General features: G+C 70.2%; 56 protein-coding genes, 1 tRNA gene and 2 pseudogenes (1 of these 59 running past the window's edge). 26 read left to right on the forward strand and 33 right to left on the reverse strand.

What is annotated here, in order from left to right; all coding sequences use genetic code 11:
* Positions 1-107: 107 nt before the first annotated feature.
* A complete protein-coding gene (locus BST44_RS17125; RefSeq protein ID WP_208619824.1) occupies positions 108-764 on the reverse strand; it encodes a VldE C-terminal domain-containing protein in 657 nt (218 codons plus the stop codon).
* A gap of 186 nt (positions 765-950) precedes the next feature.
* Between BST44_RS17125 and BST44_RS17130 the strand changes: the two genes are divergently transcribed.
* Positions 951-1,024 (forward strand) — tRNA-Gly (locus BST44_RS17130).
* A 42-nt stretch (positions 1,025-1,066) separates the two neighbouring features.
* Here BST44_RS17130 and iniR read toward each other — a convergent pair.
* Positions 1,067-3,496 carry an isoniazid response ATPase/transcriptional regulator IniR gene (gene iniR, locus BST44_RS17135; RefSeq protein ID WP_083178307.1) on the reverse strand — a complete coding sequence of 810 codons (2,430 nt, stop codon included), beginning with the start codon at positions 3,494-3,496 and terminating at the stop codon, positions 1,067-1,069.
* 409 nt (positions 3,497-3,905) lie between these two features.
* Between iniR and BST44_RS17140 the strand changes: the two genes are divergently transcribed.
* Positions 3,906-4,463 (forward strand): Rv0340 family IniB-related protein, encoded by a 558-nt coding sequence (locus BST44_RS17140; protein WP_083178308.1) that lies wholly within the window; start codon positions 3,906-3,908, stop codon positions 4,461-4,463.
* Between the two features lie 281 nt (positions 4,464-4,744).
* A pseudogene (locus BST44_RS31785) lies at positions 4,745-4,963 on the forward strand (IniB N-terminal domain-containing protein); the annotation flags it as partial.
* Between the two features lie 12 nt (positions 4,964-4,975).
* Here the strand turns inward: BST44_RS31785 and BST44_RS30965 are convergent.
* Positions 4,976-5,953: a hypothetical protein gene (locus tag BST44_RS30965; RefSeq protein ID WP_158086660.1), complete on the reverse strand. Its 978-nt coding sequence runs from the start codon at positions 5,951-5,953 to the stop codon at positions 4,976-4,978.
* Between the two features lie 459 nt (positions 5,954-6,412).
* On the opposite strand from BST44_RS30965, the gene BST44_RS30970 reads away from it, so the two are divergent.
* The 4 genes from BST44_RS30970 to BST44_RS17170 all read left to right on the forward strand — a co-directional run bounded on the left by BST44_RS30970 (position 6,413) and on the right by BST44_RS17170 (position 12,271).
* Entirely contained in the window at positions 6,413-6,895 is a 483-nt protein-coding gene (locus BST44_RS30970) for a hypothetical protein (protein ID WP_083178310.1), read from the forward strand.
* Positions 6,896-6,995: 100 nt separating this feature from the next.
* Positions 6,996-8,828 carry a dynamin family protein gene (locus BST44_RS17160; protein WP_083178311.1) on the forward strand — a complete coding sequence of 611 codons (1,833 nt, stop codon included), beginning with the start codon at positions 6,996-6,998 and terminating at the stop codon, positions 8,826-8,828.
* On the forward strand, positions 8,825-10,324 hold the full coding sequence (locus tag BST44_RS17165; RefSeq protein ID WP_083178312.1) for a dynamin family protein: 1,500 nt from the start codon (positions 8,825-8,827) through the stop codon (positions 10,322-10,324). Before BST44_RS17160 ends, BST44_RS17165 begins: the two co-directional genes overlap by 4 nt.
* A 123-nt stretch (positions 10,325-10,447) precedes the next feature.
* On the forward strand, positions 10,448-12,271 hold the full coding sequence (locus tag BST44_RS17170) for a DUF7159 family protein (protein ID WP_083178313.1): 1,824 nt from the start codon (positions 10,448-10,450) through the stop codon (positions 12,269-12,271).
* 214 nt (positions 12,272-12,485) lie between these two features.
* On the opposite strand, the gene BST44_RS17175 is transcribed toward BST44_RS17170, so the two are convergent.
* The 5 genes from BST44_RS17175 to BST44_RS17195 all read right to left on the reverse strand — a co-directional run bounded on the left by BST44_RS17175 (position 12,486) and on the right by BST44_RS17195 (position 16,646).
* Entirely contained in the window at positions 12,486-12,827 is a 342-nt protein-coding gene (locus tag BST44_RS17175) for a DUF732 domain-containing protein (protein WP_083178314.1), read from the reverse strand.
* Between the two features lie 215 nt (positions 12,828-13,042).
* A complete protein-coding gene (locus BST44_RS17180) occupies positions 13,043-14,008 on the reverse strand; it encodes a PPE family protein (protein ID WP_083178315.1) in 966 nt (321 codons plus the stop codon).
* Positions 14,009-14,208: 200 nt separating this feature from the next.
* Positions 14,209-14,619, reverse strand: a complete 411-nt coding sequence (locus BST44_RS17185; RefSeq protein WP_142274545.1) for a hypothetical protein — start codon at positions 14,617-14,619, stop codon at positions 14,209-14,211.
* Positions 14,620-14,861: 242 nt separating this feature from the next.
* Positions 14,862-15,644 carry a DUF6065 family protein gene (locus BST44_RS17190; RefSeq protein WP_083178317.1) on the reverse strand — a complete coding sequence of 261 codons (783 nt, stop codon included), beginning with the start codon at positions 15,642-15,644 and terminating at the stop codon, positions 14,862-14,864.
* Positions 15,645-15,710: 66 nt separating this feature from the next.
* Entirely contained in the window at positions 15,711-16,646 is a 936-nt protein-coding gene (locus BST44_RS17195; protein ID WP_083178368.1) for an SAM-dependent methyltransferase, read from the reverse strand.
* 385 nt (positions 16,647-17,031) lie between these two features.
* Between BST44_RS17195 and BST44_RS17200 the strand changes: the two genes are divergently transcribed.
* The 4 genes from BST44_RS17200 to BST44_RS17215 all read left to right on the forward strand — a co-directional run bounded on the left by BST44_RS17200 (position 17,032) and on the right by BST44_RS17215 (position 20,388).
* Positions 17,032-17,400, forward strand: a complete 369-nt coding sequence (locus BST44_RS17200) for a hypothetical protein (protein WP_167380219.1) — start codon at positions 17,032-17,034, stop codon at positions 17,398-17,400.
* 364 nt (positions 17,401-17,764) lie between these two features.
* Positions 17,765-18,976, forward strand: a complete 1,212-nt coding sequence (locus tag BST44_RS17205) for a PPE family protein (RefSeq protein ID WP_083178319.1) — start codon at positions 17,765-17,767, stop codon at positions 18,974-18,976.
* Positions 18,977-18,980: 4 nt separating this feature from the next.
* Complete coding sequence (locus BST44_RS17210; RefSeq protein WP_083178320.1) at positions 18,981-19,157, forward strand: PE domain-containing protein; 177 nt, start codon at positions 18,981-18,983, stop codon at positions 19,155-19,157.
* A gap of 10 nt (positions 19,158-19,167) precedes the next feature.
* Positions 19,168-20,388, forward strand: coding sequence for a PPE family protein (locus BST44_RS17215; protein WP_083178321.1), 1,221 nt, complete (start codon positions 19,168-19,170; stop codon positions 20,386-20,388).
* Between the two features lie 43 nt (positions 20,389-20,431).
* On the opposite strand, the gene BST44_RS17220 is transcribed toward BST44_RS17215, so the two are convergent.
* Positions 20,432-20,656, reverse strand: coding sequence for a DUF4926 domain-containing protein (locus BST44_RS17220; RefSeq protein WP_244184853.1), 225 nt, complete (start codon positions 20,654-20,656; stop codon positions 20,432-20,434).
* 187 nt (positions 20,657-20,843) lie between these two features.
* Between BST44_RS17220 and BST44_RS17225 the strand changes: the two genes are divergently transcribed.
* Positions 20,844-21,665, forward strand: a complete 822-nt coding sequence (locus BST44_RS17225) for a L,D-transpeptidase (RefSeq protein ID WP_083178323.1) — start codon at positions 20,844-20,846, stop codon at positions 21,663-21,665.
* Between the two features lie 172 nt (positions 21,666-21,837).
* Here BST44_RS17225 and BST44_RS17230 read toward each other — a convergent pair whose 3' ends face one another.
* Positions 21,838-22,380: a hypothetical protein gene (locus BST44_RS17230; protein WP_083178324.1), complete on the reverse strand. Its 543-nt coding sequence runs from the start codon at positions 22,378-22,380 to the stop codon at positions 21,838-21,840.
* 315 nt (positions 22,381-22,695) lie between these two features.
* On the opposite strand from BST44_RS17230, the gene BST44_RS17235 reads away from it, so the two are divergent.
* The 4 genes and pseudogenes from BST44_RS17235 to BST44_RS17250 all read left to right on the forward strand — a co-directional run.
* A complete protein-coding gene (locus BST44_RS17235; protein ID WP_083178325.1) occupies positions 22,696-23,040 on the forward strand; it encodes a DUF732 domain-containing protein in 345 nt (114 codons plus the stop codon).
* A gap of 151 nt (positions 23,041-23,191) precedes the next feature.
* Entirely contained in the window at positions 23,192-23,536 is a 345-nt protein-coding gene (locus BST44_RS17240) for a DUF732 domain-containing protein (protein ID WP_083178326.1), read from the forward strand.
* 34 nt (positions 23,537-23,570) lie between these two features.
* On the forward strand, positions 23,571-24,974 hold the full coding sequence (locus BST44_RS17245) for a mannitol dehydrogenase family protein (protein ID WP_083178327.1): 1,404 nt from the start codon (positions 23,571-23,573) through the stop codon (positions 24,972-24,974).
* Positions 24,971-26,351 (forward strand): annotated as a pseudogene (locus BST44_RS17250) (FGGY family carbohydrate kinase); the annotation flags it as partial. The gene BST44_RS17245 and the pseudogene BST44_RS17250, both read left to right, overlap by 4 nt.
* A gap of 2 nt (positions 26,352-26,353) precedes the next feature.
* Here BST44_RS17250 and BST44_RS17255 read toward each other — a convergent pair.
* Complete coding sequence (locus tag BST44_RS17255) at positions 26,354-27,844, reverse strand: bifunctional phosphatase PAP2/diacylglycerol kinase family protein (protein WP_083178328.1); 1,491 nt, start codon at positions 27,842-27,844, stop codon at positions 26,354-26,356.
* Positions 27,845-27,872: 28 nt separating this feature from the next.
* On the opposite strand from BST44_RS17255, the gene BST44_RS17260 reads away from it, so the two are divergent.
* Positions 27,873-28,658, forward strand: coding sequence for a hypothetical protein (locus BST44_RS17260; RefSeq protein WP_083178370.1), 786 nt, complete (start codon positions 27,873-27,875; stop codon positions 28,656-28,658).
* Here BST44_RS17260 and BST44_RS17265 read toward each other — a convergent pair.
* From BST44_RS17265 to BST44_RS17275, 3 genes are read right to left on the reverse strand one after another with little or no spacing between them, the layout of a single operon-like run.
* The gene (locus BST44_RS17265; RefSeq protein WP_083178369.1) at positions 28,634-29,305 is read right to left on the reverse strand and encodes a GAP family protein; all 672 of its coding nucleotides are present in this window, start codon (positions 29,303-29,305) and stop codon (positions 28,634-28,636) included. The genes BST44_RS17260 and BST44_RS17265 overlap by 25 nt on opposite strands.
* A 10-nt stretch (positions 29,306-29,315) precedes the next feature.
* Entirely contained in the window at positions 29,316-29,987 is a 672-nt protein-coding gene (locus BST44_RS17270) for a GAP family protein (protein ID WP_083178329.1), read from the reverse strand.
* Positions 29,988-30,046: 59 nt separating this feature from the next.
* A complete protein-coding gene (locus BST44_RS17275) occupies positions 30,047-30,355 on the reverse strand; it encodes a hypothetical protein (protein ID WP_083178330.1) in 309 nt (102 codons plus the stop codon).
* Positions 30,356-30,460: 105 nt separating this feature from the next.
* Here BST44_RS17275 and BST44_RS17280 point away from each other — a divergent pair, with 105 nt between their 5' ends.
* Positions 30,461-30,688: a hypothetical protein gene (locus tag BST44_RS17280; RefSeq protein ID WP_083178331.1), complete on the forward strand. Its 228-nt coding sequence runs from the start codon at positions 30,461-30,463 to the stop codon at positions 30,686-30,688.
* Between the two features lie 51 nt (positions 30,689-30,739).
* On the forward strand, positions 30,740-32,257 hold the full coding sequence (locus BST44_RS17285; protein ID WP_083178332.1) for a glycosyltransferase family 39 protein: 1,518 nt from the start codon (positions 30,740-30,742) through the stop codon (positions 32,255-32,257).
* On the opposite strand, the gene BST44_RS17290 is transcribed toward BST44_RS17285, so the two are convergent.
* Positions 32,258-33,088: a glycoside hydrolase family 16 protein gene (locus BST44_RS17290; RefSeq protein ID WP_083178333.1), complete on the reverse strand. Its 831-nt coding sequence runs from the start codon at positions 33,086-33,088 to the stop codon at positions 32,258-32,260.
* Between the two features lie 153 nt (positions 33,089-33,241).
* A complete protein-coding gene (locus tag BST44_RS17295) occupies positions 33,242-34,261 on the reverse strand; it encodes an NADP-dependent oxidoreductase (RefSeq protein ID WP_083178371.1) in 1,020 nt (339 codons plus the stop codon).
* A 56-nt stretch (positions 34,262-34,317) separates the two neighbouring features.
* On the opposite strand from BST44_RS17295, the gene BST44_RS17300 reads away from it, so the two are divergent.
* Entirely contained in the window at positions 34,318-35,010 is a 693-nt protein-coding gene (locus tag BST44_RS17300) for a DUF3060 domain-containing protein (RefSeq protein ID WP_083178334.1), read from the forward strand.
* 20 nt (positions 35,011-35,030) lie between these two features.
* Here BST44_RS17300 and BST44_RS17305 read toward each other — a convergent pair whose 3' ends face one another.
* The 4 genes from BST44_RS17305 to BST44_RS17320 form a co-directional block, all read right to left on the reverse strand.
* Complete coding sequence (locus BST44_RS17305; protein WP_083178335.1) at positions 35,031-35,432, reverse strand: Rv0313 family protein; 402 nt, start codon at positions 35,430-35,432, stop codon at positions 35,031-35,033.
* A 67-nt stretch (positions 35,433-35,499) separates the two neighbouring features.
* Entirely contained in the window at positions 35,500-36,621 is a 1,122-nt protein-coding gene (locus tag BST44_RS17310; RefSeq protein WP_083178372.1) for a DUF7159 family protein, read from the reverse strand.
* Between the two features lie 140 nt (positions 36,622-36,761).
* Positions 36,762-38,471: an Hsp70 family protein gene (locus tag BST44_RS17315; protein WP_083178336.1), complete on the reverse strand. Its 1,710-nt coding sequence runs from the start codon at positions 38,469-38,471 to the stop codon at positions 36,762-36,764.
* A gap of 157 nt (positions 38,472-38,628) precedes the next feature.
* Positions 38,629-39,852, reverse strand: a complete 1,224-nt coding sequence (locus BST44_RS17320) for a hypothetical protein (RefSeq protein ID WP_083178337.1) — start codon at positions 39,850-39,852, stop codon at positions 38,629-38,631.
* Between the two features lie 38 nt (positions 39,853-39,890).
* Here BST44_RS17320 and BST44_RS17325 point away from each other — a divergent pair, with 38 nt between their 5' ends.
* Positions 39,891-40,535 (forward strand): TetR/AcrR family transcriptional regulator, encoded by a 645-nt coding sequence (locus tag BST44_RS17325; RefSeq protein WP_083178338.1) that lies wholly within the window; start codon positions 39,891-39,893, stop codon positions 40,533-40,535.
* Between the two features lie 108 nt (positions 40,536-40,643).
* Entirely contained in the window at positions 40,644-41,117 is a 474-nt protein-coding gene (locus BST44_RS17330) for a nuclear transport factor 2 family protein (protein WP_007167399.1), read from the forward strand.
* A gap of 4 nt (positions 41,118-41,121) precedes the next feature.
* Here BST44_RS17330 and BST44_RS17335 read toward each other — a convergent pair whose 3' ends face one another.
* Entirely contained in the window at positions 41,122-41,778 is a 657-nt protein-coding gene (locus BST44_RS17335; RefSeq protein WP_083178373.1) for a L,D-transpeptidase family protein, read from the reverse strand.
* A 59-nt stretch (positions 41,779-41,837) separates the two neighbouring features.
* Positions 41,838-42,515, reverse strand: coding sequence for a phosphatase PAP2 family protein (locus BST44_RS17340; protein ID WP_083178339.1), 678 nt, complete (start codon positions 42,513-42,515; stop codon positions 41,838-41,840).
* Between the two features lie 80 nt (positions 42,516-42,595).
* Here BST44_RS17340 and BST44_RS17345 point away from each other — a divergent pair, with 80 nt between their 5' ends.
* Entirely contained in the window at positions 42,596-43,078 is a 483-nt protein-coding gene (locus tag BST44_RS17345; protein WP_083178340.1) for a hypothetical protein, read from the forward strand.
* Here the strand turns inward: BST44_RS17345 and BST44_RS17350 are convergent.
* Complete coding sequence (locus BST44_RS17350; protein WP_083178341.1) at positions 43,062-43,334, reverse strand: hypothetical protein; 273 nt, start codon at positions 43,332-43,334, stop codon at positions 43,062-43,064. The genes BST44_RS17345 and BST44_RS17350 overlap by 17 nt on opposite strands.
* Positions 43,335-43,407: 73 nt before the next feature.
* Here BST44_RS17350 and bluB point away from each other — a divergent pair, with 73 nt between their 5' ends.
* Positions 43,408-44,082 carry a 5,6-dimethylbenzimidazole synthase gene (gene bluB, locus BST44_RS17355; protein ID WP_083178342.1) on the forward strand — a complete coding sequence of 225 codons (675 nt, stop codon included), beginning with the start codon at positions 43,408-43,410 and terminating at the stop codon, positions 44,080-44,082.
* A gap of 39 nt (positions 44,083-44,121) precedes the next feature.
* Positions 44,122-45,525, forward strand: coding sequence for a sulfatase family protein (locus BST44_RS17360; protein WP_083178343.1), 1,404 nt, complete (start codon positions 44,122-44,124; stop codon positions 45,523-45,525).
* Here BST44_RS17360 and BST44_RS17365 read toward each other — a convergent pair.
* Positions 45,522-46,307, reverse strand: a complete 786-nt coding sequence (locus tag BST44_RS17365; RefSeq protein WP_083178374.1) for a trans-aconitate 2-methyltransferase — start codon at positions 46,305-46,307, stop codon at positions 45,522-45,524. The genes BST44_RS17360 and BST44_RS17365 overlap by 4 nt on opposite strands.
* Positions 46,308-46,432: 125 nt before the next feature.
* Here BST44_RS17365 and BST44_RS17370 point away from each other — a divergent pair, with 125 nt between their 5' ends.
* Positions 46,433-47,653, forward strand: coding sequence for an alpha/beta hydrolase family protein (locus BST44_RS17370; protein ID WP_083178344.1), 1,221 nt, complete (start codon positions 46,433-46,435; stop codon positions 47,651-47,653).
* On the opposite strand, the gene eccE is transcribed toward BST44_RS17370, so the two are convergent.
* From eccE to eccCa, 9 genes are all read right to left on the reverse strand, one after another.
* On the reverse strand, positions 47,643-48,641 hold the full coding sequence (eccE, locus tag BST44_RS17375; RefSeq protein WP_083178345.1) for a type VII secretion protein EccE: 999 nt from the start codon (positions 48,639-48,641) through the stop codon (positions 47,643-47,645). The genes BST44_RS17370 and eccE overlap by 11 nt on opposite strands.
* Entirely contained in the window at positions 48,638-50,041 is a 1,404-nt protein-coding gene (gene mycP, locus BST44_RS17380; protein WP_083178346.1) for a type VII secretion-associated serine protease mycosin, read from the reverse strand. The genes eccE and mycP overlap by 4 nt, the downstream gene beginning before the upstream one ends.
* Positions 50,038-51,501 carry a type VII secretion integral membrane protein EccD gene (gene eccD, locus BST44_RS17385; RefSeq protein WP_142274547.1) on the reverse strand — a complete coding sequence of 488 codons (1,464 nt, stop codon included), beginning with the start codon at positions 51,499-51,501 and terminating at the stop codon, positions 50,038-50,040. The genes mycP and eccD overlap by 4 nt, the downstream gene beginning before the upstream one ends.
* A 52-nt stretch (positions 51,502-51,553) precedes the next feature.
* The gene (locus BST44_RS17390) at positions 51,554-52,423 is read right to left on the reverse strand and encodes an ESX secretion-associated protein EspG (RefSeq protein WP_083178347.1); all 870 of its coding nucleotides are present in this window, start codon (positions 52,421-52,423) and stop codon (positions 51,554-51,556) included.
* A 12-nt stretch (positions 52,424-52,435) separates the two neighbouring features.
* Positions 52,436-52,726, reverse strand: a complete 291-nt coding sequence (locus tag BST44_RS17395; protein ID WP_083178348.1) for a WXG100 family type VII secretion target — start codon at positions 52,724-52,726, stop codon at positions 52,436-52,438.
* Between the two features lie 42 nt (positions 52,727-52,768).
* Positions 52,769-53,062, reverse strand: a complete 294-nt coding sequence (esxG, locus tag BST44_RS17400) for a type VII secretion system protein EsxG (RefSeq protein WP_083178349.1) — start codon at positions 53,060-53,062, stop codon at positions 52,769-52,771.
* A gap of 62 nt (positions 53,063-53,124) precedes the next feature.
* Positions 53,125-54,612, reverse strand: a complete 1,488-nt coding sequence (locus BST44_RS17405) for a PPE family protein (RefSeq protein ID WP_208619826.1) — start codon at positions 54,610-54,612, stop codon at positions 53,125-53,127.
* 2 nt (positions 54,613-54,614) lie between these two features.
* Positions 54,615-54,923, reverse strand: a complete 309-nt coding sequence (locus BST44_RS17410; protein ID WP_083178350.1) for a PE family protein — start codon at positions 54,921-54,923, stop codon at positions 54,615-54,617.
* Positions 54,924-54,933: 10 nt separating this feature from the next.
* On the reverse strand, positions 54,934-56,087 hold the 3' end of the coding sequence (eccCa, locus tag BST44_RS17415) for a type VII secretion protein EccCa (RefSeq protein ID WP_083178351.1). The gene runs 2,821 nt beyond the window's last position; 1,154 of the gene's 3,975 nt are visible here — the last part of the coding sequence; the start codon falls outside the window, past its right edge; it ends in the stop codon at positions 54,934-54,936.

Consider the following 56,087-nt stretch of genomic DNA (forward strand, 5'->3'; position numbering starts at 1 on the left):
CAACGAGCCTACGAGCCAAACACCAGGTGATCAGGATCCAACCACCGCAACAAGCGGCAACCTCACCCTGACACTGAGACGAGCCTATCCGCTGCCCACTTTCGCGTTCAGTCGGCGAGATACATTTCGTCACCTTTGGGGTAGCCGCCCCCGGTGGTGGTGACGTGGACGTGGTCATAGTGCCCGAGCCGGCTCGGCTGCGCTCCGCCGGGCGTGTAGTAGACACCGCGCCAGATCGCGTCCTGGATCCGGAACCGTTTCGCGTTCTTCATGACGTACGCGACGATCTCGTTGCCCAGGGCGATGCCCTCGGCGCTCTGCGGGTTGGGGATCATCACGTCGAGCGCCAACCCGAGCGGATGCCAGGGCAGCGCATCCGGCCGCACGCCGCCGATTTCGTGGATCTGCGGAAACTTGGCGCTGATGCTGCGGGAGGCCAGGATCGTCCGCACCTGCAGGCCCCGTTCCGGTGCCAGCCCGGCCGGCAGGAACCGGGACCGGGTGTGGTACCTCGACGCCGCCAGGGGTGCATCCATGCCGTCGCCGCGGGACACATCTGATGCCAGCACAATCCCCATCGGCTTTGCCGACACGATTTCCACGCAGCACGGCGAGGTGTCACCAATAACGGGTTGGACGGTGTGGCGCGGGACGAAAGGCGAGACATCGCCCGCGGCCGCGAAGAATACCGCAGCCGGTGCCAGCACCCCTGCCAGGAGCAGCGGTGACTTTCGCCGTTTCCTGGCTAATCTGTGCCGACCCACCCCAGGCACATTACGACAAGATCACGAAAGAATAAACACGAATGCGGGAATTTGCGTCTCAGTCGTGGTTTTCCCGCCCGAGGCATTTCACCGCCGGGGTCAAACCGGGTCGTCCGGGCTGTGGCTGGTCCGACCCTATCCGCCCGACGGACCCTCCCCCGGATGCTAGTCTTCGATGCCGACACCGCCGATGTAGTTCAATGGCAGAACATCAGCTTCCCAAGCTGAATACGCGGGTTCGATTCCCGTCATCGGCTCCACATGAAGCGCCGGTGTCCACCGTCGGCATGGCCCATGCAGCACTACGAAGCCAATATGGCGCGCAGCATCGACAACATCTCGGAACGCGAGCCGGCGCCGAGCCGGCGGCGGATCCGCGCCACATGGTGTTCGACGGTCTTGGCCGAGATGAACAGCTGACGGCCGATGTCGCGGTACGGCAAGCCCAGGAGGAGCAGCTCGGCGACTTCGCGTTCGCGCGCGGACAACGGTGCGGCCGACGGCGGCTGGCGAGTCGCTTTGGCAGCCTCAGACCCGGGCTCGTCATCGGGTGTTTCCTCCACCGCCGCGACCAGCTTGAGATCGCGTGCGAGCTGCAGCATGTCGCCCGATACCCGGGCATCCGGCGTCTGCAGCGCGGCCTGACCGGCAAGCCGGGTGGCATCCCAGGTCAACCCGAACTGGGCCAGGGAACGGGCGGCCGTGGTCACCTCGTCGGCGCCGACCTCGCCGGCGAGCACCCGCAGCCAGGTCCGGCCGGCGCCCGCCAGCGCGTGGGCGAAGACGCTGTGGGGTGCCGCCGCGGTGAGCGCCTGCCCGTGCGGGGCCACGGATTCCGGTGAACTGGTCAGGATCCCGGCGTGCACGCCGGCCCAGTGCAGCGGCACCGACCACAACACCGGGTTGCCCAGCGACTCCAACAAGCCGAATGCCTGATCAAGGGTGTGGCGCAGCCGGGCCACCTGACGCATCCGTGCCGCGGCGACCCACAGTTCACCCAACGGCAGCAGCGTGAACAAGTCGATGGAGTACTCGGCGAGCACCTCCATGGCCGCATACCAATGCTTGTGTAGCGCACCGGTGTCGCCGCTGCGGCGTGCGATCGCGGTGCGCAGCGCCGCCGCCCACAGTGCGTCGCGCCGGTGCAGGTCGGTGGCCGCACCCGAGCAGGCGGCGTCGGCATCGGCGCCGGCCGATGCGAGCTGGCCGTCGCGCATCTTCGTCCAGCCGAGCAGCAGCAGGTGTCGGCGCTCGAAGAGCGCGTCGCCGCCGGTGCGGACGGCTCGACCGATGATGCTGCGCGCCCGCACCGGGTCGCCGCCGTGCAACGCCGCCAGCGTGACCAACGCGACCGGGCTGTCGGGCATGACTTCACCGATCGATCCGCCCACGGCGATCGCCTGGCCCAGCTTCGCCACCGCGACCGGATAGGGCTCTTTCATGCTCAGCAGCAGACCTTCGGCCAGGCCCCGCGCCGCGCGCGCGCCGGCCGTCGGCGGGCCTTCTCCCGGCAGCCCCAACGCCGCGTGCGCCGCCGCCAGGTCCCCCGCCGCGGCCAGCGTGAGGGCGCCGGCGGCGCCGACCACCGCGTCCGGGTGGGCGCCCAGCCAGCCGAACAACTCGGCCGCCTGCCCCGCATGGCCGTCGTGGGCGGCGACGCTGGCCGCCACCCGCACCGCGGCGGCGCGTTCGGCGGGATCCGCGGAGGCGAGCAGATCATCGGCCAGGGCCGCCGCCCCGGCGCAGTCTCCGGTCAGGGCCAGCGCGTCGGCCAGGCGGCACGACAGCCCGTCGGCGCCGGCGGCGACCGCCGCCCGGTATAGCCGAGCGGCGCGCGCGGACTGGCGGCGCGCCTCCGCCGCTTCGCGGCGCAAGAGGTTCGCCAGATCGGCGTCTCGCGATCCGTGTTCGGCCAGACGCAGCGCGAGATCCGCCGACAGCGCGGACATCGCGAGCTGGGAACGCAACAGTGCGGTCTCGACCTGGTGGTGGTGCGCGTTGCCGACGAGCTGGGCGACGGCGTCGTGCACGGATTGGAGGAAGATCGGGCTGTGGGATGGCTCGATCAGCCCGCTGGCGCGCGCCCGGTCGACCAGCAGCAGCGCTTCCGTCGCCGAGATGTCCAGTGCCGCAGCGACATCGGCGGTGCCTAAACCGGGGCTCAACGACGCGATGAGCAGCGTGTCCAACGCCGGCTCGTCCAGGCGGCGCAGCCGGTTGATCAACGCGTACTTGGCCGCCTGCGACGGGTCCTGCGTGGTCTCGGCCACTGCCCGCACCAAAAACGGCAGCCCCGCCGTGCTGTCGAGGAAGTGGTCGGCGACCGGCAGCGGGCCCAACGACAGTCGCGGCCGCTCCCGGTCGAGGGCCGTCGCCAGCGTCCGCAGCGCGGTGCGCTGTTCGCACGGTTCGGCGGCCACCACGATCGTCGCCGCGGGGTCAGCGATGCGCTCGACGAGCGCCAGCAGCTCGGCGTCGGCCAGCAGTTGCGCGTCATCGATGACCACCGCCGCATCGGGTCGGTCCCCATCGCGCGGGGGGCGCGTCAGGACCGTGACCCCGGTGCCGCGCAGGGCATCACGCATGGCAGCCAGGACGGTCGTCTTTCCGGTGCCGATCCCCCCGGTGACCAGAACCCTGACTGGGGGTTGCGCGCCGTCCGCGAGCGCACTGATGATGCGCCGCGCATCGGCTGGGACCTCGGTGGAGACCGCCGTGTCTGGACTGGCCATGTTGGGCGCTACCCGACTGTGGCGGGGACAGGCGATTGGGGGTTGCTGAACGCCGTCGCGCCCGGGCCGGGTGGCCGGTGGCCAACGCGCGCCGCGGCAGCGGCGTCCGGCCGCCGGGTTTGCATGCCGACCGCCGACGCGAGCGAGTTGCTCATGCTGCACGTCCCTGTGTCGATCCGGCTGAGTGGCGTCGGCCGTTGCTTACCTTAGCGTTCTGCCGCGGCGCCGGTCATCAATAATCCCCGTAGGCGCCACATCCCCTAATGGGGTATCCCCTAACGCGGCGCTGGGGCGGGGTGGGCGCACACCGATCACGGCGACGCCGCCGGCAGATAGCATTCCGGGAAACGGCTGGATTTTGGCTGCGAGTAGGCGTTGATGGTGACGGAGCGCACGCTGGAGGCGTGTCATGGCAAATGCATTGCTTGACTTTGTGATGTCACTCGTGCGCGACCCGCAAGCCGCCGCGCGCTACGCGGCAGACCCCGCGCAAGCGATCGCCGACGCTCACTTGACCGGTGTCACCAGCGCGGATGTGAATCACTTGATCCCGATGGTGTCGGATTCGCTGTCGATGTCCAGTCCGGCCGGTACGGGCGGCGCCGCCGAGCACGGCAACGTCTGGGCGAGCGGTGCGGCTACGGCCGCGTTCGACGCGTTCCCGGCGCACGTGCCGGTCCAAGAACCGACGGCAGCCGCGGGGCAAGGTCCGACCGGCCACGTCATCGATCACCCGCCCGCCGGCGGCGGGGAAGCCCCGGGGGCCGGGACCGAGCCGCATCCGGCGCCGGTCGAGCTGCATGATGCATCGGTGGCGATCGCTGCACCCGACGAAAGTTCTGATCAGCCGGTCCACGACGGCGGATTCGGGGTGCACGGCCCGGGGGCGTGGGACCACTCCCTGGCCGAGGGCCACGCCGTCGAGGATGATCATCACGGATTCGGGCTCGACCCGCACTTCGGCTGATTTGGATTCGTTATCAACTTGGGTGACGACCGCAATTGCCGGCCGTTATGGTCCTGAAGTGGGCAAATGTCGTTGATGGGGGTTATCCGGCCAGGCTCCACTTTGTCCCTAACCACCCCCTAATCCCCTAACGGCATCGGCTGAGTGATCCCGCCAAGGGCGCAAACCATTGGGGGATTCGGCCCCGTTCCGGGCCTGAAACGAAGCACCTAGCTTGAGAGTCGGAACGTCGGCGTAGCACCGGCAACGGCTCAAACGAGTCACAATCGAAAGGCACTGACGTGAGCTCTCTGATCGACTACATCCTCAACCTGTTCCGCAGCGAAGACGCGGCCAGGGCCTTCGCTGCTTCGCCCCAGCAAGCGCTCAATGAAGCCGGGTTTGCCGACGTGTCCCCGGCGCAGGTCTCCTCCGTGGCGGCCAGCGCGGTGCCGGGACTGCAACTGGGTGGCGGCGACCCCATTGTTGGCCTGCAGCAAGCTGTGTCCAGTCACTTCGGCCTCGCGGCGGCCTCAGATGTTTCTGCGGCGGCCGGCGGTGACCTTGCTGCTGGGCTGGGTGCCGACGCTGGTGCGGGGTTGGGTGTCGGCGCCGAGTTGGCCGACGCGGTGGGGCTGGGTGCTCAGGTCGGCTATGGCATCGGCGGTGAAGCCGGCGCTGGCTTTGGTGGCGGTGGCGAAGCCGGAGGTGGCGTCGGTGCTGGGTTTGGCGCAGGTGGGCAAGCCGGCGGCGGCTTCGGCCTCGGTGGTGACGCCGGATGGCAAGGCGGCGTTGGCGGCCAGGCCGGCAGCGAAGCCGGTGGAGGTTTCGGTCTCGGAGGCGACGCCGGCGCGGGCATCGGCGGCGGCTTCGGCGGCCAAGCCGGCGGCGGCTTCGGCGCCGGTGGTGACGCCGGATGGCAAGGCGGCGTTGGCGGCCAGGCCGGCAGCGAAGCCGGTGGAGGTTTCGGTCTCGGAGGCGACGCCGGATGGCAAGGCGGCGTTGGCGGCCAGGCCGCCAGCGAAGCCGGCGGTGGCTTCGGTCTCGGCGGCGACGCCGGTGCGGTCTTCGGCGGTGGCTTCGGCGCCGGTGGTGACGCCGGATGGCAAGGCGGCATTGGTGGCCGGGCCGGCGGCAGTGGCCAAATCGCTGGCGGTGGTCGCGGCGAAGCAGATGGGCGTGCCGACGGCGGCTTTGGCGGGCAGGGTGCAGCTGTCGGCCAGGCTGGAAGTCGCGGCCAGGTCGGAGTTGGTGGTCAGGCGAGCGCGGAGGGTGAGGCTGGCGGTGGCTTCGGCGGCGGCGTTGGAGGCGGCTTCGGCGGCCAGGCCGGCGGCGGGATCGGCGGACAAGCCGGCGGCAACATCGGCGGCCAGGGGGGCGGGGGTTTTGGCGGCCAGACCAGCGGCCAAGCCGGCGGCGGCTACGGCGGTCAGGCCGGAGGCGGCATCGGCGGACAAGCCGGAGGCGGCATCGGCGGACAAGCCAGCGGCCTGGGGTCTGGCGGAGCTCAACTCGGCACCTCGTCGGGCGGCATCGGTGTAGGCGGCCAGGTCGGCGCCGGCGCAGCCGGAGGCGCGACGCTCGGCACCAGCGGTGGCGCGTTCGGGTCGGCTGGCGTCTCCGCGGCTGGCGGTGCCGGCGGGGCTACTGCCCTCGGCGGTGCCGCCGGTGCTCAGGCGGCAGCCAGCTCGTTAGGCAATGCCGGCCTGGGTGCCCAAGCCAGCGCTGCCGGAAACGCGGCACTCGCAGCCAACGCCGGCAGTCACGCCAGTTTCCTGGGCAACGAAAGCGCAGCGCTGGGCGGCGGGACCCAGCTGGCCGGCGCACAAGGCGGAATCACTGCCGGCGGCCAAGGCGGAATCGCCGCGGGCGGCCAAGGCGGCGCACACGGCACCATCCTCACTGGCGAAGGCGCCACGCTGGGTGGCCACGCCAGCGCTCAGCCGACGGCTCCGTCCGCCGAAACCGGCATGGCAACTCAGGTCGGCGCCGGTGGCGGCGCAGCGGTTTCCGCCGGCGGCAACGCCCAGGGCAACATCCTCAGCCACGAGGGCGCTGCGCTCGGCGGCAGTACCACTGCCACCGGCGCGGGCACCAGCCACGTGTCCGCGGGCCAAAGCGGCGTCATCCACGACAGCAGCGCGGCGGCCACGGCCGCCGGCCACGCAGGCGGCTCCTCTGTCATTCAGAGCCCCCCCGCGCACGCGGATCCGAGCGCGGCGGCCGCCGGCCAAAGCGGGGCCTCGGTGGACGCGCACTCGGCCCTGCAAGGCACGTCGGCGCTCGCCGACCCGTCCGGCCACACGGCGTTCGACGCCTCGGGCCAGTCGGCCGCCGACGCCTCGAGTCACTCGGTGTTCGACCACAACAGCTACGACCCGGCGGCGTCGCACACGCCGGTCGAAAGCGACCCGATGACGCACCACCCGGTGGACCCGCACACCGGGTTCTGATCGCAGGCATCGCCGCGAACCGGCGGGGACCTTACGGGGTTCCCGCCGGTTGGTGGGCATACGGTGTTTCGGAGTTCAACGCAGAAAGTAGGGCGACCCGGTGACCCAGCCCGATGACCCGCGCCGGGTCAACGTGATCGTCGAACTGATCGATCACACGAGCACGATCGCCGACCTCAACGGCCGGGGCGACCTGAGCCAGCGGCTCGCGTGGGCCCGCGAACGCATCACCGACCCCCAGATCCGGGTGGTGATCGCCGGCCAGCTCAAGCAGGGCAAGAGCCAGTTGCTCAACTCGCTGCTCAACATGCCCGTCGCGCGCGTCGGTGACGACGAGGCCACGGTGCTGATCACCGTCGTCGCCTACGGCGACCCGCCGTCGGCGCGGATCGTCCTGGCGGGGCCCAACGGCGAACCGGAAACCGCTGACGTCCCCGTCGCCGAACTGCAGACGGACCTGCGTCAGGCTCCGCAGGCCGCCGGCCGCGACGTGCTCCGGGTGGAGGTCGGCGCGCCCAGCCCGATGCTGCAGGGAGGGCTCACCTTCATCGACACACCCGGTGTGGGCGGTCACGGTCAGCCGCACCTGTCGGCGACGCTGGGATTGTTGCCCGATGCCGACGCGATCCTGATGGTAAGCGACGCCAGCCAGGAATTGACCGAGCCGGAAATGCGGTTCGTGCAGCAGGCCCATCAAATCTGTCCGGTCGGGGTGTTGCTGGCCACCAAGACCGACCTGTATCCGCATTGGCGCGAGATCGTCAACGCCAACATCGGACACCTGCAGCGCGCCCGGGTACCGATGCCGGTGCTTCCGGTGTCGTCGCTGTTGCGCAGCCACGCCATCACGCTCAACGACAAGGAACTCAACGACGAGTCCAACTTCCCGGCGATCGTCAAGTTCCTCAGCGAGGACGTGCTGGGCCGCCGCAACGACCAGCTGCGAGACCAGGTGCTCGATGAAATCCGCTCGGCGGCAGAGCATTTGACGCTCGCGGTGCGCTCTGAGCTGGCCGCGCTCGGCGACGCCGACGTCGGTGGGCGGCTCACCGAGGACCTGGAGCAACGCAAACGGGAGGCCGAGGACGCGCTGCAGCAGACGGCGTTGTGGCAGCAGTTACTCAACGACGGAATCACCGACCTGACCGGCGACGTGGACCACGATCTGCGGGCACGCTTCCGGGCCATCACCGAGCACGCCGAGCGGGTGATCGACTCGTGCGACCCCACCCGGCACTGGGCCGAGATCGGGGTGGACGTGGAGAACGCCGTCGCCACCGCCGTCGGCGACAATTTCGTCTGGGCCTACCAGCGCGCGAAAGCCCTCGCCCAGGAAGTGGGCCGCGTGTTCGTCGAGGCGGGGCTGGGTGCGGTGGCCATGCCCGAGCTCAGCGCGCGCGCCATGGGCGAGGAGTTCGGTCAGCTCAAGTCCCTGGCCCGGCTGGAGTCCAAACCCATGGGCAAAGGCCACAAGGTGGTGACGGGCATGCGCGGCTCCTACGGCGGCATGGTGATGGTCGGCATGCTGTCCTCGGTCGCCGGGCTGGGCCTGTTCAACCCGCTGTCGGTGGGGGCCGGACTGGTGATGGGCCGCATGGCCTACAAGGAAGACAAGGAGAACCGCCTGCTGCGGGCCCGCAACGAGGCCAAGACCAACCTGCGCCGTTTCGTCGACGATGTGTCGTTCGTGGTCGGCAAGGAGTCGCGCGACCGGCTCAAGACGATCCAACGTCAGCTGCGGGACCATTACCGCGACATCGCCAACCAGGCCACCCGCTCGGTCAACGAGTCGCTGCAGGCGACCGTCGCCGCCGCGCGGTTACAGGAGACCGAGCGCGACAACCGGATCCGCGAGTTGGAGCGGCAGTTGAACATCCTGACCCAGGTCACCGACAACCTCGACAAGCTCGCGCCCGCGGTGACACGGGGGTGAGCACCAGCGAGCAGGTCCGCGCCATCCTGGGCGGAACCCTTCGCGCCTACCAGGCGGAGCCGGCCTACCGCGAGCGGCCCGACGTCTTCCACGAATTGCACCGCATCGCCGCCCGGCTCAACGAGCCCATGCGCATCGCACTGGCCGGCACCCTCAAGGCCGGCAAATCCACCCTGATCAACGCGCTGGTCGGGGAAACCGTCGCCCCCACGGATGCCACCGAGGCCACCCGGATCGTGACCTGGTTTCGGCACGGCCCGACACCGAAGGTCGTTGCCAACCATCGTGGGGGGCGGCGTTCTCATGTGCCGGTCATCCGCGACGGCGGACTCGGCTTCGACCTGAGCAGGCTGAACCCGGACGACGTGGTTGACCTCGACGTGCAATGGCCCGCCGACGAGCTGATCGCCACCACGATCATCGACACGCCGGGGACCTCGTCGCTGGCGCGTGACGTCTCCGCGCGCACGCTGCGGCTGCTGGTGCCCGAGGACGGGATGCCGCGGGTGGACGCGGTGGTGTTCTTGCTGCGCACCCTCAACGCCGCCGACATCGCGCTGCTCAAGCAGATCGGTGACCTCGTCGGCGGGGCGGCCGGGGCGCTGGGCATCATCGGTGTGGCGTCGCGGGCCGACGAGATCGGCGCCGGGCGGCTCGACGCCATGCTCTCGGCCGACGACGTGGCCAAAAGGTTCACCCGCGAGTTGAGCCAGACGGGCGTCTGCCAGGCGGTGGTGCCGGTGTCGGGGCTGCTGGCGCTGACCGCCCGCACGCTGCGCCAGTCGGAGTTCGTCGCGCTGCAAAAACTCGCCGGTGTCGATGCCGCCGAGCTGCACAAGGCCATGCTGAGCGCGGACCGCTTCGTCCGTCCCGACAGCCCGTTGCCGGTGGACGCCGGCACGCGCGGCCGGCTGCTCGAGCGGTTCGGCATGTTCGGCATCCGGATCTCGATCGCCGTGCTCAAGGCCGGCGTCACCGACGCGGCGGGGCTGGCGGACGAGCTGCTGGAACGCAGCGGGCTGGTCGCGTTGCGCAATGTCATCGATCAGCAGTTCGCGCAGCGCTCCGACATGCTCAAGGCGCACACCGCGCTGGTGTCGTTGCGCCGGTTCGTGGAGGCGTACCCGATCGCGGGCACGCCGCGCATCCTCGCCGACATCGATCCGCTGCTGGCCGACACCCACGCGTTCGAGGAGCTGCGCCTGCTGAGCCAACTGCATTCACGCGCGACGGCGTTCCATGACGAAGAGCTGGCGTCGCTGCGGCGCCTCATCGGCGGTTCGGGAACCGACGCGGCCAGCCGACTTGGGCTGGCCCCCGCGGCGCACCATGACGCGCCGCGCGCCGCATTCGCCGCGGCGCAACGCTGGCGCCGCCGCGCCGAGCACCCGCTCAACGACCCGTTCACCACCAGGGCGTGCCGCGCGGCGGTGCGCAGCGCCGAAGCGATGGTGGCGGCTTTCGCCGCGCGCGATGGCGGCGTCCGGCCGCGTTGACGCCCCAGAGCCCGCGATCGACGTGTGTGAATCGGAGGACAGCGGCGGCCTGCTATAGGTTGGCTGCCGATACATTGTCGTGGCCGCGCACACGTACGCCGGCGGACACCTGAATTGGACGATATGCCAACGGAAGCAAGACGGGCGCTGGGTCTGTCGGTCGGGACCGCCAACCTGGCAGCCATGACGGCCGATCGGGCAGTGACACGCACGTCGGTGCTGACGCTGTACCAACATCGCCCACCCGAGGTCGGCGTTCCCTCCGAGAATCCCCATCTCGACGAGCCCGGCTTGGTGGTGACCGACTTCGTCGACCGGGTGGGAGACCCGGTCGGGATCGTGGCCGCCGACGGCTCGACGCATCGCGGCGAGGCGTTGCTCGCGGACGCGTTGCGCGCCCTCGCCTACGCCGCGACCGCCGGGCACCCGCTGCCTGAGGCGACGGCCGTGGCCTATCCCGCGCACTGGCGCCCCGCCGCGGCGGACGGGTTGCGCACCGCGCTGAGCCGGGTGCCCGAATGGTCGGGCGGTTCGGAATCCCTGGCGCTGATCTCGGATGCCCAAGGGGCGCTGACCGCCCTGCAAAACAACCCGGGCCTGCCCATCCGCGGGATCGTTGCGGTGTGCGACTTCGGCGCCAGCGGCACCAGCATCACGCTTGTCGACGCGACCGACGGCTACCAGCCCATCGGTGCCACGGTGCGCCACACGGATTTCTCCGGGGAACTGATCGACCAGGCCCTGCTGGCCCACATCGTGGCGGATTTGTCGTCCGCGGGTTCCATCGATGTCTCGGCCACGTCGGCGATTGGATCGCTGACGCGTCTGCGGGCCGAATGCCGGGCGGCCAAGCAGCGGCTTTCGGCCAGTACGGCGACCACGCTGCCCGCCGACCTGCCGGGCTTCCGCGGGGATATCCGGCTCACCAGAACCGAACTCAACGAAGCGATCAATCAGCCACTGGACCAGTTCGCCTCTGTCCTACAAGACACCCTGGCGCGCAACGGAATTCGCGCGACCGACCTGGTTGCCATCGCCTCCGTGGGCGGTGGCGCGGCGATCCCGGAGGTCACCGCGCGGCTGTCCGAGCGGTTTCGTGTGCCGGTCACCACGCCACCACGGCCGCACCTGGCGGCCGCCACCGGTGCGGCGCTGCGGGCAGCGCGCGGGCCCGCCGACAACAGCGAAACGAAAATGGCCGCCGCGGCAGTCGTGGCGGCGCCACCGCCACTCGCGGAACCGACCCTGCAGGACGTAGCACAGGTGTCCACGGCCATGCCCGCACTGGCATGGTCGGAGGCCGGCGACGAATCGGGGGTGTTGCCCCTGGCCGCCGACGAATCCCCGGGCCGGGCCGACGACGAAGTCCCAGCCCCATACGCCGCGCCGCCGTTTCAGTTCGGCGACGAGACCGGTTACGCCCGGCCCGATCTGCGGTTCGAGCAACAACCCCTCCCCGACGAGGCCCGCACCGCCGACACAGCCTGGTACCGGCGGCCCTTGGTGCTGGTTCTCGCCGCGGTCGCGGCGGTGCTGGCTCTCAGCGCGGTGATCATGCTGGCTTTGAGCCACGGCTCCACCAACACACCGGTCACGCCGAAGCCCGGCGCCACCACCACGCCGCAACCGTCACCGCCGCCGTCGGCGGTGCAGACAAACCCCGCCCCGGCGCAGCAGGCCCCCGTTCAGACCAGCACGGCGGCGCCTCCGCCGCCGACAAGCACTCAGTCGGCGACGACCACGACCGAACCGCCACCGACCACCACCGAACCGCCGCCGACGACGACCACCGAGCCGCCACCGACGAGCGCCACGTCAACAGCCACGACGTCACCACCGGCACCACCACCGTCGTCCACGGACAATCCGCCGACATCGGTGCAGGTACCACAGATTCCGCGCATACCACGGATCCCTGCGATCCCGACCATTCCGCCCATCCCGTAGCTCCGGTCCCGCCCTTGGCGAAAGTCAGATCGCCACACCGGCGAAACGCGTTGAGCTACAACATATCTGTGCAATGCGGTGGCGAGCCGCTCGCACTGTGCACGTTGTTCGGGTTGCACCTGATGACCGCTGCCATGGACACAACGCCGATCGACGGCTTCGAGTTCGTCATCGCAGAGCAGGGTGTCGAACTGACGGTACGTCCGGCGGCGATCTATGTCGGAGGGCACAGATCACGCACGGCGGCCTTCACGACGTCGTCTGCCTGCTCCGGCGTGAGCCCACTCCCGCCCTGCCTGCCGTCGGAGCGTTGCAACGCCAGTCCCTCCAGCTGGGAGGGAGGAGCCCCCCACGATAGCTGCTGACAAAGGTCCAGGCCCGCCTGCAACAGCGCCGCATCACCACCCGACACGGCGTGGATCCCGTCCTTGTGCATGTCGCTCACGAAGCTGGCTGCGTCCGCCGCCGCCGGGCTGGCCCAGACGACTCCGGCCACGAGGGGCCCACCCAACAGCGCCAGGCCGATGGGATGTCCATAGCGACTCTGTGCCCGCACGATTTCTTCTCCTCCGTCCGTCGACCGTTCAGCGCACGGTACGTACCGATTGATCCTTGAACTTCGCTGTCAGCCCAGAGCTGACGAAAACATGAGCGCCGCAACCGAACTTATGGCGTAGGGACCACCGCGAGACCCGAGCGACGCGGGTCCTGCCCTTCTCGAAACAGCCGCGATTTCAGTCCTTTTGACGACACTTGAGACCTCTCGAGGCCTCAACCCTCGTACTGGCTGGCCGCGTGGGAGCCAGGCAACGCACAGGCCGTGACCAACCGGATGGGCGCACCGATCCAGCCGGTGTGCACGGGCGTAGCGTCGGGCAGGGCGGCTATCCACGCGTGCGGTACCGACAATTGGCCGACGGCGGTCCCGCGGCCGAGGCTCACGCTCACCTGGTCACCATTGGCGTTCACCGCATCTGGCATCAGTGCATGCAGCGCGGCCGTCTTGTTCATGGTGCTCAAGTGGTTGATCGCGAAATCCGACGGCGCAGTGAGTGAGCCCAGTTTCGACAGCGACGGCGTGACCGGCGCGAGACACGCTTCCAACCTGGCCCGTGGCGACGACGACAGCTCCAGCAGCGTCCCCGGAATGGCTGACATCAGTTGGTGGCCAGCCGATATGACCTCCGGCGCGGACTCGAGGGCCCACCCGGCCGCGGCCGTGCCCGGGTTACCCGGCGGCGAGGCGAATGGGGTGAGCGCCGCCGCGTCTGTCGAGGCGTCGGCGTAGGCGGACATCGCGTCGGCGTCGCGGAGCCACATCTGTTCGTACTCGGCGTCGAGGTCTGCGATCGCCGGGCTGGCCTGCGCCAGAGAGTTTTCCGTGACCAACGACTGTCGGCGGGAGCGGTTCGCGACGATCAGTGGCGGGGGCACCATCGCCGTCACAACCTCCTGGTGGGCATTGACCGCCGCAGCAAGCTGGATGCCCGCGAGCTCACTGCGTGCGGCGACCCCGTCGATCCAGTCGACGTACGCTGCCGCGGCTTCGGTAATCGCCGTCGGCCCTCCGTTATCTACCACCATTGCCTCCAGCACTTCGCGGTAACCAGCCGCGGCGGCACATAACCGTGCGGCCAACTGACCCCAGGCCGTGGCCGCCTCCCTCATCGAACCCGCGCCCGGACCCGAATACATCAACCCGGAGTTGACTTCCGGCGGTAGCGTCGTGAAATCCATTACGACCGCCGCCTCGGTTCGGCGGTATGAGTCGCATTCGACAACATAGGACTACTTCCTTCAGAGATAAACACAGCGATTGCAGGCCATTAGCGGCTCAGCGGCAGGGGATACATGGCGCGGACGTTAGGTCTGAGGCATGGCCGGCGCGCGCGGACACCCGGCCCGGCGACACGCGCGTCGTCCAGACTACGGGCTTGTCAGCAGCGGATGACGCAGAGCAGGGTGGGGGTATCTCGGCTGACCGGCGTATGCGCGAAGGCGAGCCCGGTGGCGCCGCCCGGCGCGATAAACGCCGCCGGCAGGGGAGACCAATCCGCATGAGGCGACACCGCAGCCCCATTGGTCGGCATGGCGCGCGGCATCCACATGCTCAGGAACGTCTTGTTATTCGTCGGCACCGCACCCGAGACGAGGCCGCGCTCCGGTTGGTCGTGGGATTGACCGACGGCAATGTGCTGACTCTGGCCGAGATGCGCTCGTGCATTGTGGGTTACGTGAGCCCACGCCGCCGGCTCCGGCGGGGCGGGGGCGGAAAACTCAGGACGCAACGACGAACCCGCGACCAGCGCAACGAACACGCTCAGCGCGGCGAGAACCGCGATGGCCAACCGCCATCGCCGACTCATATCAGCGCCTAGCATTGTCACAGTGCTCCGAATGTACCGCCCACAACCGGGCTAACGATCGGAGCTAGCTGTGAAATCGGTCCGAGTCCGGTGTGTGCCAACGGCGGACGCGCCTCGCGGAACGGGTGCTGCCGCGACGAGGCCTCCCAGCCTAGGCCGGCGTCAGTGGCACCGCTTACGGGCGGCGGGCCGGGATCAGCCGCACAGCGCCGCAGCGGCAATGATCACGGGCGGTTGTCGGGGAGACGCTGAACGAACGGACGAAGGTGGCGGCGCGTCTGGTGGTCTTCCGCCCCGGCCGCACCGTCGCTATGCCTTCCCCGTGTGTAATCGCTTTGCCACGGCGCGCGCTCGTCAGCGATTTCCGCCGCCTCCTGTTCGCGCCCCAGCGCGCCACGCGAGCCCAAAAAGATCTCGTGCTTGCGGTGCAGTTCTGCGTCGGACTCGATGGGCCTGAGTTCAGGGGCGAATTCCTCCAAGTCGGCCCGGCGTTGCGGAACGATCATGCAGATCGGCTCGTCGACCTCGAAACGCACCGGCATGAATTCGCGGGTGAATTTCCAATTCATGCTGAAACTCGATGTGGACCAGTCGGTTTCGACGACGCCTTCCAGAGGACAGAGGGCGTCTTTCGGATAATTCGCCGGCCCGCGGACCAAGAGGTTGTAGCCCGGTGGCGTACGAAAGAGTATCGGCAGATGCCAGGTCAAGATGCCGTAGCCGAAGTGGCTCGAGGGCAGGAACTGACCGCTTTGGCGCGTGTCCGGTGCGATCGACAAGCTGGTGCGGTCGTCACCGCCCGTCCACGTGGCGGTGAACCCGCTCCGGTTGCGCACCTCCCAACCACTTTGATTGGCGATCAGCATCGGCAGACACCGGTGCGCCCGCCCCTGACGCATCTCCGCCATCCACGTCCGGCTGATCGGCGCGGGGGTGATGGGCGGAGCGATGTCATGGGTGATATATCCGATCAGGGGGCGGACCTGCCTATCGAACTTCTGACTCATCAGATCCTCACTTCACCGGCCGAACGTCGGCCCCTACAGACGTCGTCAACGCATCGCGACCGCACGTTAGCCGTCCGTTATACCTGAACGCCAAGGCGTGCGACTGAGCCAACGGTCTTTTGGCGAAGCCGCGGGCAGGTGCGCGGTGATGAACACTGTTGGCATTACCTGATTGCCGGGAACCGTACGCCCGTAGTGACTGAGTAGGTTCTCCAGGCTCACAGCCACCGTCTCCCAGCCTCTTTGGTCGAGCCAGCCGCTGATGTCGCCGGCACACCACTGACGCTTTGCCCCCGGGGTTCCGGTGCCCGGCGGCCGGGCCGCCGGAGGACACCCGTCATCGCTCGGGGCGTTGAGAGCGAACCAACTGGTTGCGCGACTGAGCGCATGCACCCGCTCGAACAAAAGATCATGGGTCCGCGCCGGAAGATAATGGAGCAGCCCCTCGGCCAACCAGGCGGTGGGTTGCGCCGCGTCAAAGCCGTATTCCCGCAGTGCCATCGGCCAGTCTTCCCGTAGATCTACCGGGACCCCGACCACGCGTGACCTAGGGATCGCTCCGCTGCGCCGCAATGTGGCGTACTTGAAGTCCAAGACCATTGGCTGATCCAGCTCATAAACGGTGGTGTCGTCGGGCCACGGTAACCGCCACGCGCGGGAGTCCAACCCGGCGGCCAGATTGACTATCTGCCGCACCCCCTCGCGCGCTGCGTCGAGGAAGAACTCATCGAGGAACGCTGTCCGCACCGCCGTGAAGTTGATCAGAGCGCGCACCAGCGGCTCCGCACCCGGATCTGTGGCAGTGAGCTCGGCTAACAGCTTGGGATTGGCTGTGACGGTCCAAACTCCGATGCCCGCCGCGTCTACGAATGCCTGCGCGAACGGGTCGCGGATGAGGGGGTTGTCGCCGGCGGTTTCTGCAGCACGCGCCGCGGCAATTCCGAGCGCGGTCGCCCCTACCCTCCCGGCCAGGTCCGTGGGAGAGCCGTCGATCTGCGGCATCGTCGCCACCTCCCTGCCGTTAGCCAAGCCAGTTTCGGACAGTACACGTCGACCGCATCCGCAGGCTCTCGCGCGCCGAAAAGGATTGCGGCTCAACGACGGCGCGAACAACGAGCCTATCGGCGTCCTAGCGAGACGTCCGCCCATGACCCCTGCCTCTTACCCGATGCGGTCCATCGGTGTCGATATGCCGTTGGCGAGCCGTACCTAACTGGCAGCGGACTACCTGCGCATTCACAGTGCTTCGTCGTGTTCCGTTCACATTTCCGTCGGGCTGTGTTCAAATCTGGTGGCTTAGATTTGGGCCACTGTGGAGCTTGGGGGATGTGACATGACTCGGCGATGGCGGTGGGCCATCGCGATTGTCGCGGCGCTGAGCGCGTTTGTGGCGCTGGTCGCGGGCTCCTCGTTGCGCCCCCAGTTTTCCGCCGCTGACCTGCCGGAGCCGCCGGGATGGAGCCACGTAACCCACCACGTACGAGCACATCTCGGCGAGAATCAAAACGCCGTCGTCGGTCAATCCAACGGCGATCTTGAGCATGGCCTCGCCACAGGCGCGGTGCCGGCGAACTCCAAGACGTTCTTGAGCATGTGGATGCCGCGCGCGGTGCCGACCAAATGGTCTGTGGTGTCACCTCATTGGGATTGGTTCGCGCTGCCGACGTCGTTCGTCGCGCCCGCCGCCGGAGCTGACTTCCCGGCCGGGCCGGTCAACCGAGATACCTCGGCCCTGCTCTGCATCATTCGCTGCTGACACGCCAGCGCGTGTCGCGGATTCTGGATTCTCTCTGTATCACAAAGCCGATTTCGTTGAACTAAGGCTTCGATTAGCGAGCGCCGTTCCGGGTCGCCGTCTGAGCAGCGCTCAATGTCGTGCGGCCCTAGTCGGGCGACGCCTGCGACGAGGCGGCGACACGCAACTTCAACAACGGCTTCTTCTCAGCTTGCCTTGGAGGAATTTCATGTTCGCATGCGGAACTCGGCCGGCTCCGCGCATCACGAATTACGTTCGGCTGCAATGAATTACCTTGCCGAATATCTTTGCACTCAAATCACTGCTATGGAGCGGGGGCGGTCGAGATGTCGGCCGAAGACCGTGAACAACGCGAGGGGGCGCGGTGTTTGACTTTGGGGCGTTGCCGCCGGAAATCAATTCGGGCCGCATGTACGCCGGTCCCGGCTCGGGGCCGATGCTGGCCGCCGCGGCCGCGTGGGACGAGCTTGCGGCGGAGTTGAGCACGGGGGCCGGCGTTTTCGGCTCAGTGCTTTCAGAGTTGACCAACACGCTCTGGGCGGGGCCTGCATCCGCGTCGATGATATCGGCCGTGGTGCCGTACGTGGATTGGCTTACCGCGATGGCCAATTTGTCAGAGCAGACGGCAAGCCAGGCGCGCGGGGCCGCTGCGGCCTTCGACATCGCATATGCGATGACCGTGCCTCCCGAAGAGATCGCCGCGAACAGAACTTTGTTGATGACGCTGATCTCGACGAATTTCTTCGGACAGAACACCCCGGCGATCGCGGCCACCGAAGCCCAGTACATGCAGATGTGGGCCCAAGACGCCGTCGCGATGTACGGCTATGCGGGCTCGTCGGCGATGGCTGGGCGGTTGACTCCATTCACCTCACCACCAAATGCCACCACCCCGGACGCGCAGGCCGCCCAGGCGGCCGCGGTGGCCCAGGCCACCGCCACACCGGCGGGCAACACCGCGCAAACGGCAGCGACGGCAACACCGCAGCTCGCGACGGCCACCTCTGTGCCGCAGGCGTCGTCGACACTGGCCAGCACCGGCACGTCTTCGGGTTCGTTGAATTCGTTGATACCGGGCCCGAATAACTGGTGGGGGTTCGAGCCCAACGACTACAAGATCATCTTCCACGACCTGCTGCAGGAATATAACTCCTACGGCGCCGGCTACCAGGCTTACCAAATGGCACAACAGTTGGTCTTCGGCACCGGAACCACCGCCGGTAGCGGCGCCTGGTATCCGACACCGCAATTCGCACACCTAGGCCTGGGCAACATCGGAAGTCTGAGCAGCTTCAACGGTGCTGGCCAGGAAGGGTTTGCCGCTGGCGCGGGCCAGGCCGGCAAGGTCGGCATGTTGTCGGTGCCACAGAGTTGGGCCACGCCGGTATCGCAGGTGCACCCCGCGGTCACTGTGACGGAGACCGCTTCCATCCACACGGCTTCCAATCCGCCCGCCACCAACGGGCTGCTGCGCGGAATCCCCAACGGCCCGACCGGCCGGCGCGGCTCCGCGAATGCCGTCAACAGGTACGGGTTTCGGCACAGCGTGCTGACCCGCCCTCCGTCGGCAGGTTGACGCGATGCCGACTGCCACGATCCACCCGTCCACGGCGGCACCGTTCGCCGCCCATGCGCACATATGCCAGGCCGTCAGCGTGCACGCGGCCGCCATCCACGAGATGTTGCTGAACACCTTGAGCATGAGCTCACGGTGCTACCCGGCGATCGAGGCGGCCACCACGGCCGCGGACAGCTAAGGAGGTCAAGGTGATTGATTTTGGGGCTGCACCACCGGAGTACAACTCCGCGCGGATGTACACAGGACCGGGGCCCGAGGCGCTGACGGCGGCCGCCTCGGCATGGAATGGGCTCGCCGCCGAACTGAATTCGACTGCCCTGGTGTACGACAAGGTGATCACCGCGCTCAGCGGGGAGGAATGGCTGGGCTCTGCCTCGGCGTCGATGGCCCAAGCGGTCGCGCCGTATGTGGCCTGGATGCGTACCACCGCTGCGCAGGCCGAGCAGACGGCCAACCAGATGCACGCCGCGGCAACCGCCTACGAGACCGCACTGGCGGCCACGGTGCCGCCACCACTGGTCGCGGCCAACCGTGCCCAGACGGCCCAGCTGCTCGCGACCAATGTGCTGGGGCTGAACACCCCGGCGATCGCGCAACTCGAGGCGCAATACGGCGAAATGTGGGCCCAGGACGCCAGCACGATGTATAGCTACGCAGGCCAATCCGCGGCGGCGACCAAGGTGGCGCCGTTTACCGCGGCGCCCCAAATCGCCAACCCGTCCGCCCAAGCCACCCAGGGCACGGCGGTCGCCAACGCTACCGGCAACAGCGCGGCGAGCAGCACGCAATCCGTCTTGTCACATGCGGTTTCGAGCACACCCAATACGCTGCAAGCCCTTGCAGCGCCCGCGGCCACGCAGAGTTCAACCACCAGCGCTCCATTCAGCGAAATCTGGTACCTGCTGACCGGGCAGACCACATTGCCCACCAGCCTCGGATCGTTCGTCAACGGCTATAACCCCTTTTCGGCGCTGTGGTACAACACCGAAGGTCTGCCGTACTTCTCGGTCGGTATGGGCAACTTCGGGGTACAGATCGCCAAGACGACGGGCCTCCTCAACGGCGCGGCGCCGGCGGTCAAGGCGCTGCCCGGCCTGGGCGGGCTGGGCGGCTTACTCGGCGGTGGCGCGACCGCTGCGCACCCGGCCGCGGCATTGGGCAACGCCGCGTCGGTTGGCGGCAGGTTGTCGGTACCGGTCAGCTGGTCGGCGGCCAGCACGCCTGCTCCTGTGCTCGGGCAAGCCATCCCGGTCAGCACCGTCAGCGCCGCCCCCGAGGCCACGGGTGCACCCGGAAATCTTCTCGGTGGCATGCCACTGGCCGGCGCAGGCGCGGGCGGGCACGGCGGTGTCGGCCCCAAGTACGGGTTCCGGCCCACCGTCATGGCCCGACCACCCTTCGGCGGCTGACATCGCGCAGCGCGGCGAGGTTTCTCGAGGACAGCGACGGCGCCTACGTCCCCGACGCCGGGCGCCACACGACTTCGAGGTCATCGACGGCGAGGGTGACCAAGGCTTGGGTGATGCCGTCGGCGTCGGAGAACTCCACCTCATAGGCCCGGGCTTCGTTCGACTCCGTGGGGTAGTCCATCACGACGGTCCCCCGGACGCCGGCCGCAAGGTTGTGCTCGGGCAGAGCCCGCAACAGCCGGACCACGTCATATTCCCGAGGTCTCAACGTCTTCCTCCCATCGGGCCGGCCCGGGTCCGACGCCCGGGCCCAGGCCCCACGTCGGCGAACCAAACCCCCGTGGCCGAACCGTGACCGAGGCTTGACCGAAAGCTAACGCGCCCTTGCGCTTCCGCTGGTCATCGGGGATTTACGATCCCTATTACAACTATGTCAGTTAAAAGGAATCGGAGCCATGCGGACGGTCGTTCGGGGTGTTCTTGCGGTGGTCGGGGTCGCTGCGGGTGTGGTTACGGGGCCTACCGGCACCAGTATGGCGGCCGCGAACCGGCCGCATGACTTCGCCATCGCGTCGGTGCTGCCGGCGCGGGGCGCGACGGTGGGTGTGGCGCACCCGGTGGTGGTGACGTTCACCGCGCCGGTCGCCGATCGCCGCGCCGCCGAACGGACCGTCGGGATCACGTCGTCGCCCGCGATGACCGGCAAGTTCGAGTGGCTGGACAACAATGTCGTGCAATGGGTTCCGAGCCACTACTGGCCGGCGCACAGCACGGTGGCGCTCGCGGTCGACGGCCGGTCCACGGAGTTCAAGACCGGCCCGAAGGTCGTCGGCGTCGCCAACATCACGGACCACACGTTCAAGGTGAGCGTCGACGGGGTCGACGCGGCCCCCCCGCCGACTCCGCACCACCGTCCCCACTTCGGTGAGGAGGGTGTGCTGCCCGCGTCGATGGGCAGGCCGGAGTTCCCGACCCCGGTCGGCAACTACACCGTCTTGTCCAAAGAACACTCGGTGCTGATGGATTCGAGCAGCGTGGGCATTCCCGTCGACGATCCCAACGGTTACCTGCTCAACGTCGACTACGCCGTCCGGATCACCAACCGCGGCCTCTTCGTGCATTCGGCCCCATGGGCCGTGGAATCACTGGGGCTCGAGAACGTCAGTCACGGCTGCATCAGCCTCAGCCCCGACGACGCCGAGTGGTACTACAACACCGTCAATGTCGGCGACCCGGTGATCGTCAAGCAAGACCTCTGGGAGCGGCCCCCGTCCTGAGCGGGCGGGCTTGTCGCAGGCATCGCCCCCCCGGGTTGCATGCTTTCCCGGTTGCCGAGCGTGAAGTTAGTTTCACGCTCGGGCTCGACGACTCAAGTGCAGCACCAACCACATACGAACGGACCCGCTGGTCGCAACCAGCGGGTCCGTTCGGTCGAGAGCGGTCGGATTGTCAGTGCGCGCCCGAGGGGCCGGGGGCGACGGGCTGGCCGGGCTGGGGGCCGCCGGTCGGCGCCGGCCCGGTCGGCGCGTCCTTGACCCCGGACATGTCGATCAGGGGCGCACCGGCGACCCCGTCGAGGGGGGCACCGGCCGCCAGCGGTCCGCCGAGGGCGACCAGCGGGGCACCGGCGGGCACGACCGGAGCGATCGGGAGCGGCGCTCCCAGCGGCAGCGGGGCGCCGAGCGGCAACGGCACCGGAGCGCCCACGGGCAGCGGTCCGGGCACGGCCATCGGGACACCCGCCATGTCGGTGAGTGGGGCGCTGGCCGCGCAGACCTCCGCGGCCGGGGCTCCGCCCGCGGCCGCCGCCCCGCCGCCGGCACCGGGGCCGCCGGCCAGCGGTGCGCCGGCCGCGCCGGCCTGCCCCTCTATGCAGGCGTAGCCGCCCGTCTTCAGGGGAGTGGCCGCCGCATCCGGGCTCAACGCCAGCGCGGCTCCGCACAACCCAAGGCCGGCAACTACTTTCATACTGAACCGATCGACGATCGCCATCAGCGTCGACTCTCCTTAATTCGCGCCCACATAAGAAATCTGCCGCAACAGAACCGCACAGCCATCCTTCGACGACCGAGCCAATTGTCGGCAGCCGGCGCGCAACGCGGGACGCGCCGCACCGCGCCGTTTCCAAACGGTGACGTCACAAGGGCGTCACGGCGCAGACGTGTCCGCTAAGCGTTCTGCCTCCTCGCCGGCGCGACTTTTCCGCAGCGCATTCACAGCGAATCGTTGCCGACCCTATATGTCTCAGAGGTTATATATAGGTGAACCAACGGCAAACTGCTTGGTAACCGGACAGGAGAATGAGCCATGACCGCACGACGGCTCTCCGGCCGATTCATGACCACAGCGCTGGTGGGAGGCCCACTGTTGGTCGCCGGGGTGATGTGGGCGAGCCCGGCGCGGGCGGATGAAACCACCTTCGTCAACGACCTGCACCACGCCGGAATCCACGCGGTCAGCGGCGGTGACGCCGCGCTGGTGCAGATGGGCCTGAACGTCTGCCAGCAACTGTCCTGGGGCGCCCCGCCGTCCGAGCTCGAAGGCCTGGCGGTGCAACGCTCCGACAGCAGACAGGGCGCCGGCGGGCTGACACCCCAGCAGGCCGACGACGTCGTCGCCGACGCCGTGCGCGATCTCTGCCCGACCGCGTAGCGGTCGTCTCTCCTGTCGGCGTAGACCACGCCGGCCATCGGTCTTTGCCGACAATTCATCCCCGGGATTCGTCGTCCGCAGCGTGTCCAGCGCGCTTTCGTGTAAAAGTGCATCATCGGCGTTCCGGCACGCGACGAAGGAGAAGATTTCGATGGCAGCACGGCGACCCTGGGGCAGGCTCATGGGCGCGGCCCTCGTAGGGGGCCCCCTCCTGGCCGCGGGGATCGGTTGGGCGAGCCCGGCCGGGGCCGACCAGACGTCTTTCCTCAACGACATGCACAACGCGGGCATCCACGCCGTCAACGGCGGCGACGAGGCGCTGCTGCAGATGGGTGCGGACATCTGCCAACAGCTTTCGTGGGGCGCCTCCCCGCAGCAGCTGGAGAACCTGGCGATACAACGCTCGGACGCCGACCAGGGCACCGGCGGGATCAACGGCCGGCAGGCCGCGGACGTGGTGATCTTCGCCATGCGGGATCTGTGCCCTAACGCGTAGCGGCAGTCCGCCGGACGACGGCCGGGGTTGGGCAATGGAGCTGAACGCACGCAACCTGAGCGCACTCGGCATCCCCGTGCCTGCCTACGATCGCGACGAAATCAGCGTCGGCATCGTGCATTTCGGCGTCGGCGGGTTTCACCGCTCCCACCAGGCCATGTACCTCGACAGGCTGCTCGCCGACGGGCTGGCCGTGGACTGGGGGATCTGCGGGGTCGGGGTGCTGCCCGAAGACCGGCGCATGCGCGACGTCCTCGAAGCCCAGGACTATCTGTACACGTTGATCCTCGAACACCCCGACGGCACGCGGCGGCCTCGGGTCATCGGCTCGATCGTCGACTTCCGGTACGCCCCTGACGATCCCGAGGAGGTGATCGAGCTGCTCGCCACCCCGGCCATCCGCATGATCTCGCTCACCATCACCGAGGGCGGTTACCATCCCCCGCTCAGCGACGTCTTCCCGCTGGTGACCGCGGCGCTGGACCGGCGACGCAACCGCGGCCTGCCCTCCCCCACGATCGTGTCCTGCGACAACATCGCGGGGAACGGGCGCGTGGCGCGGCGGGCGTTCACGTCGTGCGCGGAACGGCTCGATCCCGCACTCGCACACTGGATGGGCGAGCACACCGCGTTCCCCAACTCGATGGTCGACCGGATCACCCCCGCGACCACCCCCGCGGCGATCGAGCTGCTGCGCACCGAATTCGGCGTGGACGACGCGTGGCCCGTCGTCGCCGAGCCGTTCGCCATGTGGGTGCTCGAGGACGATTTCGCCGACGGGCGCCCCCCGCTGGAGCGGGCCGGCGTCCGGCTCGTCGGCGACGTGTCGCCGTACGAGGCGATGAAGCTGCGGCTGCTCAACGCCGGCCATCAGGGCCTGTGCTACTTCGGTTACCTGGCCGGGTATCGGCTGGTGCACGAGGCCGCCCAGGATCCGGTGGTCGCCGAATTCCTGCACCGCTACCTGGAATTCGAGGCGATGCCCACCCTCACCCCGGTCCCCGGATTGGCCGCCTTCAAGGACGGGCTGCTCCCCCGATTCGGTAACGCCTACGTGCGCGACACGGTGGCCAGGCTGTGCGCGGACTCCTCGGAACGCATCACCAAATGGCTGCTGCCCGTGATCGCCGACAATCTGCGCAGCGGCGGCCCGGTGCGGCTGTCCGCGGCGATCGTCGCGAGCTGGGCGCGTTACGCCGAGGGCGTCGACGAGGACGGCCGGCCGATCGAGGTGGTGGACCGGCTCGCCGACACGCTCGTCCCCCTCGCCCGCTCCCAGCGCGACGACCCGGCCGCGTTCCTGGCCAACCGCGCGGTGTTCGGCGACCTCGTCGACCAGCCGCGCTTCCTCGAGCCGTACCTGTGGGCGCTGGACTCGCTGCGCCGCCGCGGCGCGCGGGCCACGCTGCGCGCGCTGGTGGGGTCCGACGAACCGTGAGCCTGGTCGCCGGCATCGACTCGTCGACGCAGTCCTGCAAGGTGCTGGTCTGCGACGCCGCCACCGGCGAGGTGGTTCGCGAGGGCCGGGCCGACCATCCCGACGGCACCGAAATCGCCCCGGCGGCATGGGAGGACGCCGCCCGCCAGGCGATCGCGGCCGCCGGTGGCCTGGGCGGGGTCGAGGCCGTCGCCGTCGGGGCGCAGCAGCACGGCATGGTGTGCCTGGACGCGGCGGGCCGGGTGGTGCGGCCCGCGCTGCTGTGGAACGACGTGCGGTCGGCCGACGCGGCGCGCGCGCTGGTCGAGGAGCTCGGCGGCCCTGCGGCGTGGGCGCGGGCCGTCGGGGTCGTGCCGCTGGCCGCCATCACGGTGGCCAAGCTGCGCTGGCTCGCCGACCACGAGCCGCGCCGCGCGGACCGCACGGCGGCCGTCTGCCTGCCGCACGACTGGCTGACGTGGCGGTTGCGCGGCGACCCCGCCGTCGCGGCGCTCACCACCGATCGCAGCGACGCCAGCGGCACCGGATACTACGACGCCGCGAGTGGGGACTACCGCGTCGACCTCCTCGAGCTGGCCATGCGCGGTCGCCGCCCGCAGCTGCCGACCGTGCTGGGCCCGTCGGACGGAACCGTCAGCGGCACAACGACCTTCGGCGCGGGGCTCGGGGACAACGCGGCCGCGGCCCTGGGCCTCGGCGCAGAAGAGGGTGACGTCATCGTGTCGGTCGGGACCTCGGGGGTGGTGGCCGCGGTCACCGCCGACCCGATCCGCGACGACGCCGGCTTCGTCGCGGGATTCGCCGACGGCACCGGGCGCTACCTTCCGTTGGTGTGCACGCTCAACGGCGCGCGGGTGCTGGACGCGGCCGCCGCCTTGCTGCGGGTCGGCCACGACGAGCTGTCCGAGCTTGCGTTGTCCGCGCCGCCGGGCAGCGCGGGGCTGGTCCTGGTGCCCTACCTGGAGGGCGAGCGAACCCCGAACCGCCCCAACGCCTCCGGCGCGCTGCACGGCCTGCGGGTCGCGAACGCCACGCCGGCCAACTTGGCCAGGGCCGCGGTGGAGGGGCTGCTGTGCGCGCTGGCCGACGGCCTCGCCCACCTGGCCGCGCTCGGCGTCGCCGCGCGCCGCATCCTGCTGATCGGCGGCGGCGCACAGTCGCGGGCCCTGCGCGAGATCGCCCCCGCGGTGTTCGGCGTGCCGGTGCTGGTGCCCGCGGCCGGGCAGTACGTCGCGCTGGGCGCGGCGCGGCAGGCCGCGTGGGCGCTGAGCTCATCGCCGCGACCGCCCCGCTGGGCCGCGGGCCGACGAATACACCGCCGACCCGGCGCCCGAGGTGCTCAGCCGCTACGCGCGGCTGCGCGACCTGACCGAGGGCGTCTAGTCGCAGGGCCGGAACACCGGCAGGACGCGGTATTTGGCGCTGAAGCTGGCCTTCTCGTATTCGTCGCCGACCTCGCCGTCGCACGCGATGACCGTCGGCCCGTCGACCGCGCGGAAGGCGAACTCCGGCACCTGCAGCTCGTGATAGAGCGGGCTGCGCTCCAGGCGGCCCAGCGCGAGGGCGGCCAGGATCCTGGTCCGGGACCACCGCCGCCCCGCTTCGAGCATGCGGACGTCGATCAGGCCGTCGTCCATTCGGGTCCGCCGCGACGGGGCGAAACCGGTGGGCAGGTACAGCGAGTTCCCGAGAAAGAACAGCGACGTCAGCAGCGTCTTGTTGTCGTAGGCGATCCGGACGGGCTCGTCGTGGCGCAGCGTGTGCAGCATCGCGTAGAGGCCGGCCAGCGGCTTGCCGATGCGTTTCTCCAGTTTCTCGCGCTGCTGCACGAAGGCGGGGTAGGCACCGATGCTGGCGGTGTTGAGGACCATCTGACTCTCGTTGAGGCACACCAGGTCCACGCACGCCACGCTGCCGCGGCGGATCGCATCGACGGTCTTGGCGACGGTGTCGCAGCCGATGTCCTTCGCGAAGTGGTTGAACGTACCGGCGGGAAACACCGCCAGCGGCAGCCCGGCCTCGATGGCCACCCCCGCCGCGGCCGCCACCGTGCCGTCGCCGCCGCCGACCGCGAGCACCTCGGCGCGTGCGGCGGCGTCGCGCAGGACCTCCGCCGGGTCGTCGTCGGGTCCCAGCTCCCGGATGTCCACCTTCGGCAGCGCCTCGCGCACCTCGTCGACGACGCGGGCCCCGGTGCCGCTGCCCGACTCGGGGTTGATGACCAGCACCACCCCGGCGCCGTCGGGCCGTTCGGGGGCCGGGACCCGGAGCGGCTCGGTCTTGGGCAGGGCGGTATCGACGATCGGCGGAACCAGCCGGCCGCCCAGCACCGCCAGGCCGGCGCCGATGCCGAACCCGGCCACGACGTCGCCCGGGTAGTGGGCGCCGGTCGCCACCCGCGAGAGCCCGACCAGCCCGGCCAGCAGCGCCAGCCCGAACCCCAGCATCGGGTTCTCCAACCCCACCCCGACGGCGAAGGCGGCGGCGCTGGCGGAGTGCCCCGACGGGAAGGAGTTCGACGTCGGGCGCCGGCGGACCTGCCTGACCAGCGGCACCAATTCGTACCCGGGTCGCGGGCGGCGGCGGATGCGTTTGGCCACCTGGTTGGTGACCAGGCTGGTGGCGGCCAGCGTCACGACGCCGCGCGTGGCGCCGCGCTGGGCGCTCTTGTTCCCCGAGGCCATCAGGGTGGCGGCGACGGCGAACCACAGCTTGGAGTTGTCGGCCGCCCGGGTCAGCGGCGGCATGACCGCGTCCAGCAGCGGGGTGTCCGTCTCGGCGATCGCTTCGAAGAGCTCCCGGTCCAGCGTGCCCAGACCCCGGGTGATCTGCTCGATGCCGCGCGCGCGTCGCCTGGGCCGCCTGTTCATTCGCTACACCCTAAATTGGTTGGCGGACATGGACGCACCGGGCTACTTCGAGGCATGGCGGGAAAACGCCGCGCGGCAGGGCGTGAGCCCGGACGCCGTCGCGGAAATCACCCGGCGCTACGACATCACCCCGGACACGTTTCGATCACTCGGGACGATGGCGCAGATCAAGGATCCCGACGGCAAATCCTTCTTCCTCCTCGCGCGGGGCACCGGCGGCGGCGAGGCCCGCGCGGCGGCGCTGGCCACCTACATCCTGAACGCGGGCACCGGGTACGGCAGCAAGGGCGCGTGGCGCACCGACTTTCCGCCGGCGCCCTACCGCGCGGCCGAAGTCACGCGAATCATGCGGCGGCAGAACGCAAACCTGTGGAGCTACACCCGCGACGTCGGGTTCGTCCACCGCAACGGCGGCCGGCTGGTCGCGACCCCGAACGGCATCCTGATGGGCCTGGGCGGCAACCGGATCCAACGGCAATTCTGCCGCCGGGGCGGCACCACCTGGGGTGACATCTTTCTGGTCAACCTGGGCGCGGTCACCGACCCCGCGGGGTGGCTGCGCCGGATCGTCGAGTCCGGGCATGCCTGGTACCTGCGCGCCGACGGGACTCCCGTGCAGAGCGCACTCGACCTGGATCGGGTGCTGCACCACGAGGAGCGGCACTGCCGGCAGTGGGCGGCGATGGGCTACGCGGGCATGCTGGCCGCCTACGGCCGGGAACTGGTCCGCGAATACGCCTTCGGCGCGATCAACCGGCTCGAGGAGGACGCCGGCCTGACCGACGGCGGCTACAGGGCGTCGATCCCGTGGTAGAGGACCATCGCGCCGATCAGCACCAGGACCGCCGCGAGCAGGGCGGCGTTGTTGCGGTCCATCCAGTCCTTGACCCGCGCCAGCGTGTCGTCGAGGCGGCTGCCGGCGGCCGCGTAGGCCAGGATCGGGATCGCGACGCTTGACGCCGCGATGGCGACGAAGAACGCGGCGGCCACCCAGTCACCGACCAGGCCGAGCCCGGCGGTCCCGATGCCCAACCCGGCCGGAATACAGATGAGCGCGACGTCCGGCCGCACGACGGCCAGCACCGCCCCGATGGCCCCCGCGCGGGCCGGGGTGATGCTGGCGAACGAACGCATCCACGCCGGCGACTCGGAGTGGCCATGCCGGTTCAGCCAGCGGTAGACGCCGTACAGGATCAGCGCCGAGCCGAAGACCACGCGCAGCCACGACGACCACCGCGGCGGTGACTTGTCCAGGCCGCCGAGCAGTCCGGACGCCGCGACGGACAGCGCCGTCAGCGCGGCCAGGCTCAGCAGCCAGCCGCCGAGGAACGCCAGGCCGCTAGGCCGCGGCCGCGGCGCCTGCAAGACCAGCACGGCCGGGATCACCGTGAGCGGCGACAGCGAGATGACCAGCCCGAGCGGGACGAGCCCGGTCAGCACCGTGCCCCAGCTTCCTGCCATGGGCAGCAATCTACAGGGCGTGAATCCCGTTGTAGAGCACCATCAAACCGATCAGGACCAGGATGACCGCGAGCAGCGTGCCGTGGTTCTCCTCCATCCAGACCTTGACGCGTTCCAGCGTGTCGTCGAGCCGGTCGCCCGCGCCGGCATACGCCAGGATCGGGATGGCCACGGTCGACGCCGCGACGACGACGAACACCGCCCCGGCCAGCAGTCGGCCCGCGGTGCCGAGGCTGCTGCCGCCGGCGGCCAGGCCGGCCGCCGCGCACAGCAGCAGCACCTCGGGCCGCAGCACCACCAGCGCCGCCGCGGTCACCCCGGCGCGTCGCGGGGTGAGGGTGGAGAACGAGCGCATCCAGCGCGGCATGGCACCGTGGCGGTGCCGGGTCAGCCAGTGGTAGGCGCCCAAAGCGATCAGCGCCGACCCCAGCGCGACGCGCAGCCACGACGCCCACGTCGGCGGCGCCTTGTGCAGGTCGCCGAGCAGGTCGGAGGCGCCGGCGAAAGCGGCGGTCAGGGCGGCCAGCCCCAGCACCCAGCCGGCGAGGAAGGACAGGCTGGTCGGCCGCGGCCGCGGCGCGTGCAGGACCAGCACCGCCGGAATGACCGTGATGGGCGAGAGCGCGATGACCGCCGCCAGCGCGACGAGCTTGGTCAGTACCGATCCCCAACTTGCGTCCACGGGCAGCAATCATCGCATCGGCGTGACGTGGCCGCACGGGTGCCGCGTAAGCACGTTCCTCAGAACGGTTTTCGGCGCAGCGTCCAGGCCGGCACCCAGTGCGTCACGGTCTTGCGCTTCGAGCCGTAGGCGACGGGGTAGGTCACCAGCCCCCACCAGTCGCCCTGCTCGCACAGCCCCCAGCAGCTGAGCCGCCCCTCGACGACCTTGTGCAGCTGCAGCCCATTGGGCTGGTACCGGCCGGCGCGGTGCGGCTCGCGCGGGAACAGCACGGTCAGGTCCACCAGGACGGTGATCGGCGGGCGCACCACGCGAAACGGGTCGCGGACCGGTTGGCCGTTGTACCCGATGGACGCGAACTGTCCCATCGATCGATCATACGTTCGAATGACTTCTGCCTCCCGAGTTCTTCGTTTTCGGCCCCCGGCCGCCGCTCGTGGATATAGTCGGCTCAGCTGACAAGGGGAGGTCCCATGAAGATGGCTTGCGCCGCTGGCGTATTGGCGTTGGCCGGGCTGCTCACCACCGGGGTGGGCGTGGCCAGTGCCGGCGAGATCGAGGTCGAGGGCAACTACTCGAGCCAGGCCGGTTGCGAGGCGGATGCCCCCCACGTCGAGCTCACGCACAACGACAACCTGTACACGCATTGGGACTGCCGGCTGGGGTCCGACGGGTTCTGGCACGTCTGGCTGTCCAACTGAGCTTCGGCCCGCGGTGGGGCCAGGCGGGGCGGCTTCTGGCACCATAGCGGCGTGCGGAAACCGCTGCGCCACCCGCCGGCCGCGCTGGACCCACTGCTCGTGGGCCTACTCGCCGCGGCGGTGAGCCTGGCCGGCGCGGCCCGCCCGTCGTTCTGGTACGACGAGGCCGCCACCATATCGGCCGCATACAGCCGTTCCCTCGGCCAGCTGTGGCGGATGTTGGCCAACGTCGACGCCGTCCACGGCCTGTACTACCTGCTCATGCACGCGTGGTTTCGGGTCTTCCCACCCACCGAGTTCTGGTCGCGCGCGCCGAGCGGGCTGGCCGCCGGGGCCGCGGCCGCCGGAATCGTGTTGCTGGGCAAGCAGTTCTCGTCACGCACGGTCGCGGTGGCCTCCGGCGTGTTCTGCGCCATCCTGCCACGGACGACGTGGGCGGGCATCGAGGCCCGCCCCTACGCGCTGTCCATGATGGCCGCCGTGTGGCTGACGGTCTTGCTGGTGCACGCCGCGCGCCGCGACACCGGCCGGCTGTGGGCCGCCTACGGCGTCGCCCTGGCCCTGTCGATCGCCCTGGACGTGTACCTCGCCCTGCTGGTCGCGGCGCACCTCACGCTGATCGTCGTCTCCCGTTGCGCGCGAACCGTTTTGCTGCGGTTCGCCGTCGCGGCGGGCGTCGCGGTCGGCGCCATGGCGCCGTTCCTGCTGACGGTCGCCGGCCAGGCGCACCAGATAGCCTGGATCGCACCGATCGGCCGCCGCACGTTCGAAGACGTGGTGGTGCAACAGTATTTCGAGCGCTGCCCCCCGTCCGCCGTGCTGTCGGCACTGGTGGTGGCGGCGGCTGTGGCGTTGTGGCTCAGCAAGTCCAGGCCCCTGGCGCCGGCCGACCGGCACCTGCTGGCCCTCGCCGTGGCGTGGCTTGCGCTGCCGACGGCGGCCATCCTGGTCTACTCGGCGCTGGTGCATTCGATCTACACCCCGCGCTATCTGTCGTTCACGGTGCCGGGCATGGCGCTGATCCTGGGCGTCTGCGCCGTCACGGTGACCGCCCGGCCGTGGCTTACGGCGGCGCTGGTCGCCCTCTTCGCGGTCGCCGCCGCACCGAACTATGTTCGGGTGCAACGCAATCCGTATGCCAAGTACGGAATGGACTACAGCCAGGTGGCCGATCTGATCTCGGCGAAGGCGGCACCCGGCGATTGCCTACTGGTGAACGACACGGTGACGTTCATGCCCGCCCCGATGCGGCCCTTGATGGCGGCACGCCCCGACGCCTATCGCAAGCTGATCGATCTCACCCTGTGGCAGCGGGCGACCGACCGCAACGACGTCTTCGGCACCAACCTCATTCCCGAGGTCGTCGCGCAACCGTTGAGCCGGTGCGGCATCGTGTGGATCATCACCCAGGCCGACCCGTCACAGCCCCCGCACGAGCGCGGCCCGGCGATCCCGCCCGGACCCGTCTACGGGCCGACGCCCGCCTTCGCGGTGCCCCACGACCTGGGCTTCCGCCTGGTCGAGCGTTGGCAGTTCAACCTGGTCCAGGTGCTCAAAGCGCGGCGATAGTCACCAGATTCGGATGTAGTCGACCAGCATCGAGGCCGGGAAGGTGCCCCCGGCCGGGTCCCCGGCGCCCACCCCGCCCACGGCGAGCGTGAACATCGGCGTCATCCAGTAACCGGGGATGTTGAACGGCCAGCGGAAGTCGTCGGGGGCGCCGCCGGCGACGTGGATCGGCTTGTTGGGCACTTTGAAGTATTCCGCCCCATCCCGCGCGAACTCGAAACCCTCTTCGCCCCAATGCATGCGCCAGGTGTGCCAGTTGCTGTCGACCAGGCCGGGGATCGACTTGCCCTCCCAGGTCTTACCGTTGGACGCCGCGTGGACGGTGGTGCCCGGGGCCCACTGGCCGTTGCCGTACCACTCGAAGATGTCCACCTCGCCGTCGGGCAGCGGGTCCTCGTTGACGCCCCAGAACGAGGGCCACAGGCCGGGATACAGGCAGTCCAGCTTGATCCGCGCCTCCCAGGTCTGGTTGATCATGCTGCGGAAGTTGCCGCGCAGCTTGCCGCTGTAATAGGTGTTGCTCAGCAGATCGTGGGTGGCGCACAGGACGAGGTTGGAATGCCCGTCTTGGAACACGTTTTGGCGGTCGTCGCGATAGATGCCCTCCACGGGCGGGAAGACGTCGTCCTGCCAGGTCTGGATCGTCCACTTGCCGGGATCGGGCGGGGAGCCCGCGGGCCCGTCGAATTCGTCGGCGAAGATGTAGGGGCCACCGGGGCCGGCCGACGGCGGCGCCTGCGGCGCCGAGGGGGTGGCCCACGCGCCCGGCAAGCGCATCGCAGCCCCCAGCATGCCGAGCCCCGACATCAACATCATGCTGCGACGGTCCATCTAAACCCCAATCGTGAAAACCGTGTTCCCGAACTAGCCCGATACCCCCGGGCAACTCTCGCAAACGGTGTTATAAAACCACGCGCCGGGGTGCCACGCACCCCGCGCCGGGCCCGTGGCGGCGACTTTTCGCACGCCGGGGCGCTAGGCGGGTCAGCGGGAAGCCGGTTCGCTGAGCTTGACCAGGGTCTTGCCGATGTTGACGCCGGTGAACAGGCCGTTGAGGGCGTCGACGCAGGACTCGATCCCGTCGAAGATGGTCTCCCGGTGCTTGAGCCGGCCCTCGGCCTCCCACCGCCGCAGCGCGGCGAACGCCTCGTCGAACCGGCCCCACTGGTCGAGGGCGTTGAACCCCTGCATCAACGCCGTCTTGGACAGCAGATTCACGTAGTTGGCCGGCCCCGGGTGCTCGCCGGTCAGGTAACTGGAGATCACCCCGCACAGGACGACCCGCGCGCGGGGGGCCAAGCGACCCAGCACGGCGTCGAGGATGGGCCCGCCGACGTTGTCGAAGTAGACGTCGACGCGCCGCGGGCAGTGCCGCTTGAGCGCGGCCGCGAGGTCGTCGTTCTTGTATTCGATGCAGGCGTCGAAGCCGAAGTCCTCGACCACCGCCCGGCACTTCTGGGGGCCGCCCGCGATGCCGACCACCCGGGCCCCGGCGATCTTGGCGATCTGCCCGGCCACCGACCCGGTGGCCCCGGCGGCCGCCGAGACCACCACCGTTTCCCCGGCCTGGGGGCGGCCGATGTCGGTCATCCCGAAATACGCGGTGGCGCCGGTCGGACCGTACACCGACATGATCGCCAGCTGGTCGTCCTCGCCCGGGATGGGCGTGCTGAACAGGTCGTCGCGGATGATCGCGTACTCGGAGAAGCCGGTCAGGGTGGTGACGACGTCGCCGACGGCGTACGCGTCGCAGCGCGACGCGACCACCTCGCCGATCCCGGCCGCGCGGATGACCTCGCCCAGCTGCACCGGCGGCAGGTAGCCGGGCTGGTCGTCGAGCCAGGTGCGGGCGGCGGCGTCGATCCCGACGTAGGTGGTGCGCAGCAGCGCCTCGCCCTCCGCGGGTTCGGGCGCCGCCGTGGTGACCAGCTCGGTGTCCCCCGGCCTGACAAGCCCGGTGGGGCGGCGACGCAACAAGATCTGACGGTTCGGCAACTCGGGCACGATGCAGAAACTACCGAACCGGCCGAAATCACCCGGGCGAATGGCATATTCGACCCATGGCAGCAAACGACGACCCGGAGGACCGGATCCGGGAACTCGAGCGCCCGCTCGCCGACGCGGCGCGGGCGTCCGAAGCGGGCAGCGCGCAACCCGGTGGCCAGGCCTACTCGCCCGGCCCGGCGGGCCCGCCGCCACCGCCCCCGTGGAGCTACGGCGGGCCGTTTCCGGGTCCGCCCCCGCAACGCCCCTCGGGCAACCGCATGTGGTGGATCATGGGCACGGTGATCGCGGTCGGCGTGCTGGCCCTGGCCGGTGGCATCGCCGCCTTCGCGGCACACCAGCTTTCCGGCGTCCGATCGGTCATCAGTTCGCCGCCGACGATCTCCCGGACGTTCGGCCCGCCGTCGAGCGTCACCGGCAGCCCGGGCCGCTCCCCCAGCCGGACCGGGACGACCGAACCGTCGGCCTCACCGACCCCGGCGCCGGGCGAGAAGATCAGCGTCTCGGGGGTAGGCGAGGACCGGACGATCGCCTGCAACGACAACGTCGTCAGCGTCAGCGGGGTGTCCAACACGGTGGTGATCACCGGTCACTGCGCCAGCCTCACCGTGTCGGGCGTGCAGAACGAGATCACCGTCGACGCCGTCGACAGCATCCAGGCCTCCGGCTTCAACAACAAGGTCACCTACCACTCGGGCTCGCCGAAGGTCAGCAACTCCGGTGGTTCGAACGTCGTCCGGCAGGGCTGAGGCGGCCGTTGCGGCGACCGTTACGCCGGCTCGCCGGGCTCGTCGTCCGGTGAATCGTTGTCGAGGACGCTGACCGCGATGCCGTACGGCAGGAACCGCACCTTGCGCCCGGGGTCGACGTTGTCCTTGTTGGCCCGCAGCGCGTCGAGCTCGGTCGCATAGACCTGCTCGACGTGCGCGCCGCCGCCGGCGTCCACCGTGTAGATGGCCCAGACGCCGTCTCCCGCCTCGCCGGCGGTCTCGGGCTCCGGCCGCGGGCGCCGCGACAGGTCTTCGAACAACGACGACCAGCCGGGCCGGACCCCGGGCGCCGCGACGAACTTGCTGATCCGCTCGAACACGTCGCGCAGCCCCTCGCTGCCCTCGCGGATCATCCGATCGAACTCGTCGGGATCGAACCCGAACGCACCGTATTCGCCCACGCGACCTCCTCGCCGCTCATGCCGTCACCGCCCAGTGTGCGCGCAGTCGCGGGCGCGCGCCACGTCCCTACCGCGGGGGTGGGGGCGGCGCTGGTGGCGTGATGGGAATGGGCACCGTGACGAACGGGAAGTGCAGGTACATCGTCACGGGCGGCTGCGCTTGCGGCGGCGCGCTGGGCGCCCGGGCCGGCACCTGCTTGGCCGGGGTGGCGACGCTGACCCGCGGGTTCTGCGGGGTGTTGGAGCCCGGCCGGTCCGAGGTCAGCGAGAACAGCACGACGCCGGCCACGGCGGCGGCGATCCCGGCCAGCGCGCTGCCGGCCAGGAACATGGGCCTGCGCCTGCGCGGGGTCGCGTCGTCCTCGTCCGCGACGGCGCTGTAGGCGAGCGCGCCGCCGCCCGAATTGCCCCAGACGTCCAAGTAGGCCGGGCCGAGCGGGCGGGGGCTCACCTCCCCGGTACCGGGATCCAGCGCGTACGCCAGGGCCGCGGTCGACGAGGCGAACAGCGGCGCGTTCGCCGACGCCAGGGCCGCCCCGCGGGCCAGCGCCATCTCCGGTTCTTCCGGGGCGCTCACCTCCAGCGGGGTCGCCGCCTCGAGCGCCGGTTTGACGGCCGCGATGTCCGCACCGCAGCCGACCAGGAAGACGCCGTTCGCGCTTGACCCCCGCGCGGTGAGGCCGGCGACCATCGAAGCCAACTCGCCGGCGAGCGGGCCCTGCCCCGGGTTCGCCAGCTGCTGACGGTGCAGGTCGACGATCGAACCGTCGGTGACGTCGACAACCGCCAGCGTCGCGCTCGCGGGTTCCACGAACAGCATCGCGATGTGCTCGTAGTCCAGCGCGTACCCGACCGTCTGGGCGAGCGCGGCCGCGGCCAGCAACGGGGACACCAACATGACGCTGCCCATGCCGTGGCGGGCCATCGCGTCGCGCAGCGCGCCGACGTTCGCGGGATCCGTCCAGGTCACCCCGGTGGACATCAACCGATAGCCGCCCGCGAGCGCGCCCTCCCGGGTTCCGCCGATCGCGGCAAGCACCTGGTCGACCGCGCCGGCGGTCGCCGAGTCGCCGTCCGCGGCGACCTCGAACTCGTCCTGTTCCACCGTGACGCCGTCGGCGTCCTGGCCCTCGATGACCACCAGGCGGACCGTCTCGGGAGCCATCGAGACCCCAAGCACGATGTCCACGTACGCCTCCACAGTCCGCTGATTTGCCCCGGGCCCCGCTATGGGGGCACCACCGATAGACCCGCCCGACCGGGTGACACCACGCTACCCGCGCGGGGGCGGCCGCGCTCATGGAACGCGGTGAGCAGGGCGGCCGCGCGCTAGTAGCCGGGGCCCAGGAAGGGATTCTGGGCGTTCCCCGGATACTGCGGGTACTGCGGCTGATATGGCGTGTATTGCGGGGCCTGCGGCGCCTGGGTCTGCGGCACCGGGACCGGTATGGGCACCGGCAGCAGCGGGACGTGGATCCACTCGGTGGTCATCGGGACCGTCGTGGTGGTCGTCGTGGTGGTCGACGGCGGGGGCGGTGTCTCGGTCGTCGTCGTCGGCGGCGGCGGCGCGACGGTGCGCGGCGCCAGGTGGCTGGCCGGCGGCGCCGGCAGCGGCGCGACGCTGGGCGCCGGCGGGGCCTGGCGGTTCTCGATGCCGGTCAGCGTGTAGGCCACGCCGCCGATGGCCGTCATGGCCACCAGCGCCGACATGCCGATGATCAACTGCGACAACCGAAGCCGGCGCCACGGCCGCTCGGGCGCCGGGTCGATGACGTTGAGCCGCATCGACCAGCCGGACGGCCCGTCCTCGTCGTAGGTCTCGCCGCCGAACCGCACCCGCAGGTCGCCGGGGTACTCGGTCTGCGACCACGCCAACTCGCGGTCCGTCAGCGCCTCGTCGTCGATCACCAGCACGTCGCCGGCCCCCAGGTCGACCACGTCACCGGTGGCGTTGGCGGACGCGAGCACGCCGATCGACGTCCGAGTCCGCAGGCTCAGCTCCTCGCCGCGGGACGCCAACAGCAGCGCACCGCCCGCCGCCGCGAGGGCCGGCTGCGAGGGGGTCAGGACCGGGGTGCGTCCGTGGACGGAAAGCCGTTCGGCGACAAGCGGGATGTGTGCGCCGCCACCGACGGTGACCACCGCCGCGAGGTCCGCCCAGCTCTTGCGGTAGCGCACCAGCATGTCGTCGAAGGCGTAGATGAAGCCGGTCAGCCGATCCGCCATCAGGTCTTCGAGGTCGTCGCGCCGCAGTGTGAAACTGCAACTGCGCTCGCCGAGCTCGGCGACGATGTCGGTCACCACGTCGGTGGACAGCCGCTCCTTGGCCAGCCGGCAGTGTTCCCGCAGCTCACCGAGCTGCCCGACGGCGGCCGTGCTGGCCGGGTCGATGCCGCTGCCGCGGCCCAGCTCCTCGAAGACCCGCAGCAGCAGCTCCTGGTCGATCTCGTTGCCCGACAGGGCCGCGTACCGCATTGTCGCGCTGACGAGTTCGAAGTCGCCCGCGACGTCGACCAGCGTGGCCGAGGTGCCCCCGCCGCCGAAATCGAGCAGCCCGACCACGCCGTCGTCGGGCAGGCCGAGTTCGGATTTCACGGCGGTCAACGACGCGATCGCGTCGGAGACGAGCCGGGGCGCCATGCCGCTGCGGACGAAGCCCAGATGCGTCCGCAGGCCGTCGCGCAAGGCCTGCACCGTAACGGGTTTCCAGTACGCGGGGACGGCAATGGAGATCTCCGAGCACGACGCGTCCGCTCCGGCGGCCCGCACCATCGCGTCCAGGGCCTCCACCGTGAGCAGTTCCGGGTCGTGCGCGGAGCCGTCCGCGGACACCAGCGCCACCGATTCGCCGATGCGCTCGACGAAGCCCTTCATCATCACGCCGGGCTCGGACAGGTTCGAATCATTCTCGGGCACGCCGACTTTCGGCGCACAGTGCGGATATAGCGTCAGCACCGACCGCCGGGTGACCGGTGGGCTTTCATTACGCGCAGCGACCAGGTTCGTGGTCCCGATCGACAACCCAAGTGGGTCGTACATAGAGCGAAAACTTTCGTCTATAGGGGTCGGTGGCCAGCGTCAACCATAGTCGCGGACACGCCGAAAACCGATGGCTTGCAACATCATCGGTATCCGGTCGATGCCACCTCGTCACCGAAGTGGTACCGCCCGCCCCTTGACAAACCCGCGCCGGTGCCTACACCACGGTCAGCGGCAGCGATCGCCTGGGCTCGAACTGGAATGTCGCTCCGCCGCTGACTTTCGTTACCGACACCTCGGGCAGTTCGGCGGCGGCGGTGTCGGTTTCGACCAGTTCCGCGGTCCAGTCGGTGTTCGTCCCGCTGACCCGGACCTCGAGGTGCGGGTCGACGGCGGTGGCGATCGCCTGCAGCGGTTGGGTGGATTCGGGAGTGCACAGCGCGATCCAGGCGGCGTCCTCGTGGGCCGGCGAGCGGTGCACCACGAGCCGGTCGGCGGTCTCCGCTCGGACGTAGCCCGCGGGGTTCAGCAGCGGGTGCAGTTCGAGCACCTCCAGCACGCCCCGGGCGCCGCCGGGCAGCCCCAGCGCGCGGTGGATGCGCTCGGCGGCCACGCCGGCGATGCCGGTCAGCCCCTGGGTGCACACCGATGCGGCCTGGGCGTCGTCCGCGGCACGCGCCCGCACCGCGATGGCGAACGACAGGTAGAGCAGGTGCATCTGCAGGCATACCTCGTCGGCCATCCGGACCAGCGCCGAATGCGAGAAGCCGGCGAAGTCGAAGTCGGACAGCAGCGGCCCGGAGTAATCCGCCTTTCCCTCGTCGGATCGGTCGATCGGATCGAGTTCCCATGTGGCGGCGCGGGTTTGGCGGACGATGTCCAGCGCGGGAATGCTCTGGGCCTCCGGGTGGGACTCGTCGATGATGACGGTCCACGCGCAGTGCGGATGGCGATCGGCCGGCGAGCGCGGCGGCCGGTGGATGGGGCGCACCTGGGCGCGCGCGTTGGTCGCGACCGCGGTCGCGTCGAAGGTCGGGTCCTCGATGGTGTGGCACATGCCGAACACGTACTTCTCGCCCATCGGCTCCACGTCGAGCAGGGCGCCGCAGTGGTCGAGCTGGAATTCGCCGTGCCAGCGGTCGTGCACCGTGTAGCGGAAGTCCATGAATTGCGGTGGGGCGCCGATGTCGAGCTGCAGCCCCTTGAAGATGGTCGGCACGTCGTCGCCGGTGAAATTCAGCGCCCGTTGCATGCGCCGGGTGTAGACGGGGCTGGCGCCCGCCCACTCCTCGATGGCGATCTGCACCATCTCGTCGCGGCCGAACGCGCTGATGCACCAGGCCATCCCCGAGCGGTCGATCAGCTGCCCGATCAGGAGCAATTCGGGAACCAGGACGGCCAGCTGCTCGCGCGTCAGCCGCGCGTATCGGGATCGGCTCACGCGCCAAAAATAGACTCGACTATGTTATAAAGTCAACAATGTCGATTGCCGCAGGTCAGAGCTCCGGGAACGCGGTTGGCCCCACCCGGCGCACCCGCGCGCCGCGCAAGCGCGGCGACGACACTCGCGCCAAGATCATCGGCGAGACGGTCCGCTGCATCACCGAGGAGGGCTTCGCGGCGGCCACCGCCAAGCACGTGGCCGAACGCGCGGGCGTGACGTGGGGGGTCATCCAGTATCACTTCGGGGATCGCAACGGCCTGCTGACGGCCGTCGTGGACGACGGGGTGGACCGGCTGATCGAGAGCCTGTCGTCGGCCGACGTCAGCGAGTTGCCGCTGCGCGAGCGCATCGAGGTGGTGGTCGACACGGCCTGGAGCTGCTACAGCAGCCCGACGTCGATGGCCGCGCTCGAGATCCTGCGCGCCACCCGCGGCGGGCCGGGCGAGTCGCCGCGCCGTCACCTGCTGGAGATGAACGCCGCGGTCGGCCAGCTGGGCCGGCTGATCACCGACGACCCGGCGAACGCCGGTGTGGCCGAAGTCATCTGGGCCACGCTACGCGGTGTGGTGCTGGCGCAGATGGTCACCGGAACGCAGGTCGACTGGAGCCTGGAGCGACGCGCTCTGATCGACATGGTCACCCGCCACCTCTCCGCCGGCCGGGGCCACCGCGACACATAAACCACGCACACGACACGCCGCACAAGGTGACCGTGGTTTATGCCTCGCCGACGCCGGCTCGTCGATGCGAGCGCGGCGGGCTTAATACCCGTGTGCTGCAATGACCTGATGACCCCTCACGATCTCGCCGACATCGAAGCCATCAAGCAGGTCAAGTACCGGTACCTGCGCGCGCTGGACACCAAGCACTGGGACGACTTCGCCGACACCCTCGCCGAGGACATCAAGGCCGACTACGGGCCGTCGATCGGCAACGAGCTGCACTTCACCAACCGCGACGACCTGGTGGAGTACATGCGTACGTCGCTGCCCGCGAACGTCATCACCGAGCATCGGGTGACCCATCCCGACATCGTCGTCGACGGCGATACCGCAACGGGCAGTTGGTATCTGCAGGACCGGGTGATCGTCGGCGACTTGAACTTCATGCTGATCGGTGCGGCCTTCTACCGCGACACCTACCGGCGCACCGACGCCGGCTGGAAGATCAGCGGCACCGGCTACGACCGAACCTACGACGCCACCATGTCGTTGGAGGGCATGAACTTCACGCTCAAGCCCGGCCGCGCGCTGGCCACCTGAGCGGCTACTTGGTGATGGCGATCACCGCGCCGGGCCGCAGCCATTTCATGATCGACACCAGCTGAGCGTCGTCGACGGCGACGCAGCCCTCGGTGGGCTTCCCGTCGGTGGTGTGGAAGAAGAACGCCGCACCGCCGCCCGGGGTCTTGTTCTTGTTGACGCCCATCACGACGGCGTGCTTGTACTGCGGGATCTGCAGATTTTCGCTTTCGGCGGTGTTGAACGGGCACTGCGCCTTCTGGCACACCTGCATGGAGTTGAACGTGGGGCTGTGGTCGTCGCCGCTCCACCAGTGGTTGGGGCCGACTTGCGTGTAGGGCAGGCCGCTGCCGGGATTGGGCGCGGTGCCGAAGGCGGAGTCCAGCGTGTAGACGCCCATCGGGGTGGCCGGCACCCCGCTCTTGGCCTGCGGCGCCATGCCCGCCGAACCGACGTGGGTCGGAATGCCGGTTCGCAGCGCCTGCCAGCCGGCGGCGGTGCGTTGGTAGATGTCCATCGTCGCGTTCGATCCGCCGGTGCTCATCACCGAAACCACCTGGGTGGCATTGCCGACCGCGTTGGCGAACCACGGGGCGCCGGCGGCGCCGGCGACCGGCGCCAGGGCCAGCGACGCGAAAAGTGCGCACGCCGAAGCGGACAGCGAGGCGAGCAGTCGGCGCATGACCTCCATCGTCAGACCCGCCCAGCGCAAGGTCAAGTAAAGCTTCGGCCCCGGTTAGGTCACCGCGCCGTGACCAAATCGCCCGCGCCGCAGGGTTTCCGGGAGAACGCCACCGTCGGGGGCCGAATCACGGTGAAGCACAACAGGAAATACAGGTAGCCCAGCGACCACCCGGCCACCACGTCGGACGGGTAGTGCACGTTCAGCGCCACCCGCGAGACACCCACCGCCAGCACGCCCAGGGCGACCACCGCGAGCGCGACGCCACGCACCGCCCGGCTGGCCGCCGGCACCGCCAGCGACAGCGCGGCCAGCAACGCGGCCGTCACCTCCAGCGCGTGCCCGGACGGGAAGGAGGTCTCCGACGCGGCGACCAGCATGGTCGGCGGCCGCGGCCGGTCCGCGAGCGCCTTCGCCGCGACCGTCACGAGCCCGCTCAGCGGCGCGCACGCCAGCAGCAGCAGCCCCGCCCGCACCCGGCGCGTGGCCAGGGCCGCCACCGCCGCCACCGTGCCCAGCAACCGCAGCGGCACCGGCCCCAGCGCGAAGGAGACACCCGCCCAGAACCGCACCCAGAACGGGTGTTTGACCGCGCTGTCCCGCGCGGCGTCCAACAGCGACCAGTCCATGCGCCGCTCCCAGTGCCAGTCGTGGGAGTAGCCCACCCACATCAGCGCGTACGCCGCCACGGCGGCGAGGGCGATGCACACGGCCGGAACTCTCGGCGGTCGAGTCATAACCCACCGATACCAGCCGCGCGGCCCGGCGACCCGGGCGGCCCGGCACGCGTTCGGCGATCCCGCGCCATACTGGCGTCATGGCCGTATTCGTCCGTAGGTTGTTCGGCATCGGCAAGCTGCCCGACGACGTGCACGCGCAGGTCGAGGCGGAAGGCCTTCTCTTCCTGGCCGACTACGTCGCGGTGACGCGGCGCTTCTCCGGGGCCATCCCCGGCGTGCGGCTACCGCACAGCGTCGCCAGCTACACGGGCTCGCTGGTGTTCACCGCCGAGCGGGTGCTGGCCACGCTGTCCATGTTGCCCAGGCTGGCGGGCCCGACCGTCGACGTCCGCTGGGACGCGCCGCAGACCGGTGCGGCGCGGGTGGAGATCTCGGCGGCCGGTTTGCAGGTCGACGTCGACGTCGCGCGGGTGGACCCGAAGTTCAGCGGCGAGCTGTCGCTGCACTACAAGACCGCCATTCCGGCGGACGTGCTCGGCGGCCTGCCCCGGCGATCGCTGGCCTTCGACATGCCCGCCGAAAACGTCTTCCGCGCGGTCGGCGTTACCTATAGTCCGTGATCGTCATCCGCGGCCAGGGCGGCTGGCGCAGCACCGCCAGGCTGCCGATCACCGCCGCCAGCAGGCCGGTGATCACCCCGATCAGCGCGATTCGATTCGCGTCCACGGCGGGCTTCCAGGAGGCCTCGCCGTTGCGCACGACGAAAACACCGAGCGGTTTCACGACCGGGATCACGGTGGTGCCGTCCGGTGTGTGATACGGCTCGCCGTAGACGCGGCCGTCGACGAGCTGGTCCAGCAGGTCGCGGTGCTGCACGGAACACTCCCTTCTCGGGTGTTCGCCGGGCCCAGGGTGCGGACCCGGTCCACGCTAACCCGGATTTCCTACGATGACAGGCGTGAACGAGGCATTCAGCCCGCAGGAACGGCGGGCGGTCTACCGGGTGATCTCCGAGCGCCGCGACATGCGCCGGTTCTCACCCGGCGGCGTGGTGGGCGAGGAGGTGCTGGCGCGGCTGCTGCAGGCCGCCCATGCGGCGCCCAGCGTCGGTCTGATGCAGCCGTGGCGGTTCATCCGGATCACCGACGACTCGCTGCGGCGGCGCATCCACGCGCTCGTCGACGACGAGCGGCCGCTCACCGCCGCGGCCCTCGGCGAGCGGGCGCAGGAGTTTTTGGCGCTGAAGGTCGAGGGCATCCTCGAGTGCGCCGAGCTGCTGGTGGTGGCGCTGTGCGACGACCGGGACAAGCACGTGTTCGGCCGGCGGACCCTGCCGCAGATGGATCTCGCGTCGGTGTCGTGCGCCATCCAGAACCTGTGGCTGGCGGCGCGCTCGGAAGGCCTTGGCATGGGCTGGGTTTCGCTGTTCGATCCGCAGCGGCTGGCGGCCCTGCTGCAGATGCCCGCCGGCGCCGAGCCGGTGGCCATCCTGTGCCTGGGTCCGGTGCCCGAATTCCCCGATCGGCCGGCGCTGGAGCTCGACGGCTGGGCCGTCGCCCGCCCGCTGTCGGAGTTCGTCTGCGAGAACGGCTGGAGTCGGCGCGCCCAGGCTCCCCCCAACTAGCTGCGGTATCGTCGCCGGTCGCGACGGAAGGTTGAAGGGGTGACGCAATTGGCGCCGGGTGAAGCAGCGGACCGGAAAGACAACGTGCTGATCGTGCACTGGCACGACCTGGGGCGCTATCTCGGCGCCTATGGCCACCGGGACGTCTCGAGTCCCCGGCTGGACCGCCTGGCCGCCGAGGGCATCCTGTTCACCCGCGCCCACGCCACGGCGCCGCTGTGCTCGCCGTCGCGCGGATCGCTGTTCACCGGACGCTACCCGCAGACCAATGGCCTGATCGGGCTGGCGCACCACGGCTGGGAATACCGCAACGGCGTGCGCACCCTGCCCGAGATCTTGACCGGTGCGGGTTGGTACTCCGCGCTTTTCGGCATGCAGCACGAGACGTCCTACCCGCAGCGGCTGGGCTTCGACGAGTTCGACGTGTCGAATTCGTATTGCGAGTACGTGGTGGACAAGGCGGGCGAGTGGCTGCGCGAAGGCGGCGAGAACCTGGCCGGCCAGCCGTTCCTGTTGACCGCCGGGTTCTTCGAGACGCACCGGCCGTATCCCCGGGACCGCTATCAGCCCGCGGACAGCGCGCGGGTCGAACCGCCCGGGTGCCTGCCCGACACCCCCGAGGTGCGCGGCGACCTCGCCGCCTTCTACGGCTCGATCGCCACGGCCGATGCCGCCGTCGGCCGGCTGCTGGACACGCTGGCCGAAACCGGGCTGGACGCCAGCACCTGGGTGGTGTTCTTCACCGACCACGGCGCGGCGTTCCCGCGCGCCAAATCCACGCTGTACGACGCCGGAACCGGCATCGGCATGATCGTCCGGCCCCCCACCGACCGGGCCCTGACCCCGCGGGTGTACGACGAACTCTTCAGCGGCGTGGACCTGTTGCCGACGCTGCTGGAGCTGCTGGGTCTCGACCTCCCCCCCGACGTCGACGGGGTGTCGCACGCGCGCGCCCTGTTCGCGCCGGACCCGCACGCGGTGCCCGTCAGGGACCACGTGTACACGACGAAGACCTATCACGACTCGTTCGATCCGATCCGCGCGATCCGCACCAAGGAATACAGCTACATCGAGAATTACGCGGCCCGCCCGCTGCTCGACCTGCCGCTGGACATCGAGGAAAGCCCGTCCGGGATCGCCGTGGCGCCGTTGGTCGCCGGCCCGCGCCCGGAACGCGAACTCTACGACCTGCGCACCGACCCGACCGAGACCACAAATCTGCTCGCCGGCGACAATCCCGGCGCCGACGAGATCGCCGCGGATTTGGCTGTGCGGCTTGATGATTGGCGTCAGCGCACGGGCGACGTCATCCCGTCGGAGTTCGCCGGCACCCGCATCGCGGCGCGTTACACCGAGACGTACCTGCAGATCCACCGGGTGAAGCCGACCGCCCGCTCGGCGATCGCGGCCGACCGCGGCATCGAGGATCAGGCGAGCGGTTAGCCGGCCGAGCGCCGCGCGCCGCCCACCTCGGCGACGACGAACACCCGGCGGAACGGGAAGATCGTCGTGCCGTCGGGCCGGGGCGGGTAGGCGTCGTCCAGCAGCGGGATCAGCTCCTGACGGAACCGCTCCCAGTCTTCGGCGCTCAGCCGCTCACGCACCGGGACCAGGGCCGTCCCGGTGATCCATTCCAGCACCGGGTTGTCACCGGTCAGCTGGTGCAGGTAGGTGGTCTCCCAGACGTCGACCTTGCATCCGGCGTCCAGCAGCAGGTTGGCGTACTGGATCGGCGGCTGCACCACGGCGCCGACGCGAAACGGGATGTCGCGCATCACTTTCGCGTACGGCTCACGCCTGGCCAACGTCCGCACCGTGGCGTGCGACGGGGTTTCGAAGTTGCCCGGGATCTGGACGGCGATCCACGATCCGGCCGCCAGCTCCTCGACCCACCGGACCAGCAGGTCGGCGTGCTCGGGCACCCAATGCAGGGCCGCATTGCTGACCACCACGTCGGTGTCGGGCTTGGGCTTCCAGTGGCGCAGGTCACCGACGACGGCGTCGATGCCGCGTTCCTTTGCGGCGGCGACCATCTCCGGAGAGGTGTCCATCGCCTCGATCACCGCTTCCGGCCAGCGCCGGGACAGGTACTTGGTCAGGTGGCCGGGACCGCAGCCCAGGTCGACGACGCGGCGGGCCCGCTCGGCCCCCACCCGGGACAGCAGGTCGTAGAAGGGCCGGCTGCGATGGTCCGCAAAGGCCAGGTAGACATCGGGATCCCACATGGCGGTCCTCCTGATCAACGCGCCGTCGGCGGTCGGCGGATAGCCCAACCGTATTACCGTATGCCGCCCCGGTGTGCCGCCCAACTGGCCCCGGGTGCCGCGCCGGCCGGTTAGCATCGGCGTTCGTGGCGCCCGACACTTCGATTGATCCGCCCATTCCCGTTCCGGACATTCCCGGTGCCTTCAAGGACGCCTTCCAGGGTGCGGACGTGCCGATCGGCATCGGCGGATTGCCCCCGAATTCCGCGCTGTCCCCCCGCCAGCGCATGGTAGTCGAGGGCTCGGCCGTCGGCGACCTGGCCCTGCGTACCTGGGTGTCCTCACTGCTCACCGCGACGGTGGCGCCGGCCGTGCTCGCCGCCGCCCTGCGGCACTCCGACGCCGGCGCCGAGCGCGCCAACCTGAACTTCTACGCCGAACTGGGTGCGCAGCGAGACCCGGTGAAGTCGTTCCCCGCACCGGCCGGGCCGCCGCGGGTGCGGTCGCGGCGCGCCAGCCCCCTGACCGAGTGGGCCGCGGGCGGTGCGGTGGAGAACATCGCGTTCGAAAGCAGTTTCGCTGCCATCAACCCCGCGATGCGCGAGCGGTGGGGCGCCTGGAAGTCCAACAACATCGTGCGCGCGCAGCATTGGCGCCACGACGACGGTCCGCGTCCCACGCTGTGCGTCATCCACGGCTTCATGGGGTCGTCGTATCTGGCCAACGGGCGGTTCTTCGCCCTGCCCTGGTATTACCGGTCCGGCTACGACGTGGTGATGTACACGTTGCCCTTTCACGGCAAGCGTGCCGAAAGGCTGTCGCCCTTCAGTGGTTTCGGCTACTTCGCCGGCGGCCTGAGCGGTTTCGCCGAGGCGATGGCCCAGGCGGTGCACGACTTCCGGTCGATCATCGATTACCTGCGCGGCACCGGGGTCGACCGCATCGCCCTGACCGGCATCTCGCTGGGCGGCTACACCTCGGCGCTGGTGGCCTCGGTCGACGACCGGCTCGAGGCCGTCATCCCGAACTGCCCCGTCGTCACCCCCGCGAGCCTGTTCGACGAATGGTTTCCGGCCAACAAGCTGGTGCGGCTGGGGCTGCGCCTGTCCCACATCGGCCGCGCGGAGTTGGCCGACGGGCTGTCCTACCACTGCCCGCTGACCTATCGGCCGCTGCTGGATAAGGATCGGCGGATGATCATCACCGGGCTCGGCGATCGGATGGCGCCGCCGGACCACGCCGTCAAGCTGTGGGAGCACTGGGATCGTTGTGCGCTGCACTGGTTCCCGGGCAGCCACGTGCTGCACGTGAGCCAGCTGGACTACCTGCGCCGGATGACCGCGTTCCTGCAGACCGTCATGTTCTAGCGGTTTCGGCGGCCGGCTCCCGGTGCGCCCCGCCCGCCGGGGTCGGCCAGTCCAGTTCCGCCAGCAGGCCCGCGGGCGCGTCGCTGTGCCCGTCGAGGCGTCGGGTGGACAACAGGTCCAGGGCCATCAGCGCGGGCCAGTGATTACCCGCCTGCGGGGTGAGGCCGGCCAGCGGCGCGCGCCGTTCGGGCTGCGTGTCCGTCTGCAGCGCGCAGGCGGCGGCGATCGTCGGCTGCGCCGCGTCACCGGCGATCTCCAGCGCTATGCAGGTCTCCAGCGCCGAGGAAGACCGGATTTCCTCCAGCGTCTGCGGCAACGCCTGGTCAACCCGAATCCGGTATGCCGCAAGATAATCCGAAGTGCCGCGCTGGACCCCGCGCCAGGTCTCGCGGGCGTTGGAAGTGAGCAACCGTGGGATGTCGTCGGGCGTCACGGCGGTCGCCTCCCAACCGATCTCTCGAAGATGGTCGGCCAGCCGGCGCGCTGCCACCTGCGCGGTCTCGTGCAACGGGATGCGCGGCGAGCGCGCTTTGAGCGCGGCGAGGTTGTCGGCGGCCGATATCGTCAGCCCGATCCACGTCTCCCGCCTGGAGGGGTCGGATGCGTTGGCGCGGCTGGTGATCCGGATCTTGTCCGCGCGAATACCGTAGCGATCCAGGTAGCCGGCGATCAGCGGCAGCGGCAACACGTCGGCTCCGCCCTCCGACGCACCCACGCGAAGCAGCGCGGTTCTGACCGTCGCGGAGTCCATTTCGGGCACGAACTCCCTACCACGACCCATGATCGCCAGCCGCCGGCGCAACAGCGTGGTGAAGTACATCCCGCGCCACCACCCGAACAGCGCGAGCACGACGGCGCCGGCAATGCCGAGCACCCAGTAGTCCCGAGTCGAGTGCCACGGGTAGGCCAGCACCGCGGGCACGACGGCGAGCAGCGCCAGCGTGATTCGCGCGGGTCCGGGGAGTGGGATGGATCGCAGCGGGCTCACGGTGTGGCGTCCTTTCGTCGGCGCGCGTTGAGCGCGGTGATCCCGCCGACGATGCCGACGAGCACGGCCAGCGCGGCGGTTCCGGCCAGAGCGACGGTCCGCGGGGTGGTGTCCTTGGGCGCGGGGGCGGGGGGAACGGCGATCGGTTTGGCCGCCGCCGCGGGCGGCTGATTGCCCGCGGGCAGTTGCCAGGTCAGGGCGGCCACCGGGTCCACGCTGCCGGCGCCGATGACGTTGGACGGCGCCCTGGCGCCGCCCAGCGCGGTCGCGGTGATGCGATGCACGACCTGGGTGGCGTTGAGGTCGGGATACTTGCTGCGGACCAGCGCCGCGACCCCGGCCACGTAGCCGGCCGCGTAGCTGGTTCCGCTCAGCGCGACCTGTTGCTGGTGTTCGTCGGGGAGGCCGTTGGCCAGGCCGCCGCCGTCGGCGTTGCCGACCGAGACGATGCGTTCGCCGGGGGCGGCGATGCCCACCCACGGGCCGGCCATGGTGAATTTGGACGGCCGGCCGTCCGGTGTCAGGGAGGCGACCGAGAGCACGTAGGGCTGCCACAGCGACGGGATGGAGACCGAGGTGACGCCGGCCCAGTTGCGCGGGTCGTCCGGGCGGCTCAGGTCGGTGAGCGGGTTGGACTCGCACGAGGTGCCGCCGCCGACCGATCCGGTCGGTCCGGTGTTGCCGGCGGCGGCCACGATCACCGCGTCCTTGTCCACCGCCGCGTAGCGGATCGCCGCGCCGAGCGCGGCCTCGTCGACCGGCCGGTCGGCGGGCAGGCAGGTGAGCGTGGAGACGTCGATCACCCTGGCGCCGAGGTCGGCCGCGTGCACGATCGCGCGTCCCAACGTCGTGACGTCCAGGGTGGCCCGCGCCATCAGCGGGTCGCCGCCCGGCGTGCGCGGCGAGAACTTGGCGGACGTCGTCCTGATCGACACCACGCGCGCGGCGGGTGCCACGCCCGAGAAGCCGTCCTCACCGGATCCCGCGGGCTGGCCGGCGATGAGCCCGGCGACCAGGGTGCCATGGCCGTCGCAATCGGTCAGGCCGTCGGTCGTCTCGACGAAGTCACCACCCGGGTCGACGTTGGGCAGCCGCGGGCCCGGCCGAACGCCGGTGTCGAGCACCGCCACCAGCTGACCCTCACCGCGCGAGAACTCCCATGCCCTGGGCAGATTCAGCGTCGCCTGGCTCGGGGTGACCGCGGCGGGGTCGCTTCCCGGAATCACCCCGGAGGTGGTGCACGGGCCGCGTTGCTCCATCGGCTGGACGGGACCCGGGGATCCGCTCGGCGGCGGAACACCCGGATCGACCTTCGGCGCCTCGATGGCCATAGCCGACGGGCATGCCCACAGCACGGCCGCGAATGCCGCTGCGAGACAGGCCGATCCGGTCCGAATCATCGATTGAGTATCCAGGTGAAGATGCCGACCAGGTAGGCCATCACGGGGATGAGCGACGCGTCGAGCCCGCCGGCGACGAAGCCCACCAGCCGGCGCACGGGCAGCGAATAGCTCTCCGGCTCGGCGATGTGCGGGTTGAGCGCCACCACGACCCACACCGCGGCCAGCGCGGCGAGCACCAGCGCCGCGCCCAGTGCCGCGCCGTAGCGCCCGGTCGCGGTGTAGAGCGCCAGCAGCACCCCGGCGGCAAGGAAGGGCTGCCCCAGCAGCCACGCCTTGCACGCGGCCGAGTCCCACACCCGGGCCCGCAGCACCGAGGTCGCCGCGGTGGCGCCCACCACGTACCAGCCCACGCCGCTCAGCGCCTCGGGCCGCAGCGCGATCGCGACCGAGCCCAGGACGCTGAGCAGCACTGCGGCGGCGATGAATCCGTTCTGATGGGCGTCGCCGATCCGCACCCGCCGCGGCAGATCCTCGAGCACCCGCAGAGAGGGGGCCGACGGGGTGGGGTCGCCGGGCGCCGGGATCACCGGCAGCGGGAAGCGCGCCCACAGCGCCGACAGCTGAGCCGCCTCGATGGTGACCAGCAGCGCCGCGACGATCAGGCCGCAGCCGATGGCGAGCGGTCGCAGGTGCCAGAGCACCTCGGCACCCGCGGCCAGCAGCACCCCGGCGCCCACCACCGCGGTCGCGGTGAAGAACCCGACGATGCGCTCCCGCTCGGCGCTGGGCACCATCAGGGCGACCAGCGACCAGGCGGTGACGCCGGCCGCGGCGAGCATGATGTGCGCCGGACCGAACCGCCCGGGCACCGCCAGCGCCAGCGCGGCGCCGATGGGTACCAGCGCGGCGACCGCGCACGCCGTCCCGGTGCGCGGCGAGCGCGCCGCGACCAGCAACCCCGCGATCGCGGTCACCGCCGCGACCGCGCTGACCGCGACCAGCCCGGCCAGCGCGCCGGTGGCGACCCGGTAGGTGACCGAGAGACCGGTCGCCAGGATCGCGACCGCGATGACCGCGGCCAGCGCCCCGCGCCGGATATGCGTTGCGCCCCAGGGCTTCAGCCGGGACGTCGAGAAGATCATCGCCGCGTCGGCGATGTCCTCGACGATGCCCGGGGCCGCCTGGCCGGCCGGGACCGGCTGCAGCGCCAAGAGATCGCCGTCCACCACCCCGACGGTGTCCAGGCTGGCGTCCAGGCTGAACGGCGCCCCGCCGATCGGGGCCAGGCTCAGCTGGGTCGCGGCGCCGAGGTCGGCCGTCCCCCTGGCGGTGTCGTCCGCGTCGCCGTTCGACGTCGCGGGTATCACCAGCCGCTGCACGGCGGGCAGGATTTCCCGCAGCGGCAGCTCGGCGGGCAACGCCATTTCCGTCAGCCTGCTGTCCGCGAGGATTGCCACGCGGACGATCGGCATGACGGCGCCGGACGTCACCGGACCCTCGAAGGACGCTGGGGCCATACCTGAAACATCGTTGCTCTCTTCTCTAGTGGAATTTCGGGTCAATTGGGGGTTAGGCGTGTTGCGCGGTGAAATCTCTGGCCAACCGGTGGCCGGGGAACCAATCGGCGTCCGGCAGCAACCCGGTCAGTTGTTCGATCGCGAGGGCGATCGCGAAGGGGGTCCCCGGGGCGAATGTCGACACCCACTCGCCGTCGAATGCGCGCGACGGGCTGACCAGGACCCGTCCCGCCGCCGCGTCGACGATGCTCATCCCCACCTCGGTGGTGGCGTGTCGGCCGTCGCGGCGGCGGCCGGCGACGATCTCGACGTAGCTGCGCGGGCCGTTGAACACCGACTCCACCACCGCTCGCGCCGACTGTGGGATGCCCAGGTAGTCAACGACTTCGGCCAGCGGCGCGCCCGAACGCAGCCGCTCGTCGGCGCGGGCGCCGACCCGCGCCGGCATGCTGAACTCGTCGAACCGGGCCGGCGGTTGCTGCGCCAGCCCGACGCCGAGGACTCCGACCAACGCGCGCGGGTCGTCGATGTCCATGGCGGTGAACGTGATCAGCTGCGCGCTGCGCAGTGCCACGATCGTCTTGGCGGTGGTGGCCGGGCGCTGCGCCACGATGCCGCGCAGCATCTCGCCGGTGCCGGAGTCCTTGGCGGGGCCCACGTAGCGCAGGTCGAGCCAGCGCTCCGGGAAACACACCACTCTGATCCAGTCGGCCACCGCCGGGTTGACGGCCCCGCCCTGTGATACCAGACCCAGCTCGGTCAGCTCGGCCCGCTGGCGCTCGAGGAACGCCTGGCGTTGCGCGGCGTCGGTGTAGGGCGAGGTGATCGCCAGCACCCACGGGAAGCTGCCCGCCCCAATGGTTTCGGCGATGAACCACGCGTGATCGACCGTCAGCTCGACGGCGTTGGGTTCAGCACTCATCGCACCGTGGGACTAACCGCCCCACTTGGCGGCTTCGGCCTGGTCGCGGGCCAGCATCGACATCGTGTTGGCTTCGTGGGTGCTGGCCATGGCCTGGTAGGCCCGCACCAGCTGCTCCATCGCCTGGTTCCACTGGGCCTGCCACGCCTGGTAGGTCATACCGGTGTCGCCCTGCCAGGCGTTCGACAGCGTCGCCTGCTCGCTGGCGATGTCCGAACCGAGCCCCTGCAGGGTGCCGGCGTAGCCCGACATGTCGGCGGCGTGGCTCAACATCGCCGGGTAGTTGTACATGATCTGGGACATGACAAGTCCTTTCGCGGTTGGTGGCGTGTGAAAGCGGCGGGATCAGAAGGCGGTGTAGCCGGATGCGGCGGCGGCGTCGGCGGCCACGTAGGTGCCCGCGGCGTCACCGAGGTTGGCCTGCGCGATGTCCAGCAGGGTGTTGACCCGCGCGGCGGCCTCGACGAAACGGGCGTGCGCGGCCTGGAACGCGGCCGAGGCCTCGCCCTGGTGGAACGCCTGCGCCGACATCGCTTCCTGCTCGGCCTGGCTGATGGTGCTGCGCATCAGGGCCGCCTTGGCGCTGAACGCCGATTGTGCGGCGACCAACTGCGGGATGTGAGCGTCCAACATGCTCATGGTGTTTCCTTTCTGTTCGCCCTCGTGGGGTTTGTCCGGTTGACGAGCATCGTGCTGCTGCCTTAGCCCCCTTCCCTCGGCCCGGCCCGGCGCGCCGGGTCGTGGCCCGCGTCGTGGTCCCAGGTGCCGGGCATCATCGGCATCGTTGGGCCCCCGCCGAATTCGCGGTCGGTCAGCTCGGTCAGCCCGGCCGCCCGGAAGGCGTTCTGCTTCCGCGTCGTTCCGGCGAAGCCCAGCGGCCCGGCCCCCGCCCCGGATGCCACCGCCGCGGCCAGTCGCTCCTCGTCGCCGTAATCCGGCGGGACGCCGAGGTCGGAGTCCATGTCCAGGTATTCGTCGCTGTGGTCGCGCATCGCGGCCTTGCGGCGCCGCCGCGCCCGCGCCTCGGCGCGACTGGCCGCCGCCGCGCCGGCCGCGGGGATGGTGGCCGCAGGCGCCTTGGCGCCGCCGCGACCGCCCAGGGTCGGGCCGACACCGGCCTCCGGGTCACCGCCGTAGGCCACCAGGTAGGCCAGGGTGCTCGGGGCCGGCGCCGGCGCCGGCGCGCCGGGCGCAGCGGAACCCGCGGCGACCGAGGGGGCCGGAGCCCCGGCGGGCGTCGCGACCGTGGGGGCCAGCGCGACCGCCGGCAACTGCGACGCCGGCCTGGCCGAGGCGACCAGCGGCGTCGCGGCCGCCCCCGCCGCCACCGGCGCGATCTCGGCGGGCGCGGCGAGCAAGGAGCTCAGGCCGATGCCGAGCAGCAGCGGGATGAGGAACGGCGCGGTCAGGATCGCGCCCCAGGTCGGCCAGCCGACGGCGTTGAAGAACACCTGGTAGGCGACGAAGAACAGCAGCGGGCCGTTGGCGGCCAGAAACGCCGGCAGGTTCGCGGAGAAGTTCTGCAGCATCTGCTGGATGTTCTGGAAGAAGTCCTGCAGGAACTTCGACAGCTGCTGGATGAAGTTCTGCCACCAATTCCCGGGCGTGTTCTGCGAGGCGTTGGCCGCCAGAGTGTTGGCGTCACCGCCCGGACGCACGATCGAGGGGGCCGGGGCGCTGCGCGGCGCGGACGCCAGGGCCGCGCCGGAGGTGGCCTGGTAGGCGCTCATCACGGTGGCGGCCTGGACCCACATCCGCGCGTAGTCGGCCTCGTTGAGCGCGATCGGAATGGTGTTGATGCCAAAGAAATTCGTCGCCACCAGCACGCCGTGAACGGCGTGGTTGGCGGCCAGCTCCCCCAGCGTCGGCATCGCGGCCAGCGCGGCGGTGTACGCCGCCGCCGCGACCTCGTGCTGCGCGGCCGCGCCGGCGCTGTCGGCGCTGGCCTGCTGTAGCCAGGCCAGATACGGCGCATGCGCGGCCGCGTACTGCGCGCCGGTCGACCCCTGCCACGCCCCGGCCTGGGTCTCCCCCAGCACACCCGTGAGTTCGGCTGCCGCCGTGGCGTATTCGGCGCTCAGCGAGGTCCACGCGCCCGCGGCCGCCAACAGCGGCCCCGGTCCCGGACCGGCGCTCAGCAGCGTCGAATGCACCTCGGGCGGCGAAGCCATCCAGACGGGGGCCGTCATCGTCAGGCGCCCGCGAATCCGAACGTCGCCGCGGCGGCGGTGTCACCGGCCAGGTAGCCGGCACCGGCTTCGCCGACGCCCACGCCGGCGCGGCCCAGCTCTTCGACGCCCTGGGCGGCGACGGCGGCGTGCTCGGATCCCTGTGCGCTGAACCCGACGGCCGTCTGCACCGACACCGGATCCACGGCCGGCGGCACCACCGCGGTGATGGCCGGCGCGGCCGCCGCGTGGGCGGCCGCCAGCCGCGCCGTCAGCGCCTCCACCGCGGCGCTGGTCGCGGCCAGGCCCTCGGGAACCACTCGCAACGTCATGACTCTCCCCTTACTGTTGCGTTTCACCAAACATTGCGGCCTCACCCACCAACGGGTTGACCAACTGGACGTACGTCGGACTGTCGCTGTCGCCCAACAAGATCGCCCGCCCGGCGGGCAGCCGGCCGAACCGCTGACCCCGGATCTTGCCGCTGTCCTGAGGGTTGCCCGCCAGCATCAGCGTGGTCGCCTGCAAGTCGTTGAAGCGGCGCAGCAGCGGGTTGGTCATCAGCGCGTGCCCCGAGCCGGTCGCGCGCGCCGTGACGATCACCCGCAGCCCCAAATCAGCGGCCTGCGAAAGGATTCCGATCAGCGGGGTCCACGGTCGCTGACCGATGTATGGGCCGCTCATCGCCGGCGAGTCCGGTATCTGGTCGACGTCGTCGATGATCAGGTAGTGGGTGTGGCCCGCGTATGTCCACCGGGCCAGCTCGCCCGGCGACAAGCCGGCCGGGGGGCGCCGCGACTCGATGATGTTGGCCAGCCCCAGCATCGCGGGGATGATGCGGTCGACGTTGGCGGTGTACTCGTTGTCGGCGAACAACGGCTCGTCGACCAGGTGCAGCCGCCGGTCCAGCACGGTGAACGCCACCTGGTCGGCCGTCGAGTTCTCGCGGATGGTGCGAATGATGTGGCGCAGCAACGTGGTCTTGCCGGACTTGCTGTCGCCGAACACCATCAGCAGCGGCTCGTCGGCGAAGTTGACGACGACGGGCGCCAGGTCCTCCTCGCGCTGCCCGATCACCACCTGCTCCGGGCCGCGATAGAGCGCGCCGACGGCCTCGGGGGCGAGGTTGGTCGGCAGCAGTCGCACCGGCGGCGCGGCGATGCCCGGGTAGCGGTCGTTGAGCACCGGTATCTGGTCCAGCTCGGGGCGGGCGAACAGGAAGTGTTCGGCGGCCATGGTCAACCCGCGGCCCGGCTGGTCGTGCGGCACGGCTTCGGCGGGGCGCCGCAGCGCGCCGACGAGCCGCACGTTGCTGTCGCGCGGATCGTGCAGCCTGAGTTCGAGCCGCAGCCCGAGGCCGTCGCGCATCGCCAGCGGCACCTCGAGCCAGCTGGGGGTGGTGATGACCACGTGGATGCCGTAGGCGAGCCCCACGTTGACCAGCTCGGTCACCTTGGCCAGCAAGGGATTACGGGTGTTGAATTGGTCGGTGTTGT

Origin of the sequence: Mycobacterium scrofulaceum, from assembly GCF_002086735.1 — a bacterium.
Taxonomy (GTDB): Bacteria; Actinomycetota; Actinomycetes; order Mycobacteriales; family Mycobacteriaceae; genus Mycobacterium; species Mycobacterium scrofulaceum.

Excerpts from the sequence above, each read along its gene's own strand:
- BST44_RS17390 (WP_083178347.1), bottom strand. The coding sequence starts at position 52,423 with ATGAGTGCTGAACCCAACGCCGTCGAGCTGACGGTCGATCACGCGTGG.
- BST44_RS17315 (WP_083178336.1), bottom strand. The coding sequence starts at position 38,471 with ATGTACGACCCACTTGGGTTGTCGATCGGGACCACGAACCTGGTCGCT.
- BST44_RS17195 (WP_083178368.1), bottom strand. The coding sequence starts at position 16,646 with ATGCCGCAGATCGACGGCTCTCCCACGGACCTGGCCGGGAGGGTAGGG.
- BST44_RS17255 (WP_083178328.1), bottom strand. The coding sequence starts at position 27,844 with ATGAACAGGCGGCCCAGGCGACGCGCGCGCGGCATCGAGCAGATCACC.
- BST44_RS17275 (WP_083178330.1), bottom strand. The coding sequence starts at position 30,355 with ATGGGACAGTTCGCGTCCATCGGGTACAACGGCCAACCGGTCCGCGAC.
- BST44_RS17225 (WP_083178323.1), top strand. The coding sequence starts at position 20,844 with ATGCGGACGGTCGTTCGGGGTGTTCTTGCGGTGGTCGGGGTCGCTGCG.
- BST44_RS17405 (WP_208619826.1), bottom strand. The coding sequence starts at position 54,612 with ATGACGGCCCCCGTCTGGATGGCTTCGCCGCCCGAGGTGCATTCGACG.
- BST44_RS17170 (WP_083178313.1), top strand. The coding sequence starts at position 10,448 with ATGCCAACGGAAGCAAGACGGGCGCTGGGTCTGTCGGTCGGGACCGCC.
- BST44_RS17300 (WP_083178334.1), top strand. The coding sequence starts at position 34,318 with ATGGCAGCAAACGACGACCCGGAGGACCGGATCCGGGAACTCGAGCGC.
- BST44_RS17190 (WP_083178317.1), bottom strand. The coding sequence starts at position 15,644 with ATGAGTCAGAAGTTCGATAGGCAGGTCCGCCCCCTGATCGGATATATC.
- BST44_RS17210 (WP_083178320.1), top strand. The coding sequence starts at position 18,981 with ATGCCGACTGCCACGATCCACCCGTCCACGGCGGCACCGTTCGCCGCC.
- BST44_RS17345 (WP_083178340.1), top strand. The coding sequence starts at position 42,596 with ATGGCCGTATTCGTCCGTAGGTTGTTCGGCATCGGCAAGCTGCCCGAC.
- BST44_RS17245 (WP_083178327.1), top strand. The coding sequence starts at position 23,571 with ATGGAGCTGAACGCACGCAACCTGAGCGCACTCGGCATCCCCGTGCCT.
- BST44_RS17140 (WP_083178308.1), top strand. The coding sequence starts at position 3,906 with ATGGCAAATGCATTGCTTGACTTTGTGATGTCACTCGTGCGCGACCCG.
- BST44_RS17260 (WP_083178370.1), top strand. The coding sequence starts at position 27,873 with ATGGACGCACCGGGCTACTTCGAGGCATGGCGGGAAAACGCCGCGCGG.
- BST44_RS17365 (WP_083178374.1), bottom strand. The coding sequence starts at position 46,307 with ATGTGGGATCCCGATGTCTACCTGGCCTTTGCGGACCATCGCAGCCGG.
- BST44_RS17230 (WP_083178324.1), bottom strand. The coding sequence starts at position 22,380 with ATGGCGATCGTCGATCGGTTCAGTATGAAAGTAGTTGCCGGCCTTGGG.
- BST44_RS17280 (WP_083178331.1), top strand. The coding sequence starts at position 30,461 with ATGAAGATGGCTTGCGCCGCTGGCGTATTGGCGTTGGCCGGGCTGCTC.
- BST44_RS30970 (WP_083178310.1), top strand. The coding sequence starts at position 6,413 with ATGGCAACTCAGGTCGGCGCCGGTGGCGGCGCAGCGGTTTCCGCCGGC.
- BST44_RS17410 (WP_083178350.1), bottom strand. The coding sequence starts at position 54,923 with ATGACGTTGCGAGTGGTTCCCGAGGGCCTGGCCGCGACCAGCGCCGCG.
- BST44_RS17340 (WP_083178339.1), bottom strand. The coding sequence starts at position 42,515 with ATGACTCGACCGCCGAGAGTTCCGGCCGTGTGCATCGCCCTCGCCGCC.
- BST44_RS17240 (WP_083178326.1), top strand. The coding sequence starts at position 23,192 with ATGGCAGCACGGCGACCCTGGGGCAGGCTCATGGGCGCGGCCCTCGTA.
- bluB (WP_083178342.1), top strand. The coding sequence starts at position 43,408 with ATGACAGGCGTGAACGAGGCATTCAGCCCGCAGGAACGGCGGGCGGTC.
- BST44_RS17180 (WP_083178315.1), bottom strand. The coding sequence starts at position 14,008 with ATGGATTTCACGACGCTACCGCCGGAAGTCAACTCCGGGTTGATGTAT.
- iniR (WP_083178307.1), bottom strand. The coding sequence starts at position 3,496 with ATGGCCAGTCCAGACACGGCGGTCTCCACCGAGGTCCCAGCCGATGCG.
- BST44_RS17330 (WP_007167399.1), top strand. The coding sequence starts at position 40,644 with ATGACCCCTCACGATCTCGCCGACATCGAAGCCATCAAGCAGGTCAAG.
- eccD (WP_142274547.1), bottom strand. The coding sequence starts at position 51,501 with ATGGCCCCAGCGTCCTTCGAGGGTCCGGTGACGTCCGGCGCCGTCATG.
- BST44_RS17265 (WP_083178369.1), bottom strand. The coding sequence starts at position 29,305 with ATGGCAGGAAGCTGGGGCACGGTGCTGACCGGGCTCGTCCCGCTCGGG.
- BST44_RS17325 (WP_083178338.1), top strand. The coding sequence starts at position 39,891 with ATGTCGATTGCCGCAGGTCAGAGCTCCGGGAACGCGGTTGGCCCCACC.
- BST44_RS17290 (WP_083178333.1), bottom strand. The coding sequence starts at position 33,088 with ATGGACCGTCGCAGCATGATGTTGATGTCGGGGCTCGGCATGCTGGGG.
- esxG (WP_083178349.1), bottom strand. The coding sequence starts at position 53,062 with ATGAGCATGTTGGACGCTCACATCCCGCAGTTGGTCGCCGCACAATCG.
- BST44_RS17395 (WP_083178348.1), bottom strand. The coding sequence starts at position 52,726 with ATGTCCCAGATCATGTACAACTACCCGGCGATGTTGAGCCACGCCGCC.
- BST44_RS17235 (WP_083178325.1), top strand. The coding sequence starts at position 22,696 with ATGACCGCACGACGGCTCTCCGGCCGATTCATGACCACAGCGCTGGTG.
- mycP (WP_083178346.1), bottom strand. The coding sequence starts at position 50,041 with ATGATTCGGACCGGATCGGCCTGTCTCGCAGCGGCATTCGCGGCCGTG.
- BST44_RS17335 (WP_083178373.1), bottom strand. The coding sequence starts at position 41,778 with ATGCGCCGACTGCTCGCCTCGCTGTCCGCTTCGGCGTGCGCACTTTTC.